The 55,701-nt window shown below is 72.1% G+C and carries 51 protein-coding genes, 1 tRNA gene and 2 pseudogenes (1 of these 54 only partly in view); 31 read left to right on the forward strand and 23 right to left on the reverse strand.

What is annotated here, in order from left to right; all coding sequences use genetic code 11:
* Positions 1 to 491 precede the first annotated feature (491 nt).
* Both ACFP2V_RS09080 and ACFP2V_RS09085 read right to left on the reverse strand, forming a co-directional pair.
* Complete coding sequence (locus tag ACFP2V_RS09080; protein ID WP_381208195.1) at positions 492 to 692, reverse strand: DUF397 domain-containing protein; 201 nt, start codon at positions 690 to 692, stop codon at positions 492 to 494.
* An 8-nt stretch (positions 693 to 700) separates the two neighbouring features.
* Positions 701 to 1,552, reverse strand: coding sequence for a helix-turn-helix domain-containing protein (locus tag ACFP2V_RS09085; RefSeq protein WP_381208198.1), 852 nt, complete (start codon positions 1,550 to 1,552; stop codon positions 701 to 703).
* Positions 1,553 to 1,782: 230 nt separating this feature from the next.
* Between ACFP2V_RS09085 and ACFP2V_RS09090 the strand changes: the two genes are divergently transcribed.
* Complete coding sequence (locus ACFP2V_RS09090; protein WP_381208201.1) at positions 1,783 to 2,211, forward strand: ATP-binding protein; 429 nt, start codon at positions 1,783 to 1,785, stop codon at positions 2,209 to 2,211.
* Positions 2,212 to 2,509: 298 nt separating this feature from the next.
* On the opposite strand, the gene ACFP2V_RS09095 is transcribed toward ACFP2V_RS09090, so the two are convergent.
* Positions 2,510 to 3,517, reverse strand: a complete 1,008-nt coding sequence (locus ACFP2V_RS09095) for an EamA family transporter (protein ID WP_381208204.1) — start codon at positions 3,515 to 3,517, stop codon at positions 2,510 to 2,512.
* Between the two features lie 120 nt (positions 3,518 to 3,637).
* Here ACFP2V_RS09095 and ACFP2V_RS09100 point away from each other — a divergent pair, with 120 nt between their 5' ends.
* Positions 3,638 to 4,147, forward strand: coding sequence for a MarR family winged helix-turn-helix transcriptional regulator (locus ACFP2V_RS09100; protein ID WP_381208207.1), 510 nt, complete (start codon positions 3,638 to 3,640; stop codon positions 4,145 to 4,147).
* Positions 4,148 to 4,318: 171 nt separating this feature from the next.
* Here ACFP2V_RS09100 and ACFP2V_RS09105 read toward each other — a convergent pair whose 3' ends face one another.
* From ACFP2V_RS09105 to ACFP2V_RS09125, 5 genes are all read right to left on the reverse strand, one after another.
* Complete coding sequence (locus tag ACFP2V_RS09105) at positions 4,319 to 5,056, reverse strand: nitroreductase family protein (protein ID WP_381208210.1); 738 nt, start codon at positions 5,054 to 5,056, stop codon at positions 4,319 to 4,321.
* Between the two features lie 186 nt (positions 5,057 to 5,242).
* Positions 5,243 to 5,446 (reverse strand): hypothetical protein, encoded by a 204-nt coding sequence (locus ACFP2V_RS09110; protein ID WP_381208212.1) that lies wholly within the window; start codon positions 5,444 to 5,446, stop codon positions 5,243 to 5,245.
* A gap of 233 nt (positions 5,447 to 5,679) precedes the next feature.
* On the reverse strand, positions 5,680 to 5,964 hold the full coding sequence (locus tag ACFP2V_RS09115) for a hypothetical protein (protein WP_381208215.1): 285 nt from the start codon (positions 5,962 to 5,964) through the stop codon (positions 5,680 to 5,682).
* A 98-nt stretch (positions 5,965 to 6,062) separates the two neighbouring features.
* A complete protein-coding gene (gene malQ / locus ACFP2V_RS09120; protein ID WP_381208218.1) occupies positions 6,063 to 8,423 on the reverse strand; it encodes a 4-alpha-glucanotransferase in 2,361 nt (786 codons plus the stop codon).
* A complete protein-coding gene (locus tag ACFP2V_RS09125; RefSeq protein WP_326752784.1) occupies positions 8,424 to 8,723 on the reverse strand; it encodes a hypothetical protein in 300 nt (99 codons plus the stop codon).
* A 313-nt stretch (positions 8,724 to 9,036) separates the two neighbouring features.
* On the opposite strand from ACFP2V_RS09125, the gene ACFP2V_RS09130 reads away from it, so the two are divergent.
* From ACFP2V_RS09130 to ACFP2V_RS09145, 4 genes are all read left to right on the forward strand, one after another.
* Positions 9,037 to 11,928, forward strand: a complete 2,892-nt coding sequence (locus ACFP2V_RS09130; RefSeq protein WP_381208221.1) for a beta-N-acetylglucosaminidase domain-containing protein — start codon at positions 9,037 to 9,039, stop codon at positions 11,926 to 11,928.
* Between the two features lie 191 nt (positions 11,929 to 12,119).
* Positions 12,120 to 12,653, forward strand: coding sequence for a PadR family transcriptional regulator (locus ACFP2V_RS09135; RefSeq protein ID WP_381208224.1), 534 nt, complete (start codon positions 12,120 to 12,122; stop codon positions 12,651 to 12,653).
* On the forward strand, positions 12,650 to 13,414 hold the full coding sequence (locus ACFP2V_RS09140; RefSeq protein ID WP_381208227.1) for an ABC transporter ATP-binding protein: 765 nt from the start codon (positions 12,650 to 12,652) through the stop codon (positions 13,412 to 13,414). The genes ACFP2V_RS09135 and ACFP2V_RS09140 overlap by 4 nt, the downstream gene beginning before the upstream one ends.
* 71 nt (positions 13,415 to 13,485) lie before the next feature.
* Positions 13,486 to 14,829 (forward strand): ABC transporter permease, encoded by a 1,344-nt coding sequence (locus tag ACFP2V_RS09145; RefSeq protein ID WP_381208401.1) that lies wholly within the window; start codon positions 13,486 to 13,488, stop codon positions 14,827 to 14,829.
* A 169-nt stretch (positions 14,830 to 14,998) separates the two neighbouring features.
* On the opposite strand, the gene ACFP2V_RS09150 is transcribed toward ACFP2V_RS09145, so the two are convergent.
* On the reverse strand, positions 14,999 to 15,172 hold the full coding sequence (locus tag ACFP2V_RS09150) for a DUF397 domain-containing protein (RefSeq protein ID WP_364737419.1): 174 nt from the start codon (positions 15,170 to 15,172) through the stop codon (positions 14,999 to 15,001).
* 203 nt (positions 15,173 to 15,375) lie between these two features.
* Here ACFP2V_RS09150 and ACFP2V_RS09155 point away from each other — a divergent pair, with 203 nt between their 5' ends.
* The 7 genes and pseudogenes from ACFP2V_RS09155 (at position 15,376) to ACFP2V_RS09185 (ending at position 19,720) form a co-directional block, all read left to right on the forward strand.
* Positions 15,376 to 15,696 (forward strand): hypothetical protein, encoded by a 321-nt coding sequence (locus ACFP2V_RS09155; RefSeq protein ID WP_381208230.1) that lies wholly within the window; start codon positions 15,376 to 15,378, stop codon positions 15,694 to 15,696.
* Between the two features lie 82 nt (positions 15,697 to 15,778).
* Complete coding sequence (locus tag ACFP2V_RS09160) at positions 15,779 to 16,525, forward strand: ABC transporter ATP-binding protein (RefSeq protein WP_381208233.1); 747 nt, start codon at positions 15,779 to 15,781, stop codon at positions 16,523 to 16,525.
* A complete protein-coding gene (locus tag ACFP2V_RS09165; RefSeq protein WP_381208236.1) occupies positions 16,522 to 17,766 on the forward strand; it encodes a DUF7224 domain-containing protein in 1,245 nt (414 codons plus the stop codon). The genes ACFP2V_RS09160 and ACFP2V_RS09165 overlap by 4 nt, the downstream gene beginning before the upstream one ends.
* Positions 17,763 to 18,326: a hypothetical protein gene (locus ACFP2V_RS09170; RefSeq protein WP_381208239.1), complete on the forward strand. Its 564-nt coding sequence runs from the start codon at positions 17,763 to 17,765 to the stop codon at positions 18,324 to 18,326. Before ACFP2V_RS09165 ends, ACFP2V_RS09170 begins: the two co-directional genes overlap by 4 nt.
* An 82-nt stretch (positions 18,327 to 18,408) precedes the next feature.
* Positions 18,409 to 18,842, forward strand: a pseudogene (locus tag ACFP2V_RS09175) (transposase); the annotation flags it as partial.
* Positions 18,843 to 19,105: 263 nt separating this feature from the next.
* A complete protein-coding gene (locus ACFP2V_RS09180) occupies positions 19,106 to 19,306 on the forward strand; it encodes a hypothetical protein (protein ID WP_381208242.1) in 201 nt (66 codons plus the stop codon).
* Between the two features lie 9 nt (positions 19,307 to 19,315).
* On the forward strand, positions 19,316 to 19,720 hold the full coding sequence (locus ACFP2V_RS09185; protein WP_355888826.1) for a type II toxin-antitoxin system VapC family toxin: 405 nt from the start codon (positions 19,316 to 19,318) through the stop codon (positions 19,718 to 19,720).
* A gap of 270 nt (positions 19,721 to 19,990) precedes the next feature.
* Here ACFP2V_RS09185 and ACFP2V_RS09190 read toward each other — a convergent pair whose 3' ends face one another.
* On the reverse strand, positions 19,991 to 20,545 hold the full coding sequence (locus ACFP2V_RS09190; protein ID WP_055594740.1) for an HNH endonuclease: 555 nt from the start codon (positions 20,543 to 20,545) through the stop codon (positions 19,991 to 19,993).
* A gap of 366 nt (positions 20,546 to 20,911) precedes the next feature.
* Between ACFP2V_RS09190 and ACFP2V_RS09195 the strand changes: the two genes are divergently transcribed.
* The 10 genes from ACFP2V_RS09195 to ACFP2V_RS09240 all read left to right on the forward strand — a co-directional run bounded on the left by ACFP2V_RS09195 (position 20,912) and on the right by ACFP2V_RS09240 (position 36,954).
* On the forward strand, positions 20,912 to 22,000 hold the full coding sequence (locus ACFP2V_RS09195; protein ID WP_381208245.1) for a mechanosensitive ion channel family protein: 1,089 nt from the start codon (positions 20,912 to 20,914) through the stop codon (positions 21,998 to 22,000).
* A gap of 175 nt (positions 22,001 to 22,175) precedes the next feature.
* The gene (locus tag ACFP2V_RS09200; RefSeq protein ID WP_381208248.1) at positions 22,176 to 23,441 is read left to right on the forward strand and encodes a 6-phospho-beta-glucosidase; all 1,266 of its coding nucleotides are present in this window, start codon (positions 22,176 to 22,178) and stop codon (positions 23,439 to 23,441) included.
* Positions 23,432 to 24,448 carry an N-acetylglucosamine kinase gene (locus tag ACFP2V_RS09205; protein ID WP_381208251.1) on the forward strand — a complete coding sequence of 339 codons (1,017 nt, stop codon included), beginning with the start codon at positions 23,432 to 23,434 and terminating at the stop codon, positions 24,446 to 24,448. The genes ACFP2V_RS09200 and ACFP2V_RS09205 overlap by 10 nt, the downstream gene beginning before the upstream one ends.
* A 938-nt stretch (positions 24,449 to 25,386) precedes the next feature.
* Complete coding sequence (locus tag ACFP2V_RS09210; protein WP_381208254.1) at positions 25,387 to 26,865, forward strand: hypothetical protein; 1,479 nt, start codon at positions 25,387 to 25,389, stop codon at positions 26,863 to 26,865.
* A gap of 38 nt (positions 26,866 to 26,903) precedes the next feature.
* A complete protein-coding gene (locus tag ACFP2V_RS09215; protein WP_381208257.1) occupies positions 26,904 to 27,956 on the forward strand; it encodes a glutamate ABC transporter substrate-binding protein in 1,053 nt (350 codons plus the stop codon).
* 102 nt (positions 27,957 to 28,058) lie between these two features.
* Complete coding sequence (locus ACFP2V_RS09220; protein WP_381208260.1) at positions 28,059 to 29,453, forward strand: coiled-coil domain-containing protein; 1,395 nt, start codon at positions 28,059 to 28,061, stop codon at positions 29,451 to 29,453.
* Positions 29,454 to 29,471: 18 nt separating this feature from the next.
* Positions 29,472 to 32,285, forward strand: a complete 2,814-nt coding sequence (locus ACFP2V_RS09225; protein ID WP_381208263.1) for a serine/threonine-protein kinase — start codon at positions 29,472 to 29,474, stop codon at positions 32,283 to 32,285.
* Between the two features lie 3 nt (positions 32,286 to 32,288).
* Positions 32,289 to 33,944 carry a PP2C family protein-serine/threonine phosphatase gene (locus ACFP2V_RS09230; RefSeq protein WP_381208266.1) on the forward strand — a complete coding sequence of 552 codons (1,656 nt, stop codon included), beginning with the start codon at positions 32,289 to 32,291 and terminating at the stop codon, positions 33,942 to 33,944.
* A gap of 166 nt (positions 33,945 to 34,110) precedes the next feature.
* Positions 34,111 to 35,481, forward strand: a complete 1,371-nt coding sequence (locus ACFP2V_RS09235) for a vWA domain-containing protein (protein WP_381208269.1) — start codon at positions 34,111 to 34,113, stop codon at positions 35,479 to 35,481.
* An 81-nt stretch (positions 35,482 to 35,562) separates the two neighbouring features.
* Entirely contained in the window at positions 35,563 to 36,954 is a 1,392-nt protein-coding gene (locus ACFP2V_RS09240; RefSeq protein WP_381208272.1) for an FHA domain-containing protein, read from the forward strand.
* Between the two features lie 41 nt (positions 36,955 to 36,995).
* On the opposite strand, the gene ACFP2V_RS09245 is transcribed toward ACFP2V_RS09240, so the two are convergent.
* Positions 36,996 to 37,991 (reverse strand): methyltransferase domain-containing protein, encoded by a 996-nt coding sequence (locus ACFP2V_RS09245; protein WP_381208275.1) that lies wholly within the window; start codon positions 37,989 to 37,991, stop codon positions 36,996 to 36,998.
* Between the two features lie 182 nt (positions 37,992 to 38,173).
* On the opposite strand from ACFP2V_RS09245, the gene ACFP2V_RS09250 reads away from it, so the two are divergent.
* The gene (locus ACFP2V_RS09250; RefSeq protein WP_381208278.1) at positions 38,174 to 38,578 is read left to right on the forward strand and encodes a globin; all 405 of its coding nucleotides are present in this window, start codon (positions 38,174 to 38,176) and stop codon (positions 38,576 to 38,578) included.
* 97 nt (positions 38,579 to 38,675) lie between these two features.
* On the opposite strand, the gene ACFP2V_RS09255 is transcribed toward ACFP2V_RS09250, so the two are convergent.
* The 3 genes from ACFP2V_RS09255 to ettA are packed head-to-tail and all read right to left on the reverse strand — an operon-like array spanning position 38,676 to position 41,480.
* A complete protein-coding gene (locus ACFP2V_RS09255; RefSeq protein ID WP_381208281.1) occupies positions 38,676 to 39,371 on the reverse strand; it encodes a DUF8010 domain-containing protein in 696 nt (231 codons plus the stop codon).
* Positions 39,368 to 39,811: an acyl-CoA thioesterase gene (locus ACFP2V_RS09260; RefSeq protein WP_381208284.1), complete on the reverse strand. Its 444-nt coding sequence runs from the start codon at positions 39,809 to 39,811 to the stop codon at positions 39,368 to 39,370. Before ACFP2V_RS09260 ends, ACFP2V_RS09255 begins: the two co-directional genes overlap by 4 nt.
* 4 nt (positions 39,812 to 39,815) lie before the next feature.
* Positions 39,816 to 41,480 (reverse strand): energy-dependent translational throttle protein EttA, encoded by a 1,665-nt coding sequence (ettA, locus tag ACFP2V_RS09265; protein WP_381208287.1) that lies wholly within the window; start codon positions 41,478 to 41,480, stop codon positions 39,816 to 39,818.
* A 420-nt stretch (positions 41,481 to 41,900) separates the two neighbouring features.
* On the opposite strand from ettA, the gene ACFP2V_RS09270 reads away from it, so the two are divergent.
* On the forward strand, positions 41,901 to 42,305 hold the full coding sequence (locus tag ACFP2V_RS09270; RefSeq protein WP_381208290.1) for a hypothetical protein: 405 nt from the start codon (positions 41,901 to 41,903) through the stop codon (positions 42,303 to 42,305).
* A 56-nt stretch (positions 42,306 to 42,361) separates the two neighbouring features.
* On the opposite strand, the gene ACFP2V_RS09275 is transcribed toward ACFP2V_RS09270, so the two are convergent.
* Complete coding sequence (locus ACFP2V_RS09275) at positions 42,362 to 43,798, reverse strand: MFS transporter (RefSeq protein WP_381208293.1); 1,437 nt, start codon at positions 43,796 to 43,798, stop codon at positions 42,362 to 42,364.
* A 255-nt stretch (positions 43,799 to 44,053) separates the two neighbouring features.
* Here ACFP2V_RS09275 and ACFP2V_RS09280 point away from each other — a divergent pair, with 255 nt between their 5' ends.
* Positions 44,054 to 44,320 (forward strand): hypothetical protein, encoded by a 267-nt coding sequence (locus ACFP2V_RS09280; RefSeq protein WP_381208296.1) that lies wholly within the window; start codon positions 44,054 to 44,056, stop codon positions 44,318 to 44,320.
* A gap of 29 nt (positions 44,321 to 44,349) precedes the next feature.
* On the opposite strand, the gene ACFP2V_RS09285 is transcribed toward ACFP2V_RS09280, so the two are convergent.
* From ACFP2V_RS09285 to ACFP2V_RS09300, 4 genes are all read right to left on the reverse strand, one after another.
* The gene (locus ACFP2V_RS09285) at positions 44,350 to 45,720 is read right to left on the reverse strand and encodes a Cys-Gln thioester bond-forming surface protein (RefSeq protein WP_381208299.1); all 1,371 of its coding nucleotides are present in this window, start codon (positions 45,718 to 45,720) and stop codon (positions 44,350 to 44,352) included.
* Positions 45,721 to 46,053: 333 nt separating this feature from the next.
* On the reverse strand, positions 46,054 to 46,665 hold the full coding sequence (locus tag ACFP2V_RS09290; protein WP_381208302.1) for a single-stranded DNA-binding protein: 612 nt from the start codon (positions 46,663 to 46,665) through the stop codon (positions 46,054 to 46,056).
* Positions 46,666 to 46,871: 206 nt separating this feature from the next.
* The gene (locus ACFP2V_RS09295) at positions 46,872 to 48,989 is read right to left on the reverse strand and encodes a YfjP family GTPase (protein ID WP_381208304.1); all 2,118 of its coding nucleotides are present in this window, start codon (positions 48,987 to 48,989) and stop codon (positions 46,872 to 46,874) included.
* Between the two features lie 3 nt (positions 48,990 to 48,992).
* Positions 48,993 to 50,597 carry a dynamin family protein gene (locus ACFP2V_RS09300; protein WP_381208307.1) on the reverse strand — a complete coding sequence of 535 codons (1,605 nt, stop codon included), beginning with the start codon at positions 50,595 to 50,597 and terminating at the stop codon, positions 48,993 to 48,995.
* A gap of 321 nt (positions 50,598 to 50,918) precedes the next feature.
* Between ACFP2V_RS09300 and ACFP2V_RS09305 the strand changes: the two genes are divergently transcribed.
* The 4 genes and pseudogenes from ACFP2V_RS09305 to ACFP2V_RS09320 all read left to right on the forward strand — a co-directional run bounded on the left by ACFP2V_RS09305 (position 50,919) and on the right by ACFP2V_RS09320 (position 52,935).
* Positions 50,919 to 50,991, forward strand: a tRNA-Arg gene (locus tag ACFP2V_RS09305).
* A gap of 34 nt (positions 50,992 to 51,025) precedes the next feature.
* A pseudogene (locus ACFP2V_RS09310) lies at positions 51,026 to 51,256 on the forward strand (NAD(P)-dependent oxidoreductase); the annotation flags it as partial.
* A gap of 162 nt (positions 51,257 to 51,418) precedes the next feature.
* Entirely contained in the window at positions 51,419 to 51,709 is a 291-nt protein-coding gene (locus ACFP2V_RS09315; protein ID WP_381208310.1) for a chaplin, read from the forward strand.
* Between the two features lie 170 nt (positions 51,710 to 51,879).
* Positions 51,880 to 52,935, forward strand: a complete 1,056-nt coding sequence (locus ACFP2V_RS09320; protein ID WP_381208313.1) for an alpha/beta fold hydrolase — start codon at positions 51,880 to 51,882, stop codon at positions 52,933 to 52,935.
* Between the two features lie 112 nt (positions 52,936 to 53,047).
* On the opposite strand, the gene ACFP2V_RS09325 is transcribed toward ACFP2V_RS09320, so the two are convergent.
* The 3 genes from ACFP2V_RS09325 to ACFP2V_RS09335 all read right to left on the reverse strand — a co-directional run bounded on the left by ACFP2V_RS09325 (position 53,048) and on the right by ACFP2V_RS09335 (position 54,260).
* Positions 53,048 to 53,329 (reverse strand): hypothetical protein, encoded by a 282-nt coding sequence (locus ACFP2V_RS09325; protein WP_381208315.1) that lies wholly within the window; start codon positions 53,327 to 53,329, stop codon positions 53,048 to 53,050.
* 146 nt (positions 53,330 to 53,475) lie between these two features.
* Positions 53,476 to 53,745, reverse strand: a complete 270-nt coding sequence (locus tag ACFP2V_RS09330; RefSeq protein ID WP_381208318.1) for a hypothetical protein — start codon at positions 53,743 to 53,745, stop codon at positions 53,476 to 53,478.
* Positions 53,746 to 53,987: 242 nt separating this feature from the next.
* Positions 53,988 to 54,260, reverse strand: coding sequence for a hypothetical protein (locus tag ACFP2V_RS09335; protein ID WP_381208321.1), 273 nt, complete (start codon positions 54,258 to 54,260; stop codon positions 53,988 to 53,990).
* A gap of 314 nt (positions 54,261 to 54,574) precedes the next feature.
* Here ACFP2V_RS09335 and ACFP2V_RS09340 point away from each other — a divergent pair, with 314 nt between their 5' ends.
* On the forward strand, positions 54,575 to 54,847 hold the full coding sequence (locus tag ACFP2V_RS09340; RefSeq protein WP_381208324.1) for a chaplin: 273 nt from the start codon (positions 54,575 to 54,577) through the stop codon (positions 54,845 to 54,847).
* Positions 54,848 to 54,922: 75 nt separating this feature from the next.
* Here ACFP2V_RS09340 and ACFP2V_RS09345 read toward each other — a convergent pair whose 3' ends face one another.
* Positions 54,923 to 55,701 carry the 3' portion of a tyrosinase family protein gene (locus ACFP2V_RS09345; RefSeq protein WP_381208327.1) on the reverse strand. It continues 88 nt past the right edge of the window, so the window shows 779 of its 867 coding nt (coding positions 89–867); its start codon lies off the right edge, out of view; its stop codon occupies positions 54,923 to 54,925.

Below are 55,701 nucleotides of genomic sequence, written 5' to 3' on the forward strand. Positions count from 1 at the left end.
CGACCTGCGCATTCTCCCGACCCCGTGCCCAGAACCAGCCCTCAACTGTCGAAGCCGGGTGGAAGCCACGGTCATGGTGAAGGCGGGCCACCTCTACGAGCTTCAGTACGAGTTCACGCCTGAGTGAACAGAGCATCCTCGGGATCCCCGCGGGTGCGGGGAGCAGCGGTCTCTTGCTCCTCGGGCAAGAAGTTACCCGGGACCATCCCCGCGGGTGCAGGGAGCAGGTGGCCTCCAGCGGCACCAGGATCAGGGCGTCGGGGCCATCCCCGCGAGTGCGGGGAGCAGGAACCCGCCTACGGGGCGCCCGAGCAGTCCGGGGGGCCATCCCCGCGGGTGCGGGGATGGTCCCGAGACCGCGACCGAGATCGCAACCGCTGCGACCTGCTCCCCGCACCCGCGGGGATGGTCCCCAGGCGCCCTCCTCGGTTTCCTTGAGGGCGTGCTGCTCCCCGCACCCGCGGGGATCGACTCTCAGAGGGCGCCCCGAGTCACGCCAAGCACCCTTGGTGTTCCTTGAGCGCGTCGACGAAAGCGGCGAAGGCGGGGAGGGGGACGGAGAAACTGCCCTGGAAGGGGGCCTTCGAGTCGCGGATGGCCATACAGTCGCGGTGGAAAGCCACTTCGACACAGGCGTTGCCTTCACCACCGCCGGAGTAGGACGACTTTTTCCAGACGTCGGGGGTCGTCATCGCGGACTTCACAGCTCCTTCGTCAGCCGGTGGATGAACGCGCGGGAGCGCTCTGGCTCAAGCGCTACCGCTTCCAGTTTACGAAAGAGCTTTCGAAAGCGCTGCAGTTGAGCTTCGGCATCGACGAACACCGTTCCGTGCGGCCCGTCGCGTACGACGGTGTCCAGAACGGGAGTGGCGCCGCCCGCGTAGATCATGGCGCTTCCAGCCCCACCGAAGCCGTCCACATCGAAGGGAATGACGCGCACCGTCACGTGCTCCGCGTCGGAGAGCTCCAGAACTCTGCGGAGTTGGGCCACAGCCTGCGACCGGTCACCGACCTTGACCCGCAGGGCCGCTTCATGAACCACCGTCGCATAGGGCGTCGGTTCGGGCCTCTCGATGATGGCCCGACGCCTCATGCGGTGTTCCACCCAGCGGTCCACCTCCTTCTTCGCCAAGTCCGCGTTCATGTAAGCGAAGAGGGCGCGGGCGTAGTCCTCGGTCTGCAGAAGCCCTGGAATGTGCAGGAAGTCCACGTCCCACCGGAAGCCGGCATGGTGCTCCAGCTCCGCGAGATCCAGAAAACCGTTGGGCAGTGAACCCCGATACTCCTCCCACCAGCCCCGCTTCCGCTCGGTCGCCATGACCACCAGCGCCGCGATCAACGCCTCGTCATCACAGGCGTAGTGGGCGGCGAGGCGCCGCAGGCGCTCCTCACTCACTCCCGCGATACCGGACTCGATCTGACTCATTTGCACGGAGTTCACTCCGAGCAGGCTCGCCGCCTCGGTGGCCTTCAATCCGGCGACTTCACGCAGCTTCCGCAGCTCGGCCCCCAAGCGTGCCTGGCGCGCCGTGGGCTGCCGTCTGGGCGGCATGTCATCCCCCTTTCAACGGCCGCACGAGAGCGACACGTTCGAGGGGAAGATTACTCGACAGACTTGCCACGTAATAAATTTATGACCTACTTTCAGTGATGCAGAAACCACGTTGCGCATCCGACGTCACGGAAGTGCACCGCTCCGCCATGCCGGAACGCGAGCGACATCGACACCGCGACCCGGCAGTGCGCCACACCCCAATCCCCTTCACAGTCGGAGGAGTTCGCATGCTCGAAACCGACCCGTGGGAGTACTCCCTCTCCATCCCGAACGACCCCAGAGCTGTCACCGTCTGCCGTCGCACCCTGCGCCTGATCCTCACGATGCACGGCCTGATCGGGCAGGTCGACGTCGCGGAACTGCTCGCGACGGAGTTGATCGGCAACGCAGTGCGGCACACCAAGGGGCCCGCCGCGCTGCGGGTGCGCTGTTCGGCGTCGGGTGTCCTGCGGATCGGGGCGTGGGACGCGGACCCGTCCCCGCCCGAGCCGCCGCAACCCTTCGCTCCGGCGCTGGACCGGGAGGACGGAAGGGGTCTCGCCCTGGTGCGGGCCTGTGCCGATGTCTGGGGCTGGCAGCCGCTCGCACGGGAGGGCAACCGGGGCAAGTACGTGTGGTGCGAGCTGGACGGCGTTCGGGCGGGGCGTCCGGACTGAGCACGCCGGATCGGCGCGCGGCGCGTTCACGCCATCCGTTCCGCGGCGGCGTGGAAACGGCGGACCGCGTGCGCCGCCCGGTCACGGTGGGGTGAGCCGGGCTTCCGTGGCGTCGGCAGCCGGCTGTGCCGCCCAGGTCCGCAGCACCTCGGCCGCCCCCTCCACGGCTCCGGCGGTGCGGGCGGGGCAGATCACGGACGGCTCCGACCAACGCTCCGCAAGGGTGGCCCCCTCCATGAGCATCCGGTTCGCCGTCGCCTGCCCGCCAGCACCTTCCCCGCCGGCCCGGAATGCTGATTCAGCGCGGGTCCGACGGATGGCGAGGCCGCGCGTCACGGTCCGCCATTCCGTTATTTGCAGGGGGCGCCGCTGATGGACGGCAGGCCATCGCGTCGCGGCGCCGCGAAGCCTTCCGCTCGGGCTCCCCTCGCTCAGGCGCCTTCCGCCGGGGCGCGGGTGCAAGCTGACCCGCCACCGTCGCCCCGAACGCCATTGCCATGCCCGCCAGTTGCCACGGCGTCAGCGCCTCGCCGAGCACCGCCCAGCCGACGACGGCCGCGGTAAGCGGGGAGAGCGGGCCGAGGAAGGTGGCCTGGGTGGCGGTGAGGCGGCCGATGCCGCGGAACCAGAGCCAGTACGCGACCGCCGTGTTCACCAGAGCGAGGTAGAGGTAACCGCCGATCGCCGCAGTGTCCAGCACGGGTGGCGCTCCCTCGGCCAGCAGGGCGAGCGGGGCGATCAGCAGGCCGCCCGCGGTCAGTTGCCAGCCGGTGAGCGCGAGCGGGCCGACGCCCTCGGGGCGGCCCCACCGCTTGGTGAGCACGGTGCCGGTGGACATCGAGGCGATGGAGGCGAACGCTGAGAGCACGCCGAGCGGGTCCAGCGCCCCGGCCGCCTTCAGGACGACCAGGCTCACACCGCACGCGGCCGCGAGCCCTGCGAGCAGGGTGTGTGCGGTCGGCCGCTGCCCCAGCAGCAGCGCCGAGAGGCCGACCACGCACAGCGGTGCGATCGAGCCGACGGCCGCCGCCAGACCGCCGGGCAGGCGGTACGCGGAGAGGAACAGCAGCGGGAAGAACGCCCCGATGTTCAGCGCGCCGAGCACGGCCGCCTTCCACCACCAGGCGCCGCGCGGCAGCACCCGGGCGAGCGCGAGCAGCAGCAGTCCGGCGGGCAGGGCGCGCATCAGGCCGGTGAACAGGGGGCGGTCGGCCGGGAGGAACTCGGTGGTGACGGCGTAGGTGGTGCCCCAGGAGACGGGGGCGAGGGCGGTGAGCGCGATCAGGGTGGCACGGTTCGGGGCCATGGGGGCGCTGCCTCTTCCCGGGGTGGCTTCAGGCGGACACAAGGTAGCTTAGCGCTAAGCAACTTTCCAGCAAGCTACTTTCTTGCGGGTGATCGGGAGGGGGGCGGATACTCCTTGCCCATGAGTGCACGCCCCGAGCAGCGCAAGGACCCCGTCGACGCGATCATCGAACAGTGGGCCCGGGAGCGGCCGGACCTCGACACGGCCGCCATGGAGGTCTTCGGCCGCGTCCAGCGGCTCTCACGCGCCATGGGCGACCGGATGGAGAGGGCATACGCCGAGTACGGCATCTCGCGCGGGGAGTTCGACGTCCTCGCGGCCCTGCGCCGCTCCGGCGAGCCCTACACCCTCTCCCCGCGCCGGCTCTCGGCCACGCTGATGCTCACCACCGGCGGGATGACGGGCCGCCTCGACAAACTGGAGCGGGCGGGACTGCTGCGCCGCTCCCCCGACCCGCACGACCGCCGGGGGCTCCAGGTCACGCTCACCGAGCAGGGCCTGCGTCTGGCCGACGAGGCGGTCGGCGCGGGCCTCGCCCTGCAGACGGAGGCACTGTCCGCCCTGGACGGGGAGCGGGTGGAACAACTGGCCGATCTACTGAGGGAGTTGCTGCTCGCCACCGAGAGGTAGAGGTGGCGGACCGGTCGACGTCCGGGGCATGAAAGCCGAACGCCGGGCCACCACCGCGTTCCGGGCGGGGCACACCCTCCCCCGCCCGGCGCCCGGTGGCGGCCCGGCGACTCAACGGCCCGGCAGCTCAACGGCGTAGCGACTCAGCGCCCGGAGCCCGGCCCCCGTGGCCTACCAGCGGTTGCGGTGCACGACCTCGGCGACCGGGCGGCGGCTCACCGGACCGAAGTTGCCGCGCGGCCACCCCACCGGGATGGCGGCGAAGGTGTTCATGTCCTCGGGAATGCCGAGGGCGGCCTTCCACTCCTCCTCCAGCATCAGGTGCCAGATGGTGATGTTGGCGGCCAGCCCCAGGGCCCGCGCGGCGAGCAGCAGGTTCTGCACGCCCGGGTAGACGCAGGAGCCCTCCGCGAGGGCGGAGAAGCGCTCCTGGATCCGCCCCATGCGCGCCGTCGCCTCGGCACCGAGCGCCTCGGCGTACTTCCGCACGCCCTCCTCCTCCATCCTCGGCTCCGGGAACCGGTAACAGGGGATGATCAGCGCCGGGGTCTCGGCGAAGTGGTCGCGCTGGTACTCGATGGCGGCGACCATGCGTCCGTACGCGGCCTCGTCCATGCCGGCGGGGGCGTACTTGCCGGTCGTGGCGAGGTACGCGTCCACGCACCGCTTCCACAGCGGCGCGAGCTCGGCCATGACCTCGGGGTCGGTGACGACGACGTACTCGTAGCGCTGCATGTTGCCGCCGCTGGGGCCCCAGACGGCCGCCTGGATCAGTCGGTCCAGGAGCTCGTCGGGCACCGGGTCGGGCTGCAGGCGCCGCATGGCCCGCATGGTGGACATGGTCGCGAAGAGAGCCGGTTCGGTGGCGTCGTCGGCCGGCGTCTCGGACAGGGTGGCTTGAGTGTTCATGGACAGAGTCTAGGAACGACGCGCCTCACCCTGACGCCCGGTCACCTTCACTGTGTTCCGGGCGCCCTTGACGCTCCTTCAGCCCTTCGACGAAGACAGTGAAGGGGGAAGCGGAAGCGCGGACGGAGAGGGGCGCGAAACGGGATGCGGGCGAGCCGGACGCGCGACGTCCTGCTAGTCACCCTGCTAGTCACCGTCGTCGGCGGACTGGTCCAGGCCCCGGCGCCGGTTCTTCCCGGAGCGGCGCAGCAGCTCCCCCGCGCCGAGCGTCGTGGCCGCCACGACGCGTGTCCACCGGGGCCCGCCGCGCTCCGCCCACACCACGCACACGCACCCGCCGACGACGAGCGCCAGGATGCCGAGCAGCACCAGAGCAATCACGTTCCCCACCCCTGCCTTCGTCCGTACTGTCCTGGCGATCGTCCCGGGCCGGAAGGAAAGGCCACCCGGGCAGCATGCCGTACGTGCCACCGACGGGACGAGGGGGAACACCGGCCGCCCGGAGCGGTACGCGGCACGAAGGGCGCCGGCCCCGCCCCGTACGGTGATGCGTGCGCGTACGGGGGCGGGGCCGGCGCCCTCGGAAAGCTGCGGGGACGACCGGCCGGAGTCCGGGACCGGGGTCAGGCCTTGACGTCGGTCTCGGCGTCGGGCTTGATCCCGATGTTGGAGCTGGTCGCGTCCTTCTTGTGCGACTTGTCGCCGACCATCACCAGGCCGGCGATGACCAGGAAGAGCACGATCGGGGCCACGACGTACAGACCCAGCGTCTCGATCACGCTCAGGCCCGTGCCGGGGTCGTCCCCGTGGTCGCGGGTGAGCGCGAGCGCGGGGGACGTCATGAGCAGCATCATCAGCGTCGTACCGGCTGCCAGGGCGCCGGCGCGCAGGGCGTTCTTCTTGTCCACAGTGCCAACGTAGCGAACAGCCGTGGGGCCCGCGCGTCCGGGGTGGCGCACGGCACCCCGGACATGCCAGGCATGCCCCGGTTCGAACCGGTTTGCCATCAGGTCCCGCCCGGGGTGTCCGCGCTGGCCCCACGGTCCGCTCCGCCCTGCCGGTCGGTGTGGGTGCGGACCACGTCGAGCAAGGCGCGCAGTCTCGGGGACGCCGTCAGCTCCTCCAGGGAGATCGGGCGGCCCTGCGCGTCGGCGATGGGCAGCCGCCAGTTCGGGTACTGGTCCCAGGTGCCGGGGAGGTTCTGCGGGCGGCGGTCGCCGACGCCGTCGGGGAGCCAGACGCCGATCATCCGGGCGGGGGTCCGCAGCAGGTAGCGGTGGACGGCCTGGACGCGTGCCTCCTCCTCGGTGGGGGCGGCGCCCGGCCCGCCGCGGCCGTGCAGCAGGCCGAGCCGCGCCAGCAGGTCCAGCCACTCCGCCGTGTCGGCGACGGCCTCCGCGTGCTCCTCGGCGAGAGGGCGGGTGAGCAGGCCGAGGCCGTCACGGAGCTCGACGTGTTCGCCGGTGAGGCGGGACGCGGTGGGCGGCAGGTCGTGGGTGGTGACGGTGGCCAGGCAGTCGGCGCGCCAGGCCTTTGGCGGCAGCGGTCGGCGGTCGCCCTCCCAGTCCCGTTCGAACCAGAGCACCGACGTCCCGTACACACCGCGTTCGCGCAGTGCCTCGCGCACACCGGGCTCGACCGTGCCCAGGTCCTCGCCGATCACCACCGCCCCGGCCCGGGATGCCTCCAGGACCAGGACGGCGAGCATCGCCTCGGCGTCGTAGCGGACGTACGTGCCCTCGGTGGGCGGCTTCCCCTGGGGCACCCACCAGAGCCGGAACAGGCCCATGACGTGGTCGATGCGCAGGGCGCCCGCGTACCGGAAGAGGGCCTGGAGCAGGGCGCGGAACGGCGCGTAGCCGCAGGCGGCGAGCCGGTCGGGGCGCCAGGGCGGCAGGCCCCAGTCCTGGCCGCGGGCGTTGAAGGCGTCCGGGGGTGCGCCGACCGACATGCCGGCGGCGAGGACGTCCTGCTGCGCCCAGGCGTCGGAGCCGCCGGGGTGCACGCCGACCGCGAGGTCGTGGATGATCCCGAGCGGCATCCCGGCCTCGCGCGCGGCCCGCTGGGCGGCGGTGAGCTGGGTGTCGGTGAGCCAGGCCAGCCGGGAGTGGAAGTCGACCCGGTCCGCCAGTTCGTGGCGGGCCCGCGCGGTCCCGGGCGAGCGCGGGTCGCGCAGTGGGGCGGGCCAGGTGTGCCAGTCGGGGCCGTGCACCTCGGTGAGCGCGCACCAGGTGGCGTGGTCCTCCAGGGCCTGCCCCTGCCCGGCGAGGAAGTCGCGGTAGGCGGCGAGGCGGCCGGGGCCGAGCGGTACCTCGTTCACCACTGCTTCGAGTGCGGCCTTCTTGACCGCCCAGACGGCGTCCCGGTCGATCAGGGCGCCCTTGTCCAGCACCGCCTCGCGCAGTTCCGCGGCCCGCTGGAGCAGGTCCCCCAGCCGGTCCCGTCGCGGGTCCCGCCGCGGGTCCCGTTGCCGGGCGCGGTCGTCCCCGGCGCCCGTGAGGTCCTCGGCTCCCGCGACGCCCCCGCCCTCGCCTTCGCCCTCCACGCCGCGCTCGCCCTCCTCCACGTACGCGAACTCCGGAATGTCCTCGATCCGCAGGTGGACCGGGTCCGGGAAACGGCGGGAGGACGGCCGGTAGGGCGAGGGGTCGGTCGGAGGGCCGGGGACGGCCGCGTGCAGCGGGTTGATCTGGACGAATCCGGCGCCGAGGGTGCGGCCGGCCCAGGTGGCGAGTTCGCCGAGGTCGGCGAGGTCGCCCATGCCCCAGGAGCGGCGGGAGAGGAGCGAGTAGAGCTGGACGAGGAGTCCGTAGGAGCGGGCCGGGGGCGCGGGCAGCCGGGGCGGGGCGACGATCAGGTGGGCCTCGCCGGTGCGGCCGTCGGGCGCGGTGGCGGTCACCCGGTGCACGCCGGGCGGGAGGTTCCCGGCCGAGGCGCGGGTCTCGCCCTGCTCGGTGCGGACGAGCAGCCGGGTGCCTTCGGGGAGCGCGGCCAGGGCGGGCGGCATGCCGGTGCCCCAGCCGACCACGGTGGGCGGCAGCAGCCGCTCAGCCTGCTCCCGCTCGCGGGCGGTGAGCGCGTCACGGACGGCCTCGGGGGTCCCCGCGTCCACGCCGAGGGCGGCCAGGGCGCGGGTGACGGCGGTGGCCGAGGCGGCGACCGTACGGTCCGGGGAGGGGGTGTAGGAGGTGGCGACGCCATGGAGGGCGGCGAGCCGGGACAGGTCCGCGGAAGGCGCGGAAGGCTCCGGCGCCGGCCCTGAGGGCGGCGTGGAAGGCCCGGACGGTGGCTCGGAAGGGTCGGAGGGTGACGCGGAAGGGTCGGAGGACGACTCTGAAGGCGGCTCGGCCGGTCCGGCACCGGCCATCTAGGGCTCCGGGACGTACTGCGCCGGGAAGGAGTCGAGTCCGGTGGCGTCCATGGAGGCGTCGGACTCGCTGGTCAGGGGGGCGGCGTCGGAGAGCGGGGGCTCGCTGGTAAGGGGTTCGGCGTCGGGCAGCGGGGGCTCGCTGGTGAGCGGGACTCCCGCGCAGGGGGCCTCCGCGCTGAAGACGCAGGCGTGCATGCCTTCGGCTTCGGCGCTGTGCAGGCCGTCGAGGTCGGCGGACGGGTCCGCCTCGGGTTTGGACAGGGGCGGGGACAGAACGAACGCCGGTGCAGCAGCCACTGAGGGCCTCCTCGTCGGAATCAATCGGAATCGCTGGGAATCGCTGGGAGTCGATCGGAGTCAATCGGACGGAATCTCATGGGGCTTCGCGCACGGATGCGCCGGTCGGCGGGGTTCCTCGCAGCCCCTACCCAGCGGGCGCGAAGGCAGGCATCCCCGTCCGTGGAACGTGCTTCTGCTCACATCGTGTTCCCGTTCCCGCATTCCACATGCGGGCAAACCCGCCACAACGGCCACTCTGATTGACACGTCCGGAGCACAATGATGGGCTCCTGGCCTGTCACGTAACGGTTCTGTCTCCTCGGGAGGGGCCTTGCAGCTACGACGTGGGAAGAGGGCGGCCGCCCTCGCGTTCGTCGTCGTCGCCGGGACGCTGGGCGCCGCGCCCGCTTCCGTGGCGGCCCCCTCCGTTCCCGGGACGACGACGTCCCCCGTTCCCGACCGGGTCGGGGCGGGCCTGGCCGTCTGGCCCCGCCCCCAGTCCCTGCGGGCGAACGGCGCTCCGGTCGTGGTGACCGAAGAGGTCGTCCTGAGCACCGACGCGTCGGCCGACCCCCATGCCGTCGAGGCCCTGCGCGCGCTGCTGCGGGAGGCCGGCGCGCGCCGGTTCACCGCCTCCGGCGACAAGGCGCCCGAGGGGGCGCTCGTGGTGCGGATGGGCGCGGACCGGCCTGTGGGCTCCTCCCAGCCGGACCTTCACGCCCTCCCGTCGGGCGGCTACGCCCTGACCGTCGGCGGGGAGGCCGTCGTGCTCACCGGTGCGGGCGAGGACGGCCTGTTCCACGCCGTACAGACGCTGCGTCAGCTCCTGCGTCCCGACGGCACCTTCACGGCCGCCGTCGTCCGCGACTGGCCGGGCACCGCCGTGCGCGGGATCACCGAGGGCTTCTACGGCACCCCGTGGACGCACCGGCAGCGGCTGGGCCAGCTGGACTTCATGGGCCGCACCAAGCAGAACCGGTTCCTGTACGCGCCCGGTGACGACCTCCACCGTCAGGCCCGCTGGCGCGAGCCGTACCCGGACCGGCAGCGCGCGGAGTTCCGGGAGCTGGCGGAGCGGGCCCGGAGCAACCACGTCACGCTCGGCTGGGCGGTGGCGCCGGGCCAGGCGATGTGCTTCGCCTCGGACAAGGACCTGCGCGCGCTGACCCGCAAGCTGGACGCGATGCGGGCGCTGGGCTTCCGGGCCTTCCAGCTGCAGTTCCAGGACGTCAGCTACAGCGAGTGGCACTGCGGGGAGGACGCGAAACGCTTCGGTTCCGGCCCCGACGCCGCCGCCCGCGCCCAGGCGTACGTGGCGAACGCGGTGGCCCGCCACCTGGCGGACCGTCACCCTGATTCCGCCGCACTCTCGTTGATGCCGACCGAGTACTACGAGGACGGGTCGACCGCGTACCGGCGGGCCCTCTCGGACGCCCTGGACTCCGGGGTGGAGGTGGCGTGGACCGGGGTCGGCGTGGTGCCGAGCACCATTACGGGCGGCGACCTGGCCGAGGCGCGGAAGGTGTTCGCGCGCCCGCTGGTGACCATGGACAACTATCCGGTCAACGACTTCGCCCCCGGCCGGATCTTCCTCGGCCCCTACCAGGGCCGCGAGCCCGCCGTGGCCGCCGGTTCGGCCGCCCTGCTCGCGAACGCGATGGAGCAGCCCGAGGCGTCCCGCATCCCCCTGTTCACGGCCGCCGACTTCGCCTGGAACCCGCGCGCCTACGACCCCCAGGAGTCCTGGCGGGCCGCGATCAAGGACCTCGCGGGGGGTGACCCCGTGCTGGGCGAGGCGCTGTCCGCGCTGGCGGGCAACGACGCGTCCTCGGTCCTCGGCGCCGAGGAGTCGGCGTACCTGCGGCCGCTGCTGAAGGAGTTCTGGCGGACCCGCGCGGACGCCGGCGGCGACGAGGGCCGCGCGGCGGAGAAGCGGCTGCGCGCCGCCTTCACGGTGCTGCGCGAGCTGCCCGGGACCCTGGCCGGCGACCCGCGCACCGCCTCGCTCGCCGACGAGGTCGCACCCTGGACCGGGCAGTTGGCCCGCTACGGCGAGGCGGGCCTGACCGCGCTGGACATGCTGCGCGCGCAGGAGTCCGACGACGCGGGCGCCTCCTGGACCGCGTACCGGGAGCTGGCCGAGCGGCGGACGCTGCTGAAGCCCGCCCGGGTGACGGTCGGCAAGGGCGTCCTGGACCCGTTCCTGAACCGGGCCCGGGACGCGTACGAGACCTGGGCGGGCATCGGCCGCGAGGCGACCGCCGGCTCCGGCGGCCGGTCGGACGACGGCGTGCTCCAGCTGCCGCGGGTCCGGGACCTGAGCACGGTGACGGTCCTGGCCGAGCCCGGCACCGCGGGGACGGTCGAGATCCACGCGCCGGGCGCGGGCTGGCGCCGCCTGGGCACACTGGCCGCCTCCGGCGCCACCGAGCTGCGGGTGGACGGACCGGCCGGCGCCGTCCGCGTCACCGGCGCGGACGCCTCCCGGGTACGGCATGTCGTGCCGTGGTTCACGGACGAGCCCGGCGTCTCGATGACGCTGCCGGACGGCTCCGCGGACACCGACATCGGCGGCACCCGGCGGCTGACGGCCACGCTCGGGTCGCTGCTCCCCGAGCAGGTGCGCGGCAAGGTGACCGTCGAGGCGCCGAAGGGCGTGAAGGTACGGGTTCCGAAGGGCGCCCTGACCGTCCCGCGCGGCACGCCCGTGGAGGTGCCCGTCGAGGTGACGGTGGAGCCGGGGACGCCGGTCCGGTCGTACGAGGTGCGGCTCGGCTTCGGCGGGGTGACACAAACGCTGCCGGTCAACGCCGTCCCGCGCACCGCCGGGCCCGACCTGGCCCGCACCGGCACGTCGAGCTCCTCGGCCGACGAGACGCCCGACTTCCCCGCCTCGGCGGCGAACGACGGTGACCCGGCGACGCGCTGGTCGTCCCCGGTCGAGGACGACTCCTGGTGGCAGGTCGACCTGGAACGCCCGGTGCGGCTGGGCCGGGTCGCACTGCACTGGCAGGACGCGCACCCGTCGGCGTACCGCGTCGAGGTCTCGTCGGACGGCCGCAGCTGGCGTACGGCGGTGTCGGTGGCGGACAGCGCCGGCGGGCGGGAGACGCTGCGCATGGACGAACCCGACGTCCGTCACGTCCGCGTCCAGGGCGAGGCCCGCGCCACCGAGTGGGGCTACTCCCTGTGGTCGGTGGAGGCCTACGCGGTCGCGGACTGAGGTGAGGCGGGGCGGAGAGGCCCGGGGGCACCAGGACGGACGCCCGGCCCCCGGGCCGCCCCGGCCTCACGGCCCCGAGCCGTCCCCGGCCTCGCACCCCTAAATCCTTGCGACCCTCCGGTTCCGGACTCGATGATCTTTTCGCGAGTAGCTATTCACTCAGTACATGTACTCAGTGCATAATGAGATCCATGAGCACCCGTCACGTCCTGCTGGGCCTGCTCGCCTCGGGGCCGAGCCACGGCTACGACCTCAAGCGACGCCACGACGAACAATTCCCCGAGGCCCGCCCCCTGGCCTACGGGCAGGTCTACACGACCCTGCAACGCCTGGTCCGCGACGGCCTCGCCGAGGTCGACGGCACCGAGTCGGACGGTGGTCCGGAGCGGACCGCGTACCGCACGACGGAAGCGGGGGAGCGTGAACTGGCCTGCTGGGCCGGGGAGATCGCTCCGCCCGCGCCCTTCGTGACGAACGAGATCTTCGCCAAGGTCGTGGTGTCGATCCTGTCCGGCGGTGACCCGGCCGCGTACCTGCGCGCCCAACGCGCCGCCCACATGGGGCGGATGCGGGAACTCACCGCGGTGAAGTCCGCGGCCGGGGCCGGACTGGCGACCGTGCTCTCGGCGGACTACGCCCTCAACCACTTGGATGCCGACCTCCGTTGGATCACCACCACGGCGGCCCGGCTCACCACTCTGACCGCGGAGGTCGACGCAGCATGAGCAACCGGAGCAAGGGGAGCGGCGGGAGCCCCACGGGCGACGGCACCGACACCGGCAGCGGTGCCGACACCGGCAGCGGCCCCGCACAACCGCTGCTCGCGGCCCGCGGCCTGGTCAAGGCGCGCGGCAAGACGCTCGCCCTGCGTGACGCCTCCGTGGAGCTGCGCGCCGGGGAGATCCTGGCGGTGACCGGCCCCAGCGGCAGCGGCAAGTCGACGCTGCTGCACTGCCTGGCCGGGATCGTCCGCCCCGACGCCGGCACGGTGACGTACGACGGACAGCGGCTGGAGGAACTGCCGGAGAAGCGGCTGAGCGAGCTGCGCCGTACCGACTTCGGGGTGGTGTTCCAGTTCGGGCAGCTCGTTCCGGAGCTGACCGCGCTCGACAACGTGGCGCTGCCGCTGATGCTGGCCGGCACCGGGCGGGCGCAGGCCCGGGAGCGGGCCGGGGAGTGGCTGGAGCGGTTCGGGGTGCGCGGGCAGGCGGAGTCGCGGCCGGGCGAGATGAGCGGCGGGCAGGCGCAGCGGGCCGCGCTGGCGCGGGCCCTGGTCACCGGCCCGAGGGTGGTCTTCGCGGACGAGCCGACCGGCGCGCTGGACTCGCTGGCCGGCGAGCAGGTGATGACGGCGCTGGCGCACACGGCCCGGGAGGCGGGCACGGCGGTGCTGCTGATCACGCACGACGCCCAGGTGGCCGCGTACGCCGACCGCGAGGCGCAGCTGCGCGACGGGACACTGACACCGCTGGAGGTGACCGCGTGAACGCCGCCGGCTCCTCGAACACCCGATCCTCCTCGGGTACCCGCCCCTCCTCGGGCACCTGGCGTTCCGATCTGCGGCTGGCCTGGCTGCTCACGCACGGTTCGGACCGGCGGGAGTGGTGGCGGGTCGCACTCACCGCGACCGGCGCGGCGCTGGCCACCGGGTGCGCGCTCGCCGCCGGAGTCCTGCTGTCGCTGGGCGGCCGCAGCACCAGCACGTCCGTCGCCGAGGGACTGGTCGACGAGCCGGGGACGCGCGCCGGGGTGATCCTCGGTCTGCTGCTCCTGCTGGTCCCGGTCCTCGGGTTCCTCGGGCAGTGCGCCCGCGTCGGCGCCGTGCACCGGGACCGGCGGCTGGCCGGACTGCGGCTGGCCGGGGCGACGCCCTGGCAGGTGCGGCGGATCGCCGCGCTGGAGACCGGGCTGGCCTGTCTGCTCGGCTCGGCGGTCGCGACCGTCGTCTCGGTCCTGCTCCTGCTGGGCCTGGAGGCACAGCCGGACGCCCTCGCCTGGGTGGTGGTCGCGCTGGTCGCCCTCGCGGTGCCGGTGCTGGGCGCGGCAGTGAGCGCGCTGGCGCTGCGCCGGGTGGTGGCCTCGCCGCTCGGCCCGGTACGCCGGGTGACGGAGATCCGTTCGGCACGCGGGCCCGGCCGGCTGTTCCTGGGCGGGGCGGCGCTGGTGGTGGCGGTGGGCGTGGCGACCGCGATGACCGACCACGCAGCGACCCGCGGGGCGAACTGGCAGTTCCCGGTGATGATGTTCGCCGCGCTGCTCGCGGTCGGCGCGGGCGCGGTGTGGCTGGCCGGAGCCTCCTCCCGGCTGGTGGGGCGGGTGCTCGCGGGCCGGGCCCGGTCGGCGGCGGTGCTGATCGCGGCGGAGCGGCTGCGCGCCGACCCGTGGGCGGCGGCCCGTACGCATGCGGCCATGCTGCTGGTGACGGTCGTCGGCACCGGGTTCATGGGCGTGCGCCACGCGTTCCTCGCGGCACTGCACCGCAACCAGGGGTCCCTGGGCGGGTCCATGTCGTACTACACGACGGGCCTGAACCTGACCGCCGCGGCGATCACGGTGGCGGTACTGATCACTCTGACCGCTCTCGCCGTCGGCACCGCCGAGTCGCTGGCCACCCGTCGGCGGGGACTGGCCGCGCAGACCGCCGCCGGTGTGCCGCGCCCGGTACTGAACCGGGCGCTGCTCCTGGAGACCGCGCTGCCCCTGGCCCCGGCCCTGCTGCTCGCGGGCGTCGGCGGCATGGCTATCGGCGTCGGCTACGGCACGCTGGCGAAGGCACCGTCCCTGCCCTGGGCGGCCCTGCTGGTGCCCCCGGCGGCCTACGCCGCCTGCCTCCTGGCCTCGGCAACGGCGCTCCCCCTGCTGCACCGTTCGGCCGACCCGACCCAGCTGCGGTACGCCTGACCGGCCGGCGCGGCGGCCATGCCCCGGTGCCCGGGGGGACGGGGGTTCACCGGGTGCCAGGGCGTGGCCGTCGCGCCGCCGTGCCCGGATGGATGCGGGCCGGGGCAGGCTGGTCAGGCGGAGATACCGCCCACGCCGGGCCGGCCCTCCTCGATGGCCCCACGGACAGTCAGCCCAGCGAAGCGGTGAACTCCGCCCAGGTCGCCGCCGCGAGACGAAGTATCGGACCGTCGGGATCCTTGGAGTCCCGTACGGCCACGACCTGGGGGGTACCGAGGGCGACCTCCACACATTCGCCAGAGGTGTTGCTGTGGCTGGACTTCACGAAGTCGAAGCCGTTCATCGCTGCATGTCCTCGCTGATGCTCTCGACCATTCCGAGCGATTCCCTTACTGATCAGCGAAGTCAGGGGCGTCAACTCTGCTTCTTCAGATACTGGTTGGGGGACATGTGGCGGCTACCAGGAAGCAGCAATCCCTTGATCATCATCGACCTGTCCACTTAGATGATCACTATCTCTACGCAATCAACTCAAGAAAAATACATATGCGTTCTGCGCGTTTCAACACCCTGCGTGAGCCCGCTCGCCGCATAGGCACCGTCACTCTCGGCGCCACTGCTGCCCTCGGCGTCATCACCGCTCCGGCTCAAGCCGCCTCCTGGAGCAACTCGCTGACGAACGCCGGTCCCGGCTTCGATTCCCGCCACTGGTACGACACGGGCGGCTCGACCAACATCAAGTTCACCGGACGCTCCAGCAACTGGTCGGACCACAGCTCGGGCGACTACTGCTTCGCCGTCAACTACGGCACCTCCGGGCTCAACGTCACCGTGCGGACACTGATGGTCACGTACTGGTCGCAATAGAGCTCTTCGCCCCCAGGGGCACGTCCGCCGTGGTGGACGTGCCCCCGGGGTGCTCCCATTCCCCGTGGACAAGGTACGACCCATGCCCCTGCACTATCAGGCCTGCACCTTCCGATACAGGTCACGCTCTCGCCCGGTCCTGGACCGTCTCACGCTGCGCTTCTCGCCCGGCCACACAGTCCTCCTCGGCCCCAACGGCGCCGGGAAGAGCACGCTCCTCTCCCTCGGTGCGAGCGCCCAGAAACCCCAGTCAGGAACCGTCAGCTACGCTGACTTCGACTCCGCCACCCGCAGGCATCTGCGCGCTTACCGCGAAAAGGTCTCCTGGCTGCCGCAGCGCCCCGGCTTCATCCCCGGACTCTCCTGCCGCGAACACGTCGCCTACGTCGGATGGCTCAAGGGCATGCGTGAGCGCGACGCCTGGCATGCCGCACCCTCGGCCATCGAACGCGTGGGCCTCAGCGACAAGCTCGATGACAAGATCAAGACACTGTCCGGCGGTCAGCAGCAGCGCATCGCCATCGCGCAGGCCCTCGTCCACGACGCGGAACTCCTCCTCCTCGACGAACCCACCGTCGGCCTCGACCCCCACCAGCGGCGCCGGTTCCTCGACCTGCTGGCCTCCTTGCGCGGAACCGTCCACGTCATCGTCTCCACCCACGACATCGGCGACCTGGACGAATCCTTCGACGAAGTCGTGGTCCTCGAATCCGGAAAGGCGCGCTTCCGGGGCACCGTGCAGGAGTTCACCGAGCACGCGGATCCCGCCTGCGCCCCCGCCCGACGTCTGGAGAGTGCTTACGCCTCCCTCCTGGAGGCGGCCGAATGATCACCTGGGCCAATCTCCGCGCATCCGCCGCCCTTTGGCTGATGCTCCCCGTCCTCATCTACGTCTCCCTCTACATCGGTGACGCCGCCTCCCCGGTCCCCTCCCGCTACGGGGTCGAAGCCGGCGAGCTGGTCGCGTACGCGGTGGCGGTCGTCGTCCCGGCCACAGCGGGAGCCGCCGCCTGGGAGGCGGGACGCCACCGTATGTTGGGAGCACTGCGCGCCACTGCCCATCGCAGCGCGATACGACAGCTCCTGCGCGCCGCCGCCCCCGTTCTCCTCCTCCTGGGGGTGCTCGTCATCGGCGCTGTCGTCATGGCGTACGACGCCGCCCGGGTGCTGCCGCAGGGCGCCGGGGTGCTCGCTGTCGCCCACCTGATCGTGCTGTCCTGTGGCTGGCTCGTCATCGGCTGGTGCGTCGGGCTCGTCATGCCCAAGTCCATCGCCGCGCCCGCGGTGGCGATCGGCTGCTGGGTGTGGCTGTCGTGGCCCCACGCGACAGCCAATCCATGGGTCCGGCACCTGGGCGGCTTCGTCGACGGGCTCTCCAGCGTCACCGACACACGCTCACCGTCCGTCTACTTCGTCCCCTGGGGCGTCACCGCCGCTCTCGCGCTCGCGTTCTGGGCACTCGCCGGCATCCCCCGGCGCGCGTGGGGAGCGGCCGTGGCCCTGACAACGATCATGCTCACGCTGCTCACCGGGCGCGCCCTTGTGTCCGACTGGGGTTTCCGCCATCCGACAAGCCCTCGCATCACCACCATGGCTTGCGCCGGCGACGCGCCCCGTGTGTGCGTACCACCGGAGTACGCCCCCTACGCCACCCAGCTGCGGAAAGACGTCCTCGCCCCGATCGGCAAGCTCCGAGAAGCCGGTGTCCCCGCGCCCCGGGAGCTGCAGATCAGCTCCACCGAGGTTCCGCTCGAGCCGGGAATCTGGCCCCTGTACTGGTCCCCGGCCGGCCACAGCACAGACCCCGCCCAGTACGCGGCGGACATGGCCGAATCGGCGGTCACAGGAACCGCCGCGCTGCACGGGGTGAAGGACTGCCGTCAGCCGGGTTCCGCCGCGGCCGCCTGGGCGGCACTTGCAGCCGGCGTCCCCCGACAAGGTGTCCAGGCGGCGCTCGCGCCAGCGGACTGGGAGGCGGTTCGGAAGGTCCGCATCCGCCCAGTCGAGGAGCAGGTCGACTGGTTCACCAAAACCGTCACCTCTCAGGAACACTGCAGGGCTCTGTCGTGACCCTGTACGCGACACAGGTGCGTCAGTGGCTGGCAGTACCAGCGGCTCTCGGCCTGCTCATCGCCGTGTGTCTCCTCGCAGGCAAGAGCGAGGTCCCCGTCCCGAGCATCACCAGCGGGATGGGAAACGCGCAGCTGGCCTTCTTCACCCCTGTCCTGGCCATCGTTGCCGTCATGTACTGCCTGGACCGCAGACTCGGCCAGGCGGAGACCACAGCGGTACAGCCCGTCAGCACGCTCGACCGGGGAATGGTCACGGTTACCGCAGCCCTTGCTCATCTGGCCGGGCTGCTGGTCGGAATGGACATCGCCCGCAACACCGTCCTGCTGCTGGCCGTCGCTCTCCTCATCCGGCGGCTGATCAACGAAGCGGCGGCGACCGCAGCGGGGCTCATGCTCCTCGTCCTCAACCTCGTCGCAGGCCGCGCCTACGACCCCGACGGCCTTGTGAGCCACACCTGGTGGGCCATTGCCCTCTACCCCGCCGACAACTTCAGCGCGTGGCTGGCCACCGCCGCTGCATTCGCTCTCGCACTGCCTCTTGGAATCCCCCGCCGCTAGCCGGGCGATCATGGAAGGGCTTCCGGACGCCAGCACGCTGCCAAGACCGTGTCCTATGTGGCCGTCGGTCATTGGGCCGTTCATGGGGCGGGGTATGCGGAGTGGGATTGTTCCAGACGGACTGGGGGAGATCGCGAAGCCGCTGATCCCTCCGTCGAAGGTGCGGGCACAGGGCGGCGGAACGCAGGACACGCCTGATGAGACGCTGTTCGCGGCCATCACCTACGTGCTGGTCAGCGGCTGCGCCCGGCGGGCTCTGCCCCCCCCTGCCTCGGCATCTCGAAGTCGACCGCCCATCGCCGGTTCCTCATCTGGTCACGATCCGTCGTCCGGGGCCGCCCGGACGAAGCCGTGCTGCACCGACTCGAAGAGGCCGGCCTCATCGACGCCACCCGCGCCGTCCTCGACACCGCCCATGTGAGGGCTAAAAGGGGCGAACACACAGGTCCGAGCCCCGTGGATCGGAGCAGGCCAGGTTCCTGGATGCACATCCTGTCGGACGCGAACAGACTGCCCCCGTCGGCGTCTCGGCCGGACGCCCCGGCCAAACGGTCTGCGCAGCCAGGGGCCGGGTAAGCGGGGATATGCCATAGCGGCCGGGCCCGCGAGCACTGGCAGATCGGGCCGGCCCTGCCCGGGCCCTACGCTGGCGCCACCTTCGGCGAGGTGTCCCAACACGCGTGTTCAAGCGCTCGCTCACTGCAACGAAACCTGATGTCAGCAGGTGAGAGCGCCCGTATGCTGACCGTGGAGCCGGTTCCGCCCTGCTGGAGGTCCTGATGAGTACACCCGCACCTGAAGACTTCGGCTACTACCCGCAGCCAAGGCCACGCCTGTCGGTCGATGAGTTGCTGGCGGCGAAGAACACCCAGCCGATCCGTTCCCTGGACGACCTCGCCGCCGACACGTTCGAGTCGGACGAGGAACTGGAGGAGTTCCTCGCGTTCACATACGCCGAGCGTCACCGAGACGCAGCCTGAGGCCGCCGCATGCAACCCGTCATCCTCGACACCGACGTCGCCTCCCTGCTGCACAAGCGCAAGCTGACCGGGCCGCTGGCAACCCGCCTCATCGGCCGCAAGCCGCTGATCACCTTCGTGACCTACGGCGAGCTCACCAAATGGATGGAGATCCGCCACTGGGGCTCCCGCAGCCGCCAGGAACTCGCCGACTGGCTCGCCGACATCCCGGTCCTGCCCGGTGACGAAGCCGTCGCCACCACTTGGGGACGGCTTTCGGCAGCTGGGATACAGCGTGGCCGGCCCCGTCCCACGAATGACATGTGGATCGCCGCCAGCGCTCTCACCTACGACCTGCCACTGGCCACTCTCAACCTCAAGGACTACGAGGACTTCCGCCTCCATCACGGCCTCCGCATCCTCGGCGGCGAGTAGCAGCCGTCCGACGGCAACACCGAGGGCAACCGGACCCGTCAACGGCGTACGCCGGCAGACTTCCAGGAGCTAAGGGCCCGCAGATCATCAACGTGTCACTCCAATGAGTCGACACCTCCGTGACAGCACCCGTCGTGCCCCGTCTTCCAACGGCTTCCCCCTGACGGGGCCCCGGCCGGATGCCGACCGCCCCAGCCGTCGCAGCCTGCTTCCGCTCGTGGTGCCGGAACCGCCCCGGCACCACGCACGCGAAGGCCCGGCCCGGACCGCTCAGGCGGATATCCCGTCCACCCGGGACAGGCCGTCGATGCGGGCCATCGCGTCGTCCGCGCCGTAGGGCTGGAGGTACGGGAGCCAGCACGGGTCGCGGTGGCCGGTGCCGATGATGCGCCAGGCCAGGCCGGTGGGCGGGGCCGGTTTGTGGCGCAGCCGCCAGCCCAGCTCGAACAGGTGACGGTCGGCCTTCACGTGGTTGCAGCGGCGGCAGGACGCCACCACGTTGTCCCAGACGTGTTTGCCCCCGCGGCTGCGCGGGATGACGTGGTCGACGCTGGTTGCGACACCACCGCAGTACATGCACCGGCCCCCGTCGCGGGCGAAGAGCGCGCGGCGGGTGAGTGGAACGGGCCCCCGGTAGGGAACCCGCACGAATCGCTTGAGCCGGACCACGCTGGGTGCGGGGACTGTGACGGTCGCGCTGTGCAGGTAGGCGCCGGACTCCTCGAGGCACACGGCCTTGCTCTCGAGGACGAGGACTAGCGCGCGGCGGAGCGGTACGACGCCGAGCGGCTCGTACGACGCGTTGAGAACCAGGACATGCGGCACGGATGCCTCCTTGTACGCCGGCGGCGCGTGGCTCGCGCCGGGACGATCCGTAGCCAGTCTCCCCTCATGCCTGGTCGTAGCGCCACCATGTACCGGTAACGGGCTGGGAGTGTTTTCGACCACACGCGGCCCTGGCTCGGTCCGGCTTCCGGAATCACGGCCCTGTCCAGGGCGGGTGACGGCCGGGGCGGACCCGGGTGAGGGCCGTCTCTTCTTCACTCCATCGTGCAGGTCCACCCGCAATGCCCCGTTAGTGTGGTGCTTCTGCCCGCACCGGTGACCTTTTCGTGACCTTGCAGACCTCGAAGACCTTGCAGACCTTGACCGCGCGCCGGGGGCAGACCGTGCCACCTGGAGGTACCCGCCGTGTCCCTGTCCGCCGTCCCCCTCGCCGAGGAGCCGTCCCCGACCCCCTCGGATTCCGGGACCCCGATGGTGCCCACGCTCAAGGACGCCCACGAGAGTGCCACCAACGCCGCCGGCTGGGTGGAGGAGAACTGGTCCACCTGGCTCGCGATCGGACTCAGGGTCCTGCTCATCGTGGTGATAGCCGCCGTGCTGAGAGTGTTCGTGCGGCGGGCGATCACCAAGCTCATCGACCGGATGTCCCGGACCGGCCAGGCCGTGGACGGCACCGGGATCGGCGGACTCCTGGTCAACTCCGAGCGGCGGCGCCAGCGCTCGCAGGCGATCGGCTCGGTGCTGCGCTCGGTGGCGTCGTTCCTGATCCTGGGCACGGCCGCGCTGATGGTCCTGGGCACCTTCCAGATCAACCTGGCCCCGCTGCTGGCCTCGGCCGGTGTCGCCGGTGTGGCGATCGGTTTCGGTGCCCGCAACCTGGTGACGGACTTCCTCTCCGGCGTGTTCATGATCCTCGAGGACCAGTACGGCGTCGGCGACACCGTCGACGCGGGCGTCGCCACCGGTGAGGTCATCGAGGTCGGCCTGCGGGTGACCAAGCTGCGCGGCGCCGACGGCGAGATCTGGTACGTGCGCAACGGCGAGGTCAAGCGCATCGGGAACCTCTCCCAGGGCTGGGCGACCGCCAACGTCGACGTCACGGTCCGCGCGGACGAGGACCTGGACCACGTGAAGGCCACCCTCGTCGCCGTCGCCGAGAGGATGGGCAAGGAGGAGCCCTGGAACGAGCTCCTGTGGAGCTCCATCGAGATCCTCGGCCTCGACTCCGTCCTGCTGGACTCGATGGTGGTCCGCGTCTCGGCGAAGACCATGCCCGGCAAGTCCCTGACCGTGGAGCGCGAGCTGCGCTGGCGGATCAAGCGCGCCTTCGACGCGGCCGGCATCCGCATCGTCGGGGGCGCCACCGCCCCGGTGGAGATGGAGGGCCCCGACCCGGCGGCGGCCGTCGCGCCCCCGTCCGCCTACGCGAGCAGTGTCTCGCCGCAGTCCCTCGCGGCGTCCCCGCTGACCCCGCCGCCGAACACGAAGAAGTAGCCGACGGTACGGCGGAGGGCTACGGCGGAGGACGCCCGGCCCCGAGAGGGCGGCACCGGAGAATTCCGGGCGCCACCCTCCCCCGCACGGCACGTTCCGTGTTCCTCTTGGCCCCGAAGGTGCCCGTCCGGGATGCCATGCTCCCCCGGAGTAAAGCGCTGAAAGGGGTGGCGACATGAAACTCACCGTGGTCGGCGGGGGTTCGACCTACACACCGGAACTCGTCGACGGTTTCGCCCGCCTGCGGGACACCCTGCCGGTCGAGGAACTGGTCCTGGTCGATCCGGCCGCGGACCGGCTGGAGCTGGTGGGCGGTCTGGCCCGCCGGATCTTCGCCCGTCAGGGGCACGGCGGGCGGATCGTCACCACCTCGGACCTGGACGCGGCCGTGGACGGTGCCGACGCGGTGCTGCTCCAACTGCGGGTGGGTGGGCAGGCGGCCAGGCAGCAGGACGAGACCTGGCCGCTGGAGTGCGGCTGCGTCGGCCAGGAGACCACCGGGGCCGGCGGCCTGGCCAAGGCGCTGCGCACGGTCCCGGTGGTGCTCGACATCGCCGAACGGGTCCGGCGCGTCAACCCCGACGCATGGGTCATCGACTTCACCAACCCCGTCGGCATCGTCACCCGGGCGCTGCTGGAGGCCGGGCACCGGGCGGTGGGGCTGTGCAACGTCGCCATCGGGCTCCAGCGGAAGTTCGCCGCCCGCCTCGGCGTCGACCCCGCCGATCTGCACCTCGACCACGTGGGCCTGAACCACCTCACCTGGGAGACCGCGGTGCGCCGGGGCGGCCCCGACGGCGAGGACGTCCTGCCCGCGCTGCTGCGGGAGCACGGCGACGCGATCGCCGCCGACCTCCGGCTGCCCCGCGCCGTCCTGGACCGGCTGGGCGTGGTCCCCTCGTACTACCTGCGGTACTACTACGCGCACGACGAGGTCGTACGGGAGCTGCGCACCAAGCCCTCCCGGGCCGCCGAGGTGGCCGGCATGGAGCGCAGGCTGCTCGCCCTCTACGCCGACCCCGCCCTCGACAAGAAACCGGCGCTGCTGGCCGAGCGTGGCGGTGCCTACTACTCCGAGGCGGCCGTGGACCTGGCGGCGGCCCTGCTGCGCGGGGCCGGCAGCCCGTACCAGGTGGTGAACACGCGCAACGGCTCCACGCTGCCGTTCCTCCCCGAGGACGCGGTGATCGAGGTGCAGGCGGCCGTGGGCCCCGAGGGCGCGAGCCCGCTGCCCGTCCCGCGGGTGGACCCCCTCTTCGCGGGCCTGATGGCGAACGTCACCGCCTACGAGGACCTGGCGCTCGACGCGGCCCTGCGCGGCGGCCGCGAGCGGGTCTTCCGCGCCCTGCTCGCCCACCCCCTGATCGGCCAGTACGAGTACGCCGAGAAGCTCACCGACCACCTCGTCGCACACAACCGGGAGCACCTCACGTGGGCCTGACCGCGGGCGTCCTCGCCGTCGACGCCGGAAACAGCAAGACGGACGTCGCCGTGGTCGCCCACGACGGCGAGGTCCTGGCCACCGCCCGGGGCGGGGGTTTCCGGCCGCCCGCCGTCGGTGTGACGGCGGCCGTGGACGCCCTCGCCGAGACCGTCGCCGCCGCGCTCACCGCCGCCGGCGCCTCGGGCGTCGCGCACGTCTCGGCCTGCCTGGCCAACGCGGACCTCCCCGTGGAGGAGGAGCGGTTGACGGCGGCTCTGGCGGCACGCGGCTGGGGTGACACCGTGGAGGTCCGCAACGACACCTTCGCCGTCCTGCGCGCCGGGGTCACCGAGCCCCGCGGGGTGGCCGTCGTGTGCGGGGCGGGCATCAACTGCGTCGGCATGCGCCCGGACGGCCGCACCGCGCGCTTCCCGGCGCTCGGCCGCGTCTCCGGTGACTGGGGCGGGGGTTGGGCCCTGGCGGAGGAGGCCCTGTGGCACGCCGCCCGTGCCGAGGACGGCCGTGGTCCCGCCACCGCCCTCGCCGGCACCCTTCCGGCGCACTTCGGCCTCCCGGACATGCCGGCCCTCATCGAGGCCCTGCACCTGGAGCGCCTCGCGTCCCGGCGCCGGCACGAACTGGCGCCGGTGCTCTTCGCCACGGCGGCCGGCGGCGATCCGGTCGCGGGGGCGATCGTCGACCGCCAGGCCGACGAGGTGGTGTCGATGGCCATGGTGGCGCTGACCCGCCTGGACCTGCTCGCCGAGGAGACCCCCGTCCTGTTGGGCGGCAGCGTCCTGGCCGCCCGGCACCCCCGGCTGGACGACCGGATCCGCGTCCTGCTCGCCGAGCGCGCCCCCAAGGCCGTCCCCCGGGTCGTCACCGCCGCCCCGGTCCTGGGCGCGGCCCTCCTGGGCCTGGACCACCTGACGGCCCCACCGAACGCCCAGGCCCGGCTGCGGGCCCATTACGAGCGGGGGGTGGTGACTGCTCGCCGGGGAGTGCACACGACGAGGCCGCGTTAGCTCGATCGTGTGATGGTTCGTTCGCGAGCTCGTGGTGCCCCGGGCCGGCCGGGTCGACGTGAGCGTGCGCTCCGGGACGCCGGGCAGGGCGCCGGCGCGCGGGGTCCCCGCCCCACCGGTGTGATGGTTCGGGGCCTCCCCGTCGCCTTGGCCGTACCCGTGCGGCCGGGTCGTCGGGCACGGCGCCGGTGAGCGGGGCCGCTGCTCCACCGGTGGGATGGTTCGGGGCCTCCCCGTCGCCTCCGGCCACACCCCTAGGGCCGGGTCGCGCAGGGAACCGGCCCCCCGGGCCCGGACCACGCACAGGATGCGGGTCGCCGCCCCGGGGCCGGGTACGCCGGGGGCCGGGGGGCACCTCCCACGCCCTTGAGGCGGTGGGGGAGCGCCCAGGACCGTTCGGGGCGTGCGGCTGACTGGGCTCACTCCCGCTCAGCCTTCAGGAACGGTAGGAAAATCTGCCGGGGACTGCGGGGCCGGCCCGCTCTCCCCCGGGTCTCCTCAGCCGCGTTGTCGTCGGCTGCCGGCTCCCCTCCCCGGGCACTCGCTCCCCCGAGGGGCACATGCCACCGGTCGCTCCCGCCCCATCCGCCGAACAGGCCCGGGAAGCCCGGCCGGGCGGTCGAGGGCGGACAGGCGATCGGACAGGTGATCGGGCGGGTGACCGGGGCGGGGCCGGGGCTCCGGTGGACCTGCCGGGCAGCCCTCGGCTCCGGACCTCCGGGCACCCGTGAACTCCGCCCGGAACCAACCGGATTCCCCCGGCGTGTTCGTGGGCAGGGGGTGGTGCGGGGAGGGCGCTCCGGGGCCGTCCGGGGCTCGCTCGTGTGCCGGAATTCCCGGTGACCGTACGGCCGTCGGATCAAGATCGTGCCAAGGTCGGTGCATATGTCGGTTCCTGCGGTGATACTTGCGGGACGAATGACCACGGGGGAGGTCAAGTGACCCACACGCCGAGCGGCGGCGCGGCACCGCCGGGCGCGGCCGCGCCCGCGACGCCCGCCATGCCCGCCGTACCGCCGCAGTCCGGGCCGGGCGGCGTCCCGGCCCCCCGGCAGGCGCCCGGCGGCTCCCGGCCCCCCGCGTCCCGACAGCCGGAGGCGCCCCGGCGCACGGCGTTCGTCGAGGGGGCCGTCCGGCTGCGCGAGGCCGCCGCCACCGAACCCGGCCGCCTCAGGATCATCGGCGCGGTCCTCGCCGCCCTCGTCGTCGCCTTCGGCACGGTCGCCGCCTGGCAGATGGCCGAGCGGGCCGCGGCGGCGGACGACGTCCTCACCAGCAGCCAGCCGCTCGCCTCGGACGCCGCCGACATCTACCGTTCCCTCGCGGACGCCAACACCGCGGCCTCCAGCGGCTTCCTGGCCGGAGGCCAGGAGACCGCAGCCGCCCGGGACCGGTACGAGAAGGGCATCCGCACCGCCGCCGCCAAGCTCGTCAACGCCGCGGCCAACTCCCAGCCGGGTTCCTCGTCGGCGGCGACGATCACCGACCTCAACCGGCTGCTGCCCGAGTACAAGGGCCTGGTGGAGCGCGCCCGTACCTACAACCGCCAGGGCTACCCGGTGGGCGGCGCCTATCTGCGGTACGCGAACGAGAAGATGCAGAAGAAGATGCTTCCCGCGGCGGAGGACCTCTACACGAAGGAGACCCAGCGCCTCGACGCCGACTACGCGGACGCGACCCCCTACCCGTGGGCCGCGATCGTGCTCGGTGCCGTCGCCCTCGCCGTGCTCGCCTGGGCCCAGCGCCGTACGTACCTGCGGACCCACCGGGTGCTCAACCACGGCCTGGTCGCGGCCACCGCCGCGGCGGCGGTCGTGCTGCTCTGGCTGGTCGTCGGCCACAGCCTCGCCCGCTCGGGGCTGAACGGCTCCTACGACCACGGCGTCCGCTCGCTCGGCGTGCTGCACGAGGCCCGCATCGCCTCCCTGAAGGCACGCGGCAACGAGAACCTGACGCTGGTGGCCCGCGGCGCCGAGACGACGAAGGTCGGCGAGAAGGCGTACGACGCCTATGACTACGACTTCCAGCAGGACATGGAAGCCCTCGGCGAGGGCCTCGCCCGGGCCGGCGAACTCGCGGACGACAGCAACGGCAAGAAGCCGGTGGCCGCCGCCGTGAGCAACATGACGGAGTGGAAGAAGCGCCACGCGGCCGCCCGCGAGCAGGACGAGAACGGCAACTACCAGGAGGCGCTGGACCTGGTGATCGGCGGCGCGGGTGCGACCGGCGAGTGCTTCGACGGCGTCGACGAGAGCCTGGCCTCGGCGCTGACGCACGAGAGGCTCGAGTTCAAGGAGGCGGCCACCGGCGGCCGGGACGCGCTGACGGGTCTCCCGCAGGGCGCCGCGGGCCTCGCCGTGCTGGGTGCGGCGGGCGCGATGCTGGGCATCGGCCGCAGGCTGTCGGAGTACCGGTGAGCGGAGTACCGGTGAAGGGCGGAGCGGGAGGGGGCGTGATGAGGAACGTACGACGTCTGCGGGCCGGCCTGCGGGGCTGGGGCGGGGTGGGCGCGATGGCCACTCTCTGCGCCCTCGCGCTGGTCTTCGCGCTGGTGCTGACCAGCACCGGGTCCTCCTCCGGGCCCGGCAGGGAGCCGCAGACCGCCGGGCAGGGCGTGACGGACGCCGTGGGCGCGAAGGCGGCCGAGGAGTGCGACGATCCCGAGAAGCAGACCCTGACCCCCTCCGACGCCGACGGCCCGGTCATCGACGCGATCAAGGCCCGCCCGGGCGAGAGGCGGAAGCTGGTCGTCGGCATCGACCAGAACAGCTACGGCTGGGGCTACCGCGACCCCAACAGCGGGGACAGCGGCCGGCTCGAGGGCTTCGACATCGACCTGGCCCATCGCATCGCCGAGGACATACTCGGCGACCGGGACGCGGTCCAGTTCAAGGCGATCCCCACCGACCAGCGCATCCCGGCGATCCAGGACGGCCGGGTCGACATGGTCGTCCGCACCATGACGATCAACTGCGAGCGCCTGGAGGACGTGGCGTTCTCCGCCCCGTACTTCACCACGGGACAGCAGGTCCTGGCCCCGAAGGTGTCCCCGGTCCAGGGGTACGGCCCTACACTCGCGGACCGCAGGATCTGCACGGCGGCGGGCTCCACCGCGTACGCGAAGCTGGAGCAGGACAAGGCCTCGGGGGCCCTCCCGCAGTCCACCGACATCCGCACCACCGTCCCCAACCAGCTCGACTGCCTGGTACGGCTGCAGCTTGGCGAGGTCGACGCGGTCGTCACCGACGCCGCGCTCGCCGGCGGCCAGGCCGCGCAGGACCCGACGGTCGAACTCAAGGGCGACTCCCTCACGACCGAGTACTACGGCGTGGCGATGAAGGACGACGCGGACGACCTGGTCCGCCGGGTCAACCAGGTCCTGGTGGACTTCGGCGAGGACACCGCGAACGGATGGCAGGCCTCGTACAAGCGTTGGCTGTCGAAGACACTGGGCAGTGATCCGGGCAGTTCCGAACCACCGGCACCGGAGTACCTGCGCGTGAGCTGACCCCCCCGTCAACCCACCGCGCGGACAGAGAGACGCACACAGGACCACGCACGAACGTCAACGGCCGAACGTCGACGACCGACCCGCAGCGAGAGGTGATCGATGGGCGACACGGATCCCACCGGGCCGGTAATGGACCGGGACGAGGTGGACCGTGCGCTCGCGCGGCTCGGCGCGGAGCACGAGGCGGTCGAGACCTCGCTCCTCGCCCTGCAGGACCACGCGGGCCGCAGACTGCTGGAGGGTGCCCGCCTCACCGGCCGCACCGAGGAGCGCTGGCAAGCCACCGAGGCCTCGATCACGCTGCTGTGGGCCTACTTCGACGCGTACTCCGGCGCGTTGCGCACCGCCCGTGAGATCCGTGCCCGGCGCCGCTGGTCCAGCCGCGACGACCTGGTGGAGCTGACGGAGCTGCTGCGCGGCGAGTGCGTCACGGTCGCGGGCTCGACCGCCGCCACCGCCCACCCGCCGACGCTCCACGGCCGCGCGGGCCGCCTCAGCGAGCGCTACTCACTGGCCGCGCTCGTCGAGCTGATGAACGAGCTGTACGCGTCCTCGCTGGACGTGATCGTCGCCGCGGACGCGGTCTGGTCGGCACTCCCCGCGCGGATCGATCTCCTGGCCGCCGAACTCCGGCGCACCCGCGGGCTCGCCCACTCCGTGGGGGTACGCCCCGGGGAGCACCCGGCGGGCGACGACCTGGAGCGGATCACCCGTACCCTGACCCGGCTGCGCGAGCAGGTGGTCTCCGACCCGCTGGCCTTCTGGAAGCGGCTGGAGGGCAGTTCGGCGCCGGGCGGGGGCCGGCCGGACACGACGGTGTACGACCGCGAGGCACGTGCCCTGGAGGAGGTGCGGCGCGAGATCGACGCGGTCCTGGCGGTCCGCCAGGATTCCGAGAAGCGGATCGTGCGGCTGCGGGACGTCCTCTCGCGCGCCGACCGCACGCTCGCCGAGGCGCGCACGGCGCGCGGCGAGGTGCTCGCGAAGATCGCGGCGACGGAGGTGCCGGCCGTCAGCGGGCCGCCGACCGTGCTGCAGGAGCAGCTGGCGACGGCCGCCGAGTACCGCAGGCACGCCCAGTGGCACCGGCTGTCCCCGCTCCTGGAGTCCCTGGAGCAGAAGGCGGAGGACGAACTGGTGCGTGCCCGCGAGTCGTTGACCGCGGTCACCGCACCGCTGGCGATCCGCGCCGAGCTGCGCGGCCGGCTCGACGCGTACAAGGCGAAGGTCGCCCGGCACGGCCTCGCGGAGGACACCGTGCTGGCCGAGCGGTACGAGAGGGCGCGCCGCATGCTGTGGAGCGCGCCCTGCGATCTGCGGGTCGCCGAGGAGGCGGTGCTGCGCTACCAGCACGCCGCCGCCGAACTCCTCGCCACGGCGCAGCCGCGGGTGCCCGGTCAGTCCGGTCAGTCCGGTCCGTACAGACCGTCCGGTCCGTACGGGCCGTCCGGTCGGGGCACGCCCGAGGAGCGTGGAGGTCCGGCGCATGAGTGACAAGGGGGAGGCAGGCGCATGAGTCAGGCGGAGAACCGGACACACCACCAGGGCCGGCCCCAGGAACGACCCGAAGGTGGTTCCGGGGGACAGAGCGGGACCCAGGAGCAGAGCGGGAACGGGGAGCAGCAGGCGCAGTCGTCGCCGGCCGCCGCAGCGCCCCGTGCCTGTCAGCGTCCCGGCTGCGAGGGTGCCTACGACGACGTCGGCGGCGGCGAGCTGTACTGCGACACCTGCGGGCTCGCCCCGGTCGTGTCGCCGACCGGTCTCGTCGGCTCGGCCCCGACCGGCGTCACCGTCGGCGGCCGGGAGTCACGCGGTTCGCGCAGCTCACGGGGTTCTCGCGGTTCCGGCGGCTCGGCCGGCAGTGCCCGTACCGGCAGCCGCAGTTCGCGTACGTCGTCCCAGCCGTCGCAGTCGGCGAGGTCACGGCGCTCGGTGTCCGGGCGGCTCTCCCGCTCGCTCCCGGGCGGCGGTGCCGACCGTTCGGTGTCGGTGCGCAGTTCCGGGTCCGTCGGCGGCTCCTCCGGCCGGGGCCGGCTGGGCGCGGGGCTGGTCCAGGTCCCGCCGATCCCGCGGCCCGACCCGCGCGCGATGGTGCTCGACAACCCCGAGGTGCCGGAGCGGAAGCGATTCTGCTCCCGCTCGGACTGCGGCGCCCAGGTGGGCCGTGCGCGGGCCGGCCGGCCGGGCCGCACGGAGGGTTTCTGCACCAAGTGCGGCCACCCGTACTCGTTCGTCCCGAAGCTGCGGGCCGGTGACGTGGTGCACGGCCAGTACGAGGTGGTCGGCTGTCTGGCCCACGGCGGCCTGGGCTGGATCTATCTCGCCGTGGACCGGGCGGTCTCGGACCGCTGGGTGGTCCTCAAGGGCCTGCTGGACACGGGCGACCAGGACGCGATGGAGGCGGCGATCTCCGAGCGTCGCTTCCTCGCGGAGATCGAACACGCCAACATCGTGCGGATCTACAACTTCGTGGAGCACCTCGACCAGCGCACCGGTTCGCTGGACGGCTACATCGTCATGGAGTACGTCGGCGGCAAGGCACTCAAGGACATCGCCAACAGCCGCCGCACACCGGACGGCAGGCGGGACCCGCTGCCGGTGGAGCAGGCGTGCGCGTACGGCATCGAGGCGCTCGAGGCGCTGGGGCATCTGCACTCCCGCAACCTGCTGTACTGCGACTTCAAGGTCGACAACGCGATCCAGACCGAGGACGAGCTCAAGCTGATCGACATGGGCGCGGTGCGCCGGGTGGACGACGACGAGTCGGCCATCTACGGCACGGTCGGCTACCAGGCCCCGGAGGTCGCCGAGGTCGGCCCGTCGGTCGCCTCCGACCTGTACACGGTCGCCCGGACGCTCGCCGTCCTCACCTTCGACTTCCAGGGCTACACGAACGTCTACGCGGACTCGCTGCCCGACCCGGACCACATCGACGTCTTCCGGCGGTACGAGTCGTTCTACCGGCTGCTGGTCCGCGCCACCGATCCCGACCCGGCCCGCAGGTTCGCCTCCGCGCAGGAGATGGCCGAGCAGCTCACCGGCGTCCTGCGCGAGGTCGTCTCGGTCCAGTCGGGCCGCGCCCGCCCCGCCCTGTCGACCCTGTTCGGTCCGGAGCCGCGGGTGACGGACACCGAGCTGTTCCCGACGTCGTACGGCGACGTGTCCCGGCTGGGGGCGCGGGCGGTGCCCCGAAGAAGGCCGGGACGCAGACAGTTCACGCACATCGCTCAGGTCACGCAGTCCGAGCAACCCAGGCAGCTCCCCGAAGGCGAGGGCGGCGGCCCGGCGGGCGGACAGCCGGGCATCCCCGTGCCCTCCGGCATCCCCTCGGGCGCCGCCCCGGGCCTCGTCAAGCCCGTCGACACCGCCGCGGCGGCGCTCGCGCTGCCCCTCCCGCGCGTCGACCCGGCCGACCCCAACGCCGGTTTCCTCGCGGGCCTGCTGGCCTCCGCGCCCGCGGAGCTGGTCAACGCCCTGGCCGCGGCGCCCGCGCCGTCGACCGAAACCCGGCTGCGGCAGGTCCGCGCCCGGCTGGAGACCGGCGAGCCGGAGCCCGCGCTGGCCGCGCTGCGGACCCTGGAGGAGCAGGACCCCGACGACTGGCGGGTGGTCTGGTACCGCGGGGTCGCCGCCCTGGTCACCGGAGACCACGAGGGTGCCGCGCTCGCCTTCGACGCGATCTACGACGCCTTCCCCGGTGAGATCGCGCCGAAGCTGGCGCTCGGCCTGTGCGCCGAGGTGCTGGACCAGCTCGACAACGCCGTCGAGTACTACCGCCTGGTGTGGTCGACCGACCCGAGCCATGTGAGCGCGGCGTTCGGCCTGGCCCGGGTGCGGCTGGCCACCGGCGACCGGAGCGGCGCCGTACGGACGCTGGAGTCGGTGCCGGAGTCGTCGATCCACTACACGGCCGCGCGGGTGGCGTCCGTACGCGCCCGGCTGCGGGGGCGGACCGCGACCGCGGGTGACCTACCGTTCCTTGACGACCTGAGTACCGCGGCGGGCCAGGTCGAGGCCTTGGAGTCGTACGGTCTGGATCCGGCGCGCCGGGAGTGGTTGGCGGCCGAGGTCCTCGGCTGCGCGCTCGACTGGGTACTCTCCGGGAGCCAGGGTTCCGTTCCGTTTCCGCTTCCGGCTCCGCCGGGACGGGGGCAGCGGAACGCCGCCGGGGGACGGACACTGCTCGGCAGCGGACTGGACGAGCGGAACCTGCGCTTTGGACTCGAGCGCTCGTACCGCACGCTGGCCCGGCTGGCGCGGAGCGGTGAGGAGAGGATCGACCTGGTGGAACGTGCCAACCGTTACCGCCCCCGGACGTGGGTGTAGTTGATGTCGCAAATGCCCCAGCAGGCCGCTCTGTCGAAGTGCCCGAGCTGCGAGGAACCCCTCGAACCGGGTGATCGTTTCTGCGGTGCGTGCGGATACGACCTGTCGGCCGTCCCGGCACCGCCGGTGGACCATCCGACGATCACCATGAACACCGGGAACGCCATGAGCACCGGGAACGGCTGGAACAGCGCGGTGCCGTCGCCGAGTCCGGCGGAGCGCGGGGCGCCCCGGCCCCCGGCCGCACCCCCGGCGCCCCCGGCCGCACCCCCGGCGCCCCCGGCGGCCCGTCCGGCACCGGTGCCGGCACCGGTGCCGGCACCGACCGAGCCGGACTGGCCCACCGTCCGCCCGGACAGTTCCGGCGTGTCCGCCCCGACGCACCGGCCCGCGGACCTGGCGGGCACCGACTCGGCCGGCCTGCCACTGACCGGCCACCCCCACCCTCACCCCCGTTCCCAGCACTCCGCGCCCGTGCCACCGCCCCCGCCCCCGGAGCCGCCCGCCGCGGCCCCGGCCGGCGGGGCGCCCCGGTCCTCCGGCGTGCGCTTCGACCGCCCGGCCCAGCCGGTCGCGGACCCGGTCGCGGACCCGGTCCCGCAGCCGGGCGTCCAGCAGGTCCCGCAGCCGGGCGCACAGCCCGTCGCCGGCCCGGGCGCGCAGCCCGAGGAGTACCCGCTGCAGGCCCCGGACCCGCGTGTGGCCGCCGAGCAGGTTGCCGAACAGGACTCGGCCGCCCCGGGCGGCACCGTGTGCGTGGCCTGCCGTGCGGGCAGGGTGGACGACGACGGCTACTGCGAGAACTGCGGCCACGCCCAGCCACGCGAACGGGATCACATGGAACAGGAATGCGGCCCGCTGGCCGCGGTCAGCGACCGCGGCCTGCGCCACCACCGCAACGAGGACGCCTTCGGTATCGGCACCACCACGCTGCCCGACGGCTCCCCCGCCTCCGTCGCGATCGTCTGCGACGGCGTCTCCTCCGCGACCCGGCCCGACGAGGCCTCGCTGGCCGCGTCCCGGGCGGCGAGCGCGTCGCTGCTCGCGGCCCTGCCGCGCGGCACGCACCCGCAGCAGGCGATGCACGAGGCGATCATCGCCGCGTCGGACGCGGTCAACGCGCTGGCCGACGAGCCCGAGACGGAGCGGGAGCGCGCCCCGCACCAGAACTCCCCGGCCTGCACCTTCGTCGGCGCCGTGGTGACCGACGGCCTGCTGGTCGTCGGCTGGGTCGGCGACAGCCGCGTGTACTGGGTCCCGGTGGACCGCGCCGCTCCCCCGGCCCGGCTCACCGAGGACGACTCGTGGGCCGCGCAGATGGTCGCCGCGGGCCTGATGGGCGAGGCCGAGGCGTACGCCGACCAGCGCGCCCACGCGATCACCGGCTGGCTCGGCGCCGACGCGTACGAACTCGATCCGCACACCGCGTCGTTCAAACCGGACCGGCCCGGAGTGGTCGTGGTCTGCACGGACGGGCTGTGGAACTACGCGGAGTCGGCCGAGGAGATGGCCCGGACCGTCCCCGCCGACGCCGCCGTCCGCCCGCTGCACGGCGCGCGGGTCCTGCTCGGCCATGCCCTCGACGGCGGGGGCCACGACAACGTAACAGTGGCCCTCGTCCCGTTCCCGGCCGTGCCGCAGGGGGCAGGATCGGCCTGAGGCCGCGTACGGCAAGCCCTTGGCGGGGAAGGTACAGGGAAGCCGCAGGGAAACCGCGGGAGAGCCGCGGAAGAGCTGCGGGCCAGCACCGGCGAACCGGAGGGGACCGGTCCGCCTTCTGTCGTCGCCCCGCTCGTCGGGGTTCTCCAGGGGGAGAGAAGCAGGCATGGCCAATTTCGCGAAGTCGAACGTGCCGCAGTTCTCGATGGACGTGTACCAGAACGAGTATCTGCCGGAGGGCGGCCGCGAGGTCAACGCCATCGTCACGGTGACCGCGACCGGAGGCGGCACCATCGGCAGCGCGGTGGCGGCACCCCACCTCTACGCGCCCGGTGAGGGGCCGTCGGCGGCCGTGGTGCTCATGGTCGACTGCTCCGGTTCGATGGACTATCCGCCGACGAAGATGCGCAACGCCCGCGACGCCACGGCTGCCGCGATCGACGCCCTGCGCGACGGCGTGCGCTTCGCGGTGGTCGGCGGCACGCATGCGGCCAAGGAGGTCTACCCCGGCGCCGGGCGGCTCGCGGTCGCCGACGCCGCCACCCGCGAGCAGGCCAAGCAGGCGCTGCGCACACTGAGCGCGGGCGGGGGCACGGCCATCGGCACCTGGCTCAGGCTGGCCGACCGGCTGCTGGCGTCGGCGGACGTGGCGATCCGGCACGGCATCCTGCTCACCGACGGACGCAACGAGCACGAGTCGCCCGTGGATCTGAAGGCGGCCCTGGAAGCCTGCGCCGGGCGGTTCACCTGCGACGCCCGTGGCGTGGGCACCGACTGGGAAGTGAAAGAAGTCACAGCGATCGCCTCCGGCCTCCTCGGCAGCGCCGACATCGTCGCCGACCCGGCCGGACTCGCCGACGACTTCACGCGGATGATGGAGACGGCGATGGGCAAGGAGGTCGCGGACGTCGGGCTGCGGCTGTGGACCCCGCTGGGCGCGACCGTGAAGTTCGTCAAACAGGTCGCGCCGACGGTCGAGGAGCTGACCGGCCGCCGCATCGAGGCCGGCCCCCGCGCGGGCGACTACCCGCTGGGTTCCTGGGGCGACGAGTCCCGTGACTACCACGTCTGTGTCGAGGTCCCGGCCGCCGGAGTGGGGCGGGAAATGCTCGCCGCCCGGCTCTCGCTGATCATCCCGCAGCCCGCCGGCGCCCCGGCCGGGAGCGGCGCGGAAGGTGTCCAGAAGCTCGGCGCGCAGGGTCTGGTACGGGCCGTGTGGACGGACGACATGGCCGCCTCGACGTCGATCAACCCCCAAGTCGCCCACTACACCGGGCAGGCCGAACTGGCACAAGTCATCCAACAAGGACTCGATTTGCGCAAAGCGGGTGATTTCGATGGAGCAACGTCCAAACTGGGCCGGGCCGTTCAGCTCGCGAGTGTCTCCGGCAACGCCGATACTGCGAAACTGCTTGCGAAGGTGGTGGACGTGGTCGACGCCGCGACCGGTACTGTGCGACTGAAAGCGAGGGTCGAGGAGGCCGACGAGATGACACTCGAAACCCGGTCCACCAAGACTGTTCGTGTAAAGAAGTGAACGCGAGTTGAACGAGCCCGGCCCGCGGGCCGGAGAACTTCGGTCGGAAGCGACCGGACAAGGAGAGGAGGAAGCGCCGACATGCCGACCTGCCCGAACGGACACCAGTCGGGTTCCGACGACTGGTGCGAGGTGTGCGGCCACCGCATGGCGGGGTCCGTGCCGCCGCCCCCTCCTCCCCCGCCGCCACCCGGCGGTGGCTACGGATTCCCGCCCCCCGGTGGCCAGGGCGGTCCCGGCGGCCCGGGTGGATACGGGGGGCCCGGTGGCCCCGGCGGCAGAGCGGAGCTGTGCCCGCAGTGCCGCACGCCCCGTGAGGGCGCCGCGCCGTTCTGCGAGGAGTGCCGGTGGAACTTCCTGACGAACACGGCGACCTCGTACACCCCGGCCGCCCCGCGCCCCGCCGGTCCCGGACCGGGCGGACCCGGACCCGGACCCGGCGGCCAGGGTGGTCACGGCGGGTACCAGCAGCAGCCCCCGCCCGGGCCGTACGGCGGTGGCAACGGCGGTGACTCCTACGACTACCAGGGCTCCCGTCCGTCACAGGTGAACCGGCCGGCCGAGCCGATCCCGCAGGGCCCGCCCGGCTTCGGCGGCGACCCCTCACGCCCGGTACCGCCGCCGCCCGGACCGGGCGGATACGGCGGCCCCGGTGGACCCGGCGGCCCGAACGGTCCCGGCGGGCCCGGTCCGCAGGGCGGCCAGGGCGGATACGGCGGTCCCGGTGGTCCGAACGGCCCTGGAGGCCCCGGTGGTCCACAGGCGTACCGGTCCGGTCCGCCGGCCCCGCCCGGATTCCCGCAGGAAACCGGCCGGCCCCCGCAGCAGGGCGGTCCCGCCTTCGGCGGCGACGACGACTGGGTCATCCCCCCGCCGTCCGGCGGTCCCGGTGGCGGCCAGGGCGCTCCGAACGGCCCGGGTCAGCACGGCCCGGGTCAGCACGGCCCGGGTCAGCACGGGCAGGGTCAGCACGGGCAGGGTCAGCACGGCGGTTACGGCTACCCGCAGCCCGGCGCGACCCAGGCTCCGCCCGCTCCCGGCGGATTCCCGCAGCAGCCCCAGTCCCCGGGGACCTGGACCGCGACGATCGGTCCGGACCGTGATTACTTCATGGCGATGATGCACCGCTCCGGCCCCGAGGCCACGGGCCTGAACCTGCCCGCGTACTCGCCCGAGCAGCAGCGCACCCTCACCGGCAACCAGCTCACGATCGGCCGTCGGCGCCACTCCACCGGTGACACCCCCGACATCGACCTGTCGACGCCGCCGGAGGACCCGGGCGTCTCGCACCAGCACGCGGTGCTGGTGCAGCAGCCGGACGGCAGTTGGGCGGTCGTCGACCAGAACTCGACGAACGGCACGACGGTCAACGGTTCGGAGGAACCGATTCAGCCGTTCGTCCCGGTCCCGCTCCAGGACGGCGACCGCGTCCACGTGGGCGCCTGGACGACGATCACCCTGCACCGCGGCTGAGCGGGGAAACCCCGGCCGAAGGCACGTTCGGGACTCAGGGTTCAGGAGGGCAGCACCCAGCGGTGCGGCCCTCCTGGGTCGTCCAGCCACACCCAGCAGTGGTCCTCGCCGACCGTGAGGCCGTAGCGCTCACGCTGCGGCCGTCCCTCCCTCCGCCACACGTCGTACGCCTCCCCGGCCCCGATGCTGCCTGCGGTCAGCGCCAGCAGGAACCGGAGCCGGTCGCTGGCCCTGGCCCGGCGCGGCACGTCGGCCAGGTCGGTCACGTCGGCCGGCACCGCCCGCGACCGGTTCGCGCCGCGCAGCGGTACGAAGTAGGCGGGCGTGTGCAGGAACCGGCCCTCGGCGTGCCCCGGACCGTGCACGGTGAGGGAGATCAGGCCGGTGGCGAACGGGGCGAGGATGCGGGCGCCGGGCCGGCACTGGGCGAGCCAGGCGCCGGGCACGGACGGCAGGGTGCAGGTCACGATGATCCGGTCGTAGGGGGCGCGCGCGGGCACCCCGCGCGCGCCGTCGCCGGTGACGACCACCGGGTGGTAACCGGCGGCGTCCAGGTGCCGGCGGGCCGACTCGGTGATCTCCGGGTCGAGGTCGACGGTGGTGACCAGGTCGCCGTCACCGAGCCGGTGGGCGAGCAGGGCGGCGTTGTAGCCACTGCCGGTGCCGATCTCCAGGACCCGGTCGCCGTCGCGGACGCCCAGTCCGACGAGCATCGCCGCCATGAGGGACGGCTGGCTGCTGGAGGAGAGCAGCTCGCCGTCGCGCATCCGGATGGCCAGCGGAACGTCCGCGTACGCGCCGCGCAGCCAGGCCTCGCGGGCCCGGGGGTCGGTGCTCTCGCCCCACCGCCGCTCGTAGCCGCCGACGACGCCCACGTAGTAGTACGGCACGAACAGATGGCGCGGGACGGCCTCGAAGGCCTCCCGCCACACCGGGTCGGCGTCGAACGCCCCGCTCGCGACGATCTCGCGCACCAGCGCCGCCCGCGCCGAGCCGGCGAGGTCGTCGGGGTCCCGCTGAGCAGCATGCCCGCCCATGCCTCCACAGTACGAGCACCGGCACGGGGACGGGACCCGGAGCCGGGCCTCGGACGGACCTTGGACGAGCCCCGGACAGGCCCGGGGCGGCCCTGGACCGGGCCCGGTTCCGGGACCAGAGGGCGGAAACAGCGGGACCTAGGGCTTGAGGCCTATGCCGCCGTGTCTGAGACCATGGACGGGTGACAGAGATTCGGCGCGGCACGCTTCAGGAGCAGACGTTCTACGAGCAGGTCGGCGGGGAGGAGACCTTCCGCCGGCTCGTCCACCGTTTCTACGAGGGCGTGGCCGAGGACCCGCTGCTGCGTCCCATGTACCCGGAGGAGGACCTCGGCCCGGCCGAGGAGCGGTTCACGCTGTTCCTGATCCAGTACTGGGGCGGTCCGACCACGTACAGCCAGAACCGGGGCCATCCGCGGCTGCGGATGCGGCACGTGCCGTTCAAGGTCGACCGGGCCGCGCACGACGCCTGGCTGGGGCACATGCGCGTCGCCCTCGACGAACTCGGCCTGTCCGAGGAGCACGAGCAGACGCTGTGGAAGTACCTGACGTACGCGGCGGCCTCGATGATCAACTCCCCGGGCTGAAACACCCTCCGGGCTGAAACACCCTCCGGGCTGAGAAACCCTCCCGACCGGGACGCCCTCCCGACCGGGACGCACCGGGGTTCGGCCGCTCCGAGGTTCAGCGCACGCTGAGCCCCAGCGCCTCGCCCGTACCCGCCCGCCGCAGAACGATCGACCCGTACGGCGTCCGCAGCCGGAGCCACGCGCCCGAGGCGAGCAGCACCGGCCGGCCGCCTCCAGCGGCGGGCTCGGCCGGTGCCGCCCGCAGGAATCCCAGCGACTGGGCGGCGTGCACCGCCCGCACCGGAAGGTCGGTGCGGGCGACCGTGCGGGACCAGATTTCCCGCCCGATCCGGTCGAGTTCGGCCCGGGTACGCGACTCGGGCGCCAACTCGCCCGTACGCGCCTTGAATTCGGCGACCGCGGCGGCGACGAGCGCCCGCAGGGAATCCGGTGCCGGCAGCCCGGGTTCGGCCTGCCAGCCCCCGCGCGGGGGCAGCATCCCGGCCCACGGCGGCCCGGTCACCGTGCCCGGCACGGTGGCGGTGGCAGCGGTCTCGTCCACCGATTCCAGCAGCTCACCGGCGGACACGGTCACATCCAGGGTGACGTCGATACCGTCCTCGTACGGCTTGGCCAGCCGCACGGCGCGGACGGCCAGCACCTCGAAGGAGGGCGGCCGTCCGAACACGGCCAGTGCGGTGCCCGACGCCTGGAGGCGCACCGCGGCCCCGCGGTCGTAGTGGAGCAGCCGGGAGAGGAAGGCCGCGAGGTCCGCCGCCTCCCTCTCGTCGACGAGGTGGAGCACCGTCATGCCGCGACGGCCTCGTCCTGATCGGCGTCGCTGTCGGCGCCGTCGTTCTCCTCGTCGTCCGTGTACTCCTGGAGGAACTCCCGCTCCTCCTGGGTGATCCGGCGCGGACGCTGTGCCTCGAAGTCGAACGGCACGATCACCGTGGAGGCCCGGACGTAGACCTGGTCGCCGTCCTTCACCTCGTAGGTGAGGGTGAAGGACGCGGCCCGGATCTGTGTGACCCACAGCTCGATGTCCACGGGCGCGTGCCGGTGGACGAGCTGCCGCTTGTAGTCGATCTCATGGCGGGCCACCACGGACCCCTGCTGGAAGTCCTTGTCCGGGCGGAACAGGAAGTCGATACGGGCTTCCTCCAGATACCGGAGGAAGACCACGTTGTTGACGTGGCCGTACGCGTCCATGTCCGCCCAGCGCAGCGGGCAGCGGTAGATGTGCCGCAAGAGATCAGCCCCGGGTCAGCTTCTTGTAGGTGGCGCGGTGCGGACGCGTGGCGTCCGCTCCGAGCCGCTCGACCTTGTTCTTCTCGTACGAATCGAAGTTGCCCTCGAACCAGAACCACTTGGACTCGCCCTCGTAGGCGAGGATGTGCGTGGCGACGCGGTCCAGGAACCACCGGTCGTGGGAGATGACCACGGCGCACCCGGGGAACTCCAGCAGCGCGTTCTCCAGGCTGCTGAGGGTCTCGACGTCGAGGTCGTTGGTCGGCTCGTCGAGGAGCAGCAGGTTTCCACCCTGCTTGAGGGTGAGGGCGAGGTTCAGCCGGTTGCGCTCACCGCCGGAGAGGACACCGGCCGGCTTCTGCTGGTCCGGTCCCTTGAACCCGAAGGCGGAGACGTAGGCGCGCGAGGGCATCTCCACCTGCCCCACGTTGATGTAGTCGAGCTCGTCCGACACGACCGCCCACAGCGTCTTCTTGGCGTCGATGTTGGCGCGGTTCTGGTCCACGTAGGAGATCTTGACGGTGTCGCCGACCTTGATCGACCCGGAGTCGGGCTCCTCGAGACCCTGGATCATCTTGAACAGCGTGGTCTTGCCCGCACCGTTGGGCCCGATGATCCCGACGATGCCGTTGCGCGGCAGCGTGAAGCTGAGGTCGTCGATCAGCAGCTTCTCGTCGAAGCCCTTGCTGAGGTTGTTCACCTCGACGACGATGCTGCCCAGCCGCGGACCCGGCGGGATCTGGATCTCCTCGAAGTCCAGCTTCCGCATCTTGTCGGCCTCGGCGGCCATCTCCTCGTACCGGGCGAGACGGGCCTTGGACTTGGCCTGGCGTCCCTTGGCGTTGGAGCGGACCCACTCGAGTTCGTCCTTGAGGCGCTTCTGCCGCTTGACGTCCTTGGCGCCCTCGACCTTGAGGCGGGTGGCCTTGGTCTCGAGGTACTTGGAGTAGTTGCCCTCGTAGCCGTGCAGGCGGCCGCGGTCGACCTCGCAGATCCACCCGGCGACGTTGTCCAGGAAGTACCGGTCGTGGGTGACGGCGACGACGGTGCCCTCGTACTTGGCGAGGTGCTGCTCGAGCCAGTTCACCGACTCGGCGTCGAGGTGGTTGGTGGGCTCGTCGAGGAGCAGCAGGTCGGGCGCCTCGAGCAGCAGCTTGCAGAGCGCGACGCGGCGCTTCTCACCACCGGAGAGGTTGGCGACGGGCCAGTCGCCGGGGGGGCAGCCCAGGGCGTCCATGGCCTGCTCGAGCTGGGCGTCGAGGTCCCAGGCGTTGGAGTGGTCGAGCTGCTCCTGCAGCTTGCCCATCTCGTCCATGAGCTCGTCGGTGTACTCGGTCGCCATTTGCTCGGCGATCTCGTTGAACCGGTCGAGCTTGCCCTTGATCTCGGCGACACCCTCCTGGACGTTCTCCAGGACGGTCTTCTCCTCGTTCAGCGGGGGCTCCTGGAGCAGGATGCCCACCGTGTAACCGGGGGTGAGGAAGGCGTCGCCGTTGGACGGCTGTTCCAGCCCCGCCATGATCTTCAGAACGGTCGACTTACCGGCACCGTTCGGGCCGACGACACCGATCTTCGCCCCCGGGTAGAAGCTCAGGGTGACGTCGTCGAGGATCACCTTGTCGCCGTGCGCCTTACGCGCCTTGCGCATGGTGTAAATGAACTCAGCCAAGAGAAACCGTCCGGCAGCTTGAAACTGGCAGTGGGCAGATACACCCCATCTTGCCGCACCGCCACCCCTTGGCGGAAACGCGTTCCGTCCGGAGCCTCTGAGCTGGGGTTTCACCGGTGGCGACTGCGGCTCGACCGTCACTTTCCGTTGCCGTCGGTTGCCGTCGGTTGCCGTCGGTTGCCGTCGGTCGGCCCCGGTGAGCCTCGCACGGCCCGGGGACGGCCCGGCGGACGATCACTGCGGCCGCCTCTGATCGGATCACCTCAGCAGCAGCCTGACTGGTGGCTGTACTGTGCCGCCCAGGTGGAGGGGCGCTGTCAGGGGCCGGGGGGTCACGTGAACACAGGCATGGTTGGTCCACTCGGACCGAGCGGCCCGTCGCGAGGTCCTCTCCGTCAGGCCGCACGTCACCTCGGCGCCATGCATCTGAGTGGCGCGATCTTGCTGTTCACCTACGTGATCCCTCCGGCCTGGGCTCTCGATGCCTACGGCGCGGCACCGGCCGGCGACCCTTCAGCAGACATCCCCCCGTTCGTGATCTTCGCTGAGCTGTTGGTCCACTGCGTGGGCTTCCACGTGCTCGTGCAAATCCCATCGGGGCTTCTGGGCACGAGGCTGGGCCTCGACCATGGTGGCTTGATCACCTACGCTTCGGCCCTGGCGATTGCGGGAGTCCTCACGGCCGCGGCCTTGCTGATGGCCCCGCGTATGGGGGATGTCGGTGAGCTCATGCAGGTGTGGGCCGACTTCATGGTGCGTGGCTCGCTCGGACTGGCGGGCTACGCGTGGGCAACTCGGCGGTCGCGGGAGATCACGAAGACGTGAGGTCGGTGGAGTCTCAACGGGCGCGGCAAGCGCCGGCGACGTTTTTGCGGCGATCACTACAGGGACCCCGAGGCCTTGCGTTCTTCGGGCTTCGCCGGCACGCACAGCCATGCGAGGCCCGCGGCGGTGAGGTAGGCGAGCGCGCCGATGGCCATGCTGGTGCGCAGCCCGGTGCTGTAGTGGGTGGCCGTGGCCAGCAGGCTGCCACCGAGCGCCACACCGGTGGCGCTGCCGATCTGGCGGGTGGTGTTGAACAGGGCGGAGGCGGCCCCCGAGTACGCCGGGGGTGCGGCACCCATCACGGTGGCGGTCGAGCCGGTGAGGGCGAAGGAGGTACCGAACCCCGCGGCCATCATCGGTACCACCAGCAGCGGATAGGCGGGGTCGGCTCCCGCCAAGGCCCAGCCGGCCAGCCCCAGAGCGGCCAGGAGCATGCCGAAGACCACCAGTCGGCGATCGCCGGTACGGCGGGTCAGCCGCCCGGACAGGACGGAGGCGAACATGGTCATCGCCACCGCCGGGAAGAGCGCCAGCCCGGTGCCGAAAGCGCTGTAGCCACGCTGGTGCTGGAACTCCAGGCTGGCGGTGAACACCATGCCGTAGAAGCCGAAGTTGAACAGCAGGCCGATGACGGCTCCACCGCTCATCGCACGGGACCGCAGCAGACTCAGCGGAAGGGCGGGAGACCGGGCCAGCCGCTCGCGCACCGCGAACGCCGCGGCGGCCAGCACGGCCAGACCCACCCCGGCGAGGACAGCCGGATCGGACCAGCCCCGCCGTCCGGCCTCGTTGAGCGCCGCGGTCAGCAGCGCCACCGCCGCCACGACCGCGCACTGCGCCGGCCAGTCCAGGGACCGTGCGGCGCGCCGGGGGGAGCGGGCCACATGCCGCAGCGTCAATGCCAGGCAGGCCATGCCGGCGGGCAGGTTGATGAGGAAAACCCAGCGCCACCCCACCGTGGAGACGAGCAGCCCGCCCAGCAGCGGCCCGGCGGAGGCCGCGATGCCCGCCATCGATCCCCACAGCCCGAAGGCTCGTGAGCGTGCCGCCGGCGCCGGGTAGGCCTGCTGGAGCAGGGCCAGGGAACCGGGCACGATCAGCGCCGCGCCGAGCCCCTCCACCAGCCGGGCCGCAACCAGGAAGAGGGTGCTCGGCGCGAGCGCGCACACGGCCGAGGACACAGTGAACACCGCCACGCCCGAGCAGAAGACCCGGCGGTTGCCCAGCCGGTCGCCCAGCGCGCCACCGGTCAGCAGGAATCCGGCGAAGACCAGGATGTATCCATCGGTGATCCACTGGATGCCGGTGAGCGAGGCCGACAGCTCCCGGCCGATCACCGGCACGGCGACGTTGATGACCGTCACATCCAGGATCACCATGAAGTACCCCGTGCACACCGCCAGCAGCGGCGCCCAGGATCGTCGCCCGGGCCCTGGGGCCGACGCGGGAGAGAATGCGGACCCACCGTCATCGGCCGACTCCGCGAACGCCACGCCCCCACTCCCTCCCGTCCGCGAAGACCCCGCACCAAAAGCTACGATAAGGGACAAATACACCGCACTGATGGAGCCGGGTCGGCTGCGATGGTGCCCGGGATCGCCGAAGCCGGGCGGTGAGTCGACGCCAAGGTGCCCGGTACGTGTCGGCGATGCCCTGGTTCCAGGGGGGCGAGGCCCTGAATGACGGAGTACGTCCCGCGCTGGCCTGTACGGCGAACGGTGTGACTCACAAGCTGGAAGCGACAGTTGATGGCTGACGTGACGAGTGGTATCGAGGCCGGGGATGCCGCCGTGGACGCGGCGAACGCTGTGGATGGCGGGCTGGTCGCCGAACTGATGGCCCTGGCCCTCGTCGGGCTCGTGCGGGCCTGCGTCGAGCACCGGGCATCGGTGCGCGGCCGGACGAGCAGGCCGCATGCCGTCGTAGGCGGCGTGCGGCCCCTGCTGGGAGCGACGGCGGCGATCCTTTACGTGGCCTTCCTGGCCACTCGTCCGGATCTCGCCCTCCAGGAGTAGCCGTTCGGCGGGCGCGTCGACCGAGTGCGTCAGTTGCCGCGGCCCGCCTCGCGCTGCCGGGTGACGACCAGTGCTGCTCCGCCGAGGACGACCAGGGTGATGGCGGTGCCGACGATCCAGGGGGCGGCGCTGGGGGCGCCGGTGTCGGCGAGGTTGACGTCGGCGGATCCGACCACGACGGGAGCGGGGGTGGGGCCGCTCAGGGTCTGGATGTCGGCGCCGGTTTCGGCGGCCTTGGTCATGCAGTCGAGCATGCCGGTGAACCGCTTCTCGAAGCCGTCCGCGCCCTGGACCGTGAAGTCGTACGTCCGGTCCTCGGCCACCGGGACCGTCACCGTACGGGTCTCGCCCGGCTTCACGGTGTACTCGCGCTCCGCGAGTTCGAAGGTGAAGGGCTCGTCGTCCTGGTTGGTGGTGATGACGTCGACGCCGCCCTCGGCGCAGTTCTTCCGGGCGGTCATCGCCGGAATCGCGCCCTGCTCCGCCCACGTCGCGCTCGCCGTCGCGGAGACCGTCGAGGTGCTGGAGCCGGCCAGGATCTGCGTCTGGCTGCGGCTCTCGGCGGCGAACGCCCGGCCGACCGGCACCGTGGTCGAGGCCTGCGCGGTCACCTGGACCGTGCCCTCGGGCTCGTCCTCGGGTATCTCGAAGAACACCTCGGTGCCGTTCACCGCGCTGATCACCGGCAGGCCGTCCGCGTCCAGGATCCGTACCCCGTTCGTGGCGGCGTCCGCCGGCGGCGACACCGTCACGCTGCGCGCGTCCGTACGTACCGTCACCGGGCCGAGCAGCTCGCCGGGGCGCCCGGAGACGGCCGGCGGGTCCAGGGTGAGCGACGCCTGCGGCTCCGCCTGGTTGCGCGCGTTCTTCTCCAGGTAGTCGGCGAGTTGCTCCGCCTGGGGGTCGACGGCGTCCACGTCCACGCCGTCGGAGTAGCGCCAGATCGCCACCTGTGTGCCGGCCGCCGCGTCCTGCTCGGTCAGCTCGCCCCGGACGCCCGCCCGGTCGGCGAGCGCAGCGAGGTCGTTCACCTGGGGGTAGGAGTTCCGCAGGATCCAGTGGATCCGGCCGGCGTCCTCGTTGGCGCCCAGCGAGGTCCCGCTCCAGTCGGTCTCGTGGTACTCGGCGTCCGTCTGCGTGGGGGTGTGGATGTCGACGCAGTAGGTCTGCAGCATGCCGCCGCCCTCGACGGACATCTCGAACAGCCCTGCCGACACCTGCTGGTCCCCGGCGGCGCCGCGGATCACGGCCTCGCCGTACGTCTTCAGGCCCTGCACGGTCGCGGCCGCTCCGTCCTCACCGCGCGTCGTCCCGTCGTCGGCCACCGCCGTCCCGGCGCCGGCCAGTACACCGGCGGCGATGAATCCGGACACCAGCGTTCCGGCGGCGAGACGTCTCACCGGCCCGGCCCCGCGTGCGGACGACGCAGAGAATCCAGAGGACGCAGCAAACACCGATTTCCCTTCCGAGCAGGACCCGTTGACGTGGGGGACGGGTCCCACCAGCAGAATCACCGGCCCCAGGAACCCCGGGAGCCATGCCCGGAATCCTAAGTACGCCGTGAACCGTGCCCAGCGGTGATCAGGTCGGAGGCCTGATCCGACGTGGAATCGTTATCGCCGGAGTGGGTACGAGCAGGCTTTATCGATAAATCAACTTGGGATCGTTCACCATGGATTCACCGATAAGCCGCACTTCGGCCAGCTCCGCCACCGAGAGCCGAACCGGCGACATCACGTCACCATGGCTGGTTCCTGCGACTGTTGAGTGGGGGCAGACTCGGGTGCGACGGGTGCGACGGGTGCGACGGGTGCGACGGATGCGGCGGATGCGGCGGATGCGGCGGATGCGGCGGATGCGGCGGATGCGGCGGTAGCTTCGACCACTTCGGCGGCTTCGACCGCATCCACCTCCTTGGCTCCCTCGCCCGGCCCGGTTTCCCACGTGGGTTCCGGCCGGTCCGGGGATGTCTGTTGCGGGTCCGGGCGGCCCGCGCGGCGGAAGGCCGACGTGCCCCGGGCCAGGTCGTGGCCGATCGCCGCCGCGTCGATGTCCGCCGAGGTACGGCCCTGCTGCCCCTCGCGTGTCTCCGTGCGCACCTTCAGCCGCCCCTGCACGATCACGGGTTCGCCCACCGACAGCGAGGCCGTGGCGTTGGTGGCGAGCTGGCGCTTGGCCCACACCGTGAAGAAGTTGGTGTGTCCGTCCGCCCACATGGCCTTGTCCCGGTTCCAGTACCGCGACGTGACCGCCAGCCGGAACCTCGCCACCGGTCCGGACGCCGTCTCCCGGAACACCGGCCGCGTCGCCACGTTGCCCACCGCACAGATCATCGTCTCGTTCATCGCGCCTGCCTCCCCCGCCCGGACACCGGCACCGGCGGCCGGACGGATACGCGTACGGGCCCGTCCCGTACGGCTGCGCGTCAGACTGCCGCCGTCGGGCCCGGCCCGCTGCCGCCTGTGGACCACCGCCGGTCCGTGGACAACTCCGCCACCCGTACGAGTGGCCGCGCAGGGGCAGTCGCGCAGGAGTGGCCACGCCGTACGCCTCAGCTCATCCCGGCGCCCACCCCCGCCACCCGTCCGTACTCCTCCCGTACCTCCCGGTAGCGCAGCAGTTCCGAAGCCACCGGGTCCAGGACCCGGGCGCGGCCGCACCCCGCGGCCGCCTCCCGCAGCCGTCTCTCCGCCTCCAGCCCGTGTCGCCGGGCCGGCCCGCGGGCCGCCATCCGGCAGCTCCACTCGACGATCGGGCCGCCGACGATGCCGATCACCATCAGCAGCACCGGCACCCCCAGGTTCGGTGACATGAACCCGACGATCTGGCCCACCAGCCACAGCCCGCCGATGAACTGGAGGATCGTCATGGACACCTGGGCGAGTACGGCCGCCGGCCACCACCCGGGCCGCGGCGGCCGCCCCGGCGGCAGTGCGGCGCGCGCGGCGAGGTCGTCCAGCGCCTCCGGCAGCCCCTGGGAGCCCCGTACGGCCGCCTCGCGCACCGCCTGCGCCCACGGCTCGGGCAGCCCGTCCGAGGCCCGGTCGGACACCGTGCGCACCGCCTGCTCCACCCGCTGCCTGGCCGTGATCTCCTCGTCGGGCTGCGCCCGCTGCAAAAGCTTCCCGGTGGGCGGCCCGCCCCGGTCCTCGTACCAGCGCCACAGCCGCAGCCACGGGGTGCCGCACGCGCGGTTGGCGTTGCGCAGCCACGCGCGTTCGGCGGCCTCGCCCGCCGCGGTGGCGCCCACGGCGTCCGCGAGCCGGTCCGTGAACTCCTCGCGCGCCTCCTCGCTGAGCCCGGCCCACCGGCGGTTGGCATAGACGGGCCGCAGCCGGGCCGCGGCGATGTCCACGTCCGCCGCGATACGGCGGCCGGCCGCTCCCCGCTCGGCCACGAACTGGCCGAGGGCTTCGCGTAGTTCACCGACCCCGTCGCCGGTGAGCGCGGACAGCGCGAGGACCGTCGTACCGGGTTCTCCGTACTCGCCCAGGGCGATGCCGTCCTCGTCGAGCAGGCGCCGCAGATCGTCCAGGACCTGTTCGGCGGCCTCTCCGGGCAGCCGGTCGATCTGGTTGAGGACGACGAACATGACCTCCGCGTGGGCCGCCATGGGCCGCAGATAGCGTTCGTGCAGCATCGCGTCGGCGTACTTCTCCGGGTCGACGACCCAGATGACGGCGTCGACCAGGTCCAGCACCCGGTCGACCTGTTCGCGATGCTGCACGGCCGCCGAGTCGTGGTCCGGCAGATCGACGAGAATGAGTCCGCGCAGCTGCTCGTCCGCGTCCGCCATCGCCTGCGACGGACGCCGGCGCAACCGGGGCGGGATGCCGAGCCGTTCGATGAGACCCGCGGCGCCGTCGCTCCAACTGCACGCGATGGGCGCGGCGGTGGTCGGCCGTCGTACGCCGGTCTCCGAAATGGCGACTCCGGCGAGGGCGTTGAACAGCTGCGACTTGCCGCTGCCGGTCGCGCCCGCGAGGGCGACGACGGTGTGCTGCCCGGAGAGCCTGCGCCGCGCGGCGGCCTCGTCGAGAACCCGGCCCGCCCCGGCCAGCGTCCGGCTGTCGAGCCGGGCCCTGGACAGCCCCACCAGTTCGCGCAACGCCTCCAGCCGGGACGTCAGGGGCGCGTCGTACGCCAGGGGTGTCACCGTCTGCGGCACGGACGCGCGGGTCTCCAGCGCGGCGTACGACTCGGCTCCGAACCCGGGCCCGGACCCTGTCCCGGCCCGTGTCCGGGCCCCTGCCCCTGCCCCTGCCCCTGCCCCTGCCCCTGCGGTCTCGCTCACCCGGCGCGCGATCAGCCCGTCGGCCCAGGAGTCCTGCGGGGCCGTCCTGTCCTCGGACGCCCTGCCGCCGTCCTCCTCGTCCTCCTCCTCGTCTTCTTCGTCTTCTTCGTCTTCTTCGTCTTCTTCGTCTTCTTCGTCTTCTTCGTCCTCCTCGTAGGCGTCGTCGTCCCTGTACACGTGGTTCCCGTACCTGTCGTCCCCGTACGGGCCCTGCTCGCGCCCGCCCTGCTCCTGCCCGTCCACCACGCGCGCGTCCTCGGGGAGACCGGCCCCCCCGGGCCGCTCAGCCGTCCCGGATGCTTTTGCATCCTCGGAACCCTCTGAACCCTCGGGGCGCTCGGTGTGGTCCTGGTCCTGGTCAGTGACGGCGGTCACCGGTCACCTCTCCTTCTGCAGTACGGACAACGCGGCGATGAGTTCGGCCTGGGGCTCCGGACGCACCTCGAGCGCGTCGAGCGGCGCGAGCCGGCGTTCGCGTTCGAGGTGCATGACCCGGTCCACGTACTCGGTGAGCAGCCGCCCGCCCCGGTCACGCAGCCGCACCGCCCTGTGCGCGCCGATCCCCTGGGCGAGCTTCTCCCCCGCGGTCCGCGCCCGGCGCCCGCTCAGCAGCACCGTGGCGACCAGGGCGGCGACCGTCTCGGGATCGGGGGCGGCACCGCGGTCGAGCTCGCGGACCTCTTCCTCGGCGTACTCCTCCAGCTCGCGCCGCCATCGCCGTACGGCCAGCCCGATCCGGTGCTCGACGCTCTCCGTCGCCCCGTCGCCGTCGGTGAACTCCGGCGATTTCGCGGCCGGTTCGCGCCGCCAGGCGGTGTCGACCCGCTCGTCGGCGGCGGCGACGGCGCACAGCAGCAGGGCACCCAGGCCCTCCACGAGGGTGTCGAGGAGCTCTCTGGGCGTGCAGTCGAGAGGGAAGGCCCGCCACCGCTTGAGCGCGTCGCCGGCGAGCACGGTTCCGGCCTTCAGCCGGCCGCGCAGGCGCGCGTGCTCCTTGTCGTACGCCCCCTCGACGGCGGAGGTGAGCCGCAGCGCGGCGGCGTGCTGCGCTGCGGCGGCACCGGCGAGTTCCGGCATGCGGGAGTTGAGGGAGTCGAGGATGCCGTGGGCGGTGCGCGCCATGACGTGTGTGCGGGCGGCGGGGTCCTGCGTCTGGTGGACGAGCCAGGTCCGCAGCGACGCCACGGCGGAGGCCGGCAGGAGCCCGCCGCCCCAGGCCGACTCGGGCAGCTCGGGCACGGTGAAGCGCGGTACGTGGCCGAGTCCGGCCTTGGTGAGGAGGGCACCGTACTGCCGGGACACCTCGGACACGACCTGGTGGGGCACCCGGTCCAGGACGGTCACCAGGGTGACGTCGTACTCCTTGGCGGCGCGCAGCATGTGCCAGGGCACGGCATCGGCGTAGCGGGCGGCGGTGGTGACCATGACCCAGATGTCCGCGGCGCAGATGAGCTCGGCGGCGAGGACGCGGTTGTCGGCGACGAGGGAGTCGATGTCGGGGGCGTCGAGCAGGGCGAGGCCGGGCGGGACGCTCTCGGCGGTCTCGATGCGCAGGACGCGCGCGGGGTTCTCTCCCGGGAGCAGCAGGTCGTCGACCTCCCGCCGGGAGCCCCACACGCGCGTGAGGTCGGGCAGTACACGCATCCCGCTGAACCAGTGGTGGTCCTCGGGGTGGCAGACGAGCACCGGTGTCCGGGTCGTCGGCCGCAGCACGCCCGCCTCGCTGACGCGCCGCCCCACGAGTGAGTTCACCAGGGTGGACTTGCCGGCCCCGGTGGACCCCCCTACGACGGCGAGCAGCGGCGCCCGGGGCTCTCTCAGGCGGGGCACCAGATAGTCGTCGAGCTGCGCGAGCAGTTCGTCGCGGTCGGCACGCGCGCGGGAAGCCCCCGCGACAGGCAGCGGGAAGCGTGCGGCGGCGACACGGTCGCGCAGGGCGGAGAGTGCGTCGAGCAGCTGAGGCCGTACGTCCAAGGTCACCACATGTGAAGAATGCCCAACTTCATGGGAATTCTGAAGCATATGACCATGTCTGCGCGCCGATCGAACACAAGCGGATGGAAGGGACGACTGGGGCGCGCGCACAGCCCAGGCATAACGAGTGCACAACACCCGATGCGCGAGAGGCCAAAATCGGTGCACGATTCGTACCTGCCTGCGATTATCGGGACCGCTTCACCGAACCTCCACATCGAGCCGCGGAGGCGAGGCGACAGGGGCAAGGACGCGAGAGCCCTATCCTTGTCCCCGGCAACGTCAGGCACCGGGGCCACCCGGGCACCATGACAGAGGCCACCACACCCGGCCCCCGTAGCTCAGTGGATAGAGCAGGCGCCTTCTAAGCGCTTGGCCGCAGGTTCGAGTCCTGCCGGGGGCACCTTCACCCTTCTCACCCCGGGTTCCGGGACGGAAGGAGCGCCCTGCTCGCCGCCCTGCGCGACGGCCGGATCGCCGGTGCCGGCGTCGCTGTCTTCGACGTCGAACCGCTGCCCGCCGGCCATCCGATGCGCACCGCTCCCCGTCTGCTCGCCACCCCGCACCTCGGCCGTTTCTCCCGCGCCGACTGCGCCACGTCCTACGGCCAGGCGGTCGAGAACATCCGCGCCCTCCTCGACGGCGCGCCACTCCGGCGCCTGCCCTGAAAGCGGCCGGAAGGCCGGGGCAGAAGGCCGGGCCGGAAGAAAACCCCTTCGTCCAGGGTGATCCGTTGCCGATCACCGTGACTCGTCGAGCGTCTCCGCGTTGAACGGGGAGCGCGGCCGCACCCCCTGCGGCCGTGCTCATCGAATCAGAAGGAGAACGTGATGTCGCGCATCGCGAAGGCTGCCTGCGTCGCACTCGGCACGGGTGCCGTGGCCCTGAGCGGGGCCGGTACGGCTCTGGCGGACGCGGGTGCCCAGGGCGCCGCCGCCCACTCCCCGGGAGTCCTGTCGGGCAACCTCGTCCAGGCCCCGGTCCACGTGCCGGTCAACGTGTGCGGGAACACCGTCAACGTCGTCGGTGCGTTGAACCCGACATTCGGCAACACCTGCGTGAACAAGGACGGCCAGGGCCACAAGAACCACAAGAACCACAAGGGCGCTTACGGGAACTGATCCTCCGTAAGCTTCATCAGCAGAACGTCCAGAGCCCCGGCACCTCGAGCGCCGGGGCTCTCGTCGCTCCTGACACCGTCCCTGAGACCCGCCCCCGGGCTCAGCGGTGGATCCGCCGGTGGTTGTCGCCTTGCGGGCCGGGCATGCCTTGTCGCCGGGATCGCCCACAAATGAGTGATTACAGAAAAAAGACATGGTTGCCGGTCATCATGGACGGGTTCGTCGTCATTTCCCCCGTCCCGGAGCCGTCCATGCGCACTGCCCTCACCACCGCCCAGGTTTCACTGACCACGCAGCGCCACGGGTCCTCTTCTCCACCGCCGGAGCGGGTGGAGGAGCGGACCCTGACTTTCGAGGGCTTCACGTACGGGTGCCGGATCGTCCATCAGAGCGCTCCGCGAACAGCGCCGCTGCTGCTGCTCGGCGGCTCGTCCCAGAACCGGCACTCCTGGCAGGGGCACGAGAAGTGGCTGGCGCCGTTGTGCACGGTGATCACCGTGGATCTTCCCGGATACGGCAGTGCGGACTTCCTGCCCGCTCACTACGGGATCGATTTCCTCGCCGCCGCGGTCCAGCACATGCTGGCGGAGACCGGGATGCCGCCGGTGAATCTCTTCGGCGGCTGCTTCGGGGAAGTCGTCGGCCTCCGCTTCGCGCAGCTGCATCCCGAGTCCGTCCGTCGCATCGTCTTCTGCGGCGCCGCGATGCGTCTCCCCGAGATCTACACCGACGCGGTACCGCGCCTGTCGCAGGCACTGGAACGGGGTGAGATCGAAGCGGCGGCCGGCGGCCTGGTGGAGCTGTTCATGTCGAATCCGGGCGCCGGTCAGGTTCGCAAGCACGCGGCCGTCGCACGCCTTTTGCATCACCAGTTCATGAACCAGACGCCGGACGAGCTGAAGAAGGCGGTCGAGCACAACACGAGGCTGGTGGCACACGGCTGTTACGAGCCCCTGCCCGTCCCCGACGTGCCGGCCCTGGTGTTCACGGGTGAGTACGACACCCTGTGCACCCCGCAGATGGGCCGTGAGCTCGCCGCGACGATTCCGGCGGCGCGGTTCACGACGGTCAAGGAGGCGGACCATCTGGTCACCGTCGAGCGCAGGCAGGAGTCGTCGGAGCTGATCGGCCGCTTCTGCACCGACCGCCCCATCGACGACCTGCCGTACTGCACCCCCGTGGAGTCACCGGGTGCCGGCCTCGCCTGCGCGACGGCACACCGGTGACGGACGCACGGAGAGTGGCCGGAACCCGGTACCGGGTTCCGGCCACTCTCCGCTACGCGGGTGGTCCGACGCGGGGGAAGCCGTGCACAACGGCCCTCGGCCGACAAAGACGTCAGGACTTCTCGGCCGGAAGGACAACGCTGTTGGCGCAGGAGACCTCGGCATTGCCGCCGGAGCAGGTCTGCTTCGACTCGTTGACGAAGTGGATCTTTCCGTGCTGGTCGGTCGTGATCTCCTGCTTGTTCACCTGCGCGCAACGAACGGTGCCGTCCCCGCCCTTGACGCAGTTGTCCGGGGCATCGGCACTGAAGGCCTGAACGGCACCAGCGCCGATCAGCGCGAGTCCTCCGAGAACCCCCGCCGCCGCCGCTGCGATCTTCTTCGACTTCACCATCTACCTTTTTCCTTGACGGTCGACCCGCCGCTACTGAGCGGCGGAGCCGGTCCGGACACACCCGGACCGGCCGACATGCCGGGCGGCCCCGGGGCTCGAACACCTGGGTTCGAGCCCCGAGACCGGCCCGGATCACCTGGCAGTGATCACTTGCCGCCGAGGATGAAGTTGGAGGCGCAGGACACCGCGTTGGTCTCCTCGTTCTCGGCGTGGGCGAGGCCCAGGATGCCGACCGCGAGGTTGATGTCGTCGATGTTGATGAGGCCCTGCTTCGAGTTGTCCTGGATGCAGGTCGTGGTCTGGTTGTTCTTGAGCTCGACCTCCGGCTCGCCACCGGCGTGGCTGACGCCGGCGCCGAGGAAGCCGACACTGCCGAGCATGGCCATGACGACGGCGGCCTTCTGGTACTTGCGCATTACTGCTCCATTCTCGTACCGACACGGCCCGTGTTGGGCCGGTCACTTACAGTCGCTAATATAGGCGACATTCACGGCAGTTGTTAGATGAAACGCCGCGTCGCACCCGCGGGAAACAGGGTGCCACCGCCCCGAGCGGCGGAGCCGTTCCGGACACCCGGACCGGCCGGCATCCCGGGCGGGCCCGGGACTCGAACACCTGGGTTCGAGCCCCGAGACCGGCCCGGATCACCCGGCAGTGATCACTTGCCGCCGAGGATGAGGTTGGAGGCGCAGGACACCGCGTTGGTCTCCTTGTTCTCCGCCTTGCCCATGCCCAGCAGAGCGCCGACGCCGGCGTTGACGTCGTCGATGTTGACGAGGCCCTTGACGGAGTTGTCCTGGACGCAGGTCGTGACCTGCTTGTTCTTGAGCTCGAACGACGGCTCGTCACCGGCGTGGCTGACGCCGGCGCCGAGGAAGCCGACACTGCCGAGCATGGCCATGACGACGGCGGCCTTCTGGTACTTGCGCATTACTTCTCCGATTTCCCGAGTAGACACAACCCGTGTTGGGTCGGTCACTTACGGTGGTAAACGTAAGCGACGTTTCCGACTTTGGGTAGTCAAAACGCCCATGCGCGTAATTTTCTCGTGAAGATGCAGGTCACCGGCCCGACACGGGCGCATCAGGTGGCCGAACGCGCGTCAGGCGGCCGGGAGCGGAGGCCGCTCGTCCGGTGCGGCAGCTTCCCCAGGGGTGATCCCGGAAGAAACACCGTGACCGGCGCGAGATGCTCGCGTTGGGCGGGGTGTGCGGCCGCGCTCACCGGACGAGTGAGGAGAACGTGATGCCTCGCATCGCGAAGGTCGGCGCTGCGGCTCTCGGCACGGGGGCCGTGGTGCTCAGCGGGGCCGGTAGGGCCGCGGCGGACGCCGGCGCCCACGCCGCGGTGTCCCACTCGCCGGGTGTCGCGTCCGGCAACGTGGTCCAAGTCCCGGTCCACGCGCCGATCAACGCGTACGGCAACACCGCCGACGTGCTCGGCTTCCTCAACCCCGCCGTGGGCAACCGCTGCGTGAACGACAGCCACAACAAGCACCACCAGGGCTACGGCAGCTGACGTTCGTCGTGGTGCCCCGAGAGCCCCGCCGCCCCGAGCGCCGGGGCCCCCCATGAAGCCCGAGACCGCGTCCCCTCACGCGTACCGGTAGATCCGGCCGACATCCTCCAGCTCGTCCGGTGTCACGTCCCACGGCGGCAGCTTCTCGCGCCGTGCCACGATCCGGCGGTGCTGCTCGTCGTCGGGGCCCGGCGGTTTCGCGGGGAGGTAGCGGGCCCCGCCGTGCCGGCGCTGCCAGCGGTACCACTGCAAATCGACGAAGGCATGGTGCAGCCAGAAGACGGGGTCGTTGACGGAAGCGGCACCGAGCATGGCCCCGCCGACCCAGCGGTGCACCCGGTTGTGGTTGCGCCAGGGCGTGCCGCCCCGGCCGGCGCTCCAGCCCTCCAGCTTGTTGCGGAAACCCCGTGTGGCCGTCGAGTCCCAGGGACGCACGTCGTAGACGGGGTCCTGCAGCGCCTGCTCCAGGTCGCTCGTGGTGGGCAGGGCGATCGGGTCGCGGCGGCGGCCGAGGTCCCGGGTGAGGAACCCCCCGTCGGTCACGCCCACCTCGATGGTCCAGTTGCCCTGCCGGTACGCGAACGGCCCCGTCATCACCTGCTGGTCAACCCGGCGCCCGTTGCCGCCGAGGAGGTCCGCCGACCACGGTGCGGAGGTGGTCGTGCGGTCACGGGTCCAGTCCCAGTACGGAAGGGTCACCGCCGAGTCCACCCGGCGCAGGGCGGTCTCCAGGTCGAGCAGGAACCGGCGGTGCCAGGGAAGGAAGGAGGGCGCCATGTGCGCGGTGCGCAGGCCGCGCTCACCGTCGGAGGTGAAGTACGCGAGGTGCATCCGCACGAACTCGTCGTACTCGC

The organism is Streptomyces incanus (assembly GCF_042656345.1).
In the GTDB taxonomy this organism is placed as follows: Bacteria; Actinomycetota; Actinomycetes; order Streptomycetales; family Streptomycetaceae; genus Streptomyces; species Streptomyces incanus.

Bases quoted from the DNA above. Each gene is read 5' to 3' on its own strand.
- ACFP2V_RS09080 (WP_381208195.1), bottom strand. From the start codon at position 692: ATGACGACCCCCGACGTCTGGAAAAAGTCGTCCTACTCCGGCGGTGGT.
- ACFP2V_RS09085 (WP_381208198.1), bottom strand. From the start codon at position 1,552: ATGCCGCCCAGACGGCAGCCCACGGCGCGCCAGGCACGCTTGGGGGCC.
- ACFP2V_RS09090 (WP_381208201.1), top strand. From the start codon at position 1,783: ATGCTCGAAACCGACCCGTGGGAGTACTCCCTCTCCATCCCGAACGAC.
- ACFP2V_RS09095 (WP_381208204.1), bottom strand. From the start codon at position 3,517: ATGGCCCCGAACCGTGCCACCCTGATCGCGCTCACCGCCCTCGCCCCC.
- ACFP2V_RS09100 (WP_381208207.1), top strand. From the start codon at position 3,638: ATGAGTGCACGCCCCGAGCAGCGCAAGGACCCCGTCGACGCGATCATC.
- ACFP2V_RS09105 (WP_381208210.1), bottom strand. From the start codon at position 5,056: ATGAACACTCAAGCCACCCTGTCCGAGACGCCGGCCGACGACGCCACC.
- malQ (WP_381208218.1), bottom strand. From the start codon at position 8,423: ATGGCCGGTGCCGGACCGGCCGAGCCGCCTTCAGAGTCGTCCTCCGAC.
- ACFP2V_RS09135 (WP_381208224.1), top strand. From the start codon at position 12,120: ATGAGCACCCGTCACGTCCTGCTGGGCCTGCTCGCCTCGGGGCCGAGC.
- ACFP2V_RS09140 (WP_381208227.1), top strand. From the start codon at position 12,650: ATGAGCAACCGGAGCAAGGGGAGCGGCGGGAGCCCCACGGGCGACGGC.
- ACFP2V_RS09150 (WP_364737419.1), bottom strand. From the start codon at position 15,172: ATGAACGGCTTCGACTTCGTGAAGTCCAGCCACAGCAACACCTCTGGC.
- ACFP2V_RS09155 (WP_381208230.1), top strand. From the start codon at position 15,376: ATGCGTTCTGCGCGTTTCAACACCCTGCGTGAGCCCGCTCGCCGCATA.
- ACFP2V_RS09160 (WP_381208233.1), top strand. From the start codon at position 15,779: ATGCCCCTGCACTATCAGGCCTGCACCTTCCGATACAGGTCACGCTCT.
- ACFP2V_RS09165 (WP_381208236.1), top strand. From the start codon at position 16,522: ATGATCACCTGGGCCAATCTCCGCGCATCCGCCGCCCTTTGGCTGATG.
- ACFP2V_RS09180 (WP_381208242.1), top strand. From the start codon at position 19,106: ATGAGTACACCCGCACCTGAAGACTTCGGCTACTACCCGCAGCCAAGG.
- ACFP2V_RS09185 (WP_355888826.1), top strand. From the start codon at position 19,316: ATGCAACCCGTCATCCTCGACACCGACGTCGCCTCCCTGCTGCACAAG.
- ACFP2V_RS09200 (WP_381208248.1), top strand. From the start codon at position 22,176: ATGAAACTCACCGTGGTCGGCGGGGGTTCGACCTACACACCGGAACTC.
- ACFP2V_RS09215 (WP_381208257.1), top strand. From the start codon at position 26,904: ATGAGGAACGTACGACGTCTGCGGGCCGGCCTGCGGGGCTGGGGCGGG.
- ACFP2V_RS09220 (WP_381208260.1), top strand. From the start codon at position 28,059: ATGGGCGACACGGATCCCACCGGGCCGGTAATGGACCGGGACGAGGTG.
- ACFP2V_RS09225 (WP_381208263.1), top strand. From the start codon at position 29,472: ATGAGTCAGGCGGAGAACCGGACACACCACCAGGGCCGGCCCCAGGAA.
- ACFP2V_RS09230 (WP_381208266.1), top strand. From the start codon at position 32,289: ATGTCGCAAATGCCCCAGCAGGCCGCTCTGTCGAAGTGCCCGAGCTGC.
- ACFP2V_RS09235 (WP_381208269.1), top strand. From the start codon at position 34,111: ATGGCCAATTTCGCGAAGTCGAACGTGCCGCAGTTCTCGATGGACGTG.
- ACFP2V_RS09240 (WP_381208272.1), top strand. From the start codon at position 35,563: ATGCCGACCTGCCCGAACGGACACCAGTCGGGTTCCGACGACTGGTGC.
- ACFP2V_RS09245 (WP_381208275.1), bottom strand. From the start codon at position 37,991: ATGGGCGGGCATGCTGCTCAGCGGGACCCCGACGACCTCGCCGGCTCG.
- ACFP2V_RS09255 (WP_381208281.1), bottom strand. From the start codon at position 39,371: ATGACGGTGCTCCACCTCGTCGACGAGAGGGAGGCGGCGGACCTCGCG.
- ACFP2V_RS09270 (WP_381208290.1), top strand. From the start codon at position 41,901: ATGCATCTGAGTGGCGCGATCTTGCTGTTCACCTACGTGATCCCTCCG.
- ACFP2V_RS09280 (WP_381208296.1), top strand. From the start codon at position 44,054: ATGGCTGACGTGACGAGTGGTATCGAGGCCGGGGATGCCGCCGTGGAC.
- ACFP2V_RS09290 (WP_381208302.1), bottom strand. From the start codon at position 46,665: ATGAACGAGACGATGATCTGTGCGGTGGGCAACGTGGCGACGCGGCCG.
- ACFP2V_RS09315 (WP_381208310.1), top strand. From the start codon at position 51,419: ATGTCGCGCATCGCGAAGGCTGCCTGCGTCGCACTCGGCACGGGTGCC.
- ACFP2V_RS09320 (WP_381208313.1), top strand. From the start codon at position 51,880: ATGAGTGATTACAGAAAAAAGACATGGTTGCCGGTCATCATGGACGGG.
- ACFP2V_RS09325 (WP_381208315.1), bottom strand. From the start codon at position 53,329: ATGGTGAAGTCGAAGAAGATCGCAGCGGCGGCGGCGGGGGTTCTCGGA.
- ACFP2V_RS09330 (WP_381208318.1), bottom strand. From the start codon at position 53,745: ATGCGCAAGTACCAGAAGGCCGCCGTCGTCATGGCCATGCTCGGCAGT.
- ACFP2V_RS09335 (WP_381208321.1), bottom strand. From the start codon at position 54,260: ATGCGCAAGTACCAGAAGGCCGCCGTCGTCATGGCCATGCTCGGCAGT.
- ACFP2V_RS09340 (WP_381208324.1), top strand. From the start codon at position 54,575: ATGCCTCGCATCGCGAAGGTCGGCGCTGCGGCTCTCGGCACGGGGGCC.